Raw genomic sequence first — 57,671 nt, 5'->3', positions numbered from 1 at the left:
CCCGTGAGGTTGAGAAGGAAGTCGGAATATACTATACGTATGGTCTTTTTTAGGGATACGTATGCTTTTTTGGCCTTCTCATCATATCAGGTGAGAAGGCCTTTTGTTATTCTTCCATAGCGACTGTAGAAGAAAATAAGGAGGAGTAATGATGAACGTCACTACTGATGTACAATCAACAACAGAGGAGACGAAAGAGAAAAGATATAAAACATTGTTTGGTTCTGCGCTAGGATATGCAGCAGAAGGTTTAGATATGTTGCTCTTATCTTTCGTACTCGTCTACATTTTAAAAGAATTTCATTTAAGCCCTGTTGAAGGTGGAAACTTAACATTAGCTACCACAATAGGAATGCTAATTGGGTCTTATTTATTTGGATTTATTGCTGATTTATTTGGGCGTATCCGTACGATGGCCTTCACAATCTTACTATTCTCACTAGCAACAGCACTTATTTATTTCGCAACAGATTATTGGCAATTATTAATTCTTCGCTTTTTAGTTGGAATGGGAGTTGGTGGTGAATTCGGGATTGGGATGGCCATCGTAACTGAAACATGGTCTAAAGAAATGCGCGCTAAGGCAACATCCGTTGTTGCACTTGGATGGCAATTTGGCGTACTAGTCGCTTCACTCCTTCCAGCATTTATCGTCCCGCATTTCGGATGGAGAGCTGTTTTCCTATTTGGGCTCATTCCCGCTCTACTAGCTGTCTATGCACGCAAAAGTTTAAGTGAACCGAAAATATGGGAACAAAAACAAAGATACAAAAAAGAGTTGTTACAAAAAGAAGCTGAAGGTAATTTAACAACTACTGAGGCAGAACAACTAAAGCAAATGAAAAAGTTCCCACTTCGAAAGTTATTTGCCAATAAAAAAGTAACGATAACAACCATTGGTCTTATTATTATGTCATTCATCCAGAACTTTGGATATTATGGGATTTTCACATGGATGCCAACTATTTTGGCAAATAAATATAACTACACGTTAGCAAAAGCGAGCGGTTGGATGTTCATCTCTACGATCGGCATGCTAATTGGAATTGCAACATTTGGTATTCTAGCCGATAAAATTGGCCGCCGTAAAACTTTTACAATCTATTATGCTGGTGGTACTATATACTGTCTCATTTACTTCTTCTTATTCACAGAATCAACATTATTGTTATGGGGAAGTGCATTGCTTGGATTCTTTGCAAATGGCATGATGGGCGGATTTGGCGCAGTTTTAGCTGAAAACTATCCTGCCGAAGCTCGCTCGACAGCAGAAAACTTTATTTTCGGTACAGGACGCGGTTTAGCTGGATTTGGACCTGTTATTATCGGATTACTTGCTGCAGGTGGAAATTTAATGGGAGCACTATCTCTCATCTTCATTATCTATCCAATCGGTTTAGTTACAATGCTATTATGTGTCCCAGAGACGAAAGATAAAGTATTAGAATAGATTGAAACTGTATCCTTCAAGAAAAGTAGTTGGATAAATAGCAAAGAGGAAGCATCTCAAATGAGATGCTTCCTCTTTTTATATAAATACAATTATTTATTTTGATTTACTAGCTTTTTGAAACAAGAAGGAAGTTTTCTCTTCTTCTTTTACAATACCTTGTTTTAAGGCTAATTCCCCTGCAACTTTAGGCGCTAGCCATAGCATTGGGAATAACAGAATGGATACTGGGACAGCTGTTACTACGATGAATGATTGTAAGGCGTTAATACTTCCCTCACCCATGTATAAAAGAATTGCTGCAACTGCGCCCATAATAAGTGACCAAAACACTCGCAAGCTAATTCTAGGATCTCCATCTCCAGTCACTGCCATTGAAATCGAGTAAGCCATTGAATCTCCTGTTGTCACTACAAATAAAATTGTTAATAAAAGAAATGCAGGTCCAATAATATGAGAGAGTGGCAGTTGCTCTGTAATTGCAATCATAGCCGCTGGCATACCAGATTCACTTAATGCAGTCGAGATAGAACCAGGATTCATTAACTCATAAAATACACCTGATCCTCCCAAAATCGTAAACCAAAACGTTGTAATAATAGGTGCAATGATTCCAATTGCAACGATGATTTCTCGGATTGTTCTTCCTCTTGAAATACGGCTGACTAAAATTGCCATCATCGGTCCGTATCCAATAAACCATCCCCAGAAAAAGATTGTCCATGACCCTAACCAACCTGTATCACCACGATATGTGCTCATTGGAATAAATTCATTTATATAAAATCCAAACGAAGAAACAAATGAATCAATAATAAATCCACCTGGTCCAAACAGTAATACGAATGCCATTAATAAAACTGCTAACCTAACATTTAAATTACTTATAATTTGGATCCCTTTATCAATTCCCGTTACCGCAGATATAGTAGAAACAGCTACTACACAAACAATAATGGCTAATTGAGTAGTAAACACATCAGGAATGTTAAACAATGCTTGTAATCCATAACTTGCTTGTAGTCCTAAAAATCCGATTGGACCAATCGTCCCTGCAGCTACCGCAATAATGGCAAATACATCAATCATCGTTCCAAGCCAACTCTTTCGCAATCTCTCCCCAAAAATAGGATATAAAAGTGTTCGAGGCTTTAACGGCATACCTTTATGATAGTGTCCGTACATCATAACTACCGCACTAATTGTACCTAAAATCGTCCAAGCGAGGAAACCCCAATGCATATAACTTTGTGCTAAAGCAGGCATTACTGCTTCTTTCGTTCCAGCAGTTATACCTTCATGTATTGGTGGCACCGTCATCAAATGGTACATCGGCTCTGCAGCTGCCCAAAAAACGCCACCTCCGGCAAGTAATGTAGACATAATAATAGCGAGCCATTTTGTCGTACTAATCTCAGGTTTTTCTAGCCCCCCAAGTTTAACTCTCCCATATTTTGAAAATGCCATACACATTGCCACAATAAATGTACCAATTAATAAAACCTGCCAAAAGGCACCAAAATATTTAATCGAAGCTGCAAAACTTCTATTAATGACTCCCTCTACGTAACTTTTATTTAAAATAACTGCAATTACAAATAATAAAAGTGAGCCACCACTAATAAGAAATACGGGCCAATCTGTTTTTCGACTCTTCATTCTCAATTACACTTCCTCCTTCCTCAGCAATCTAAAAAAACAACTTTATTATGTTTTATTGTTTACACCCAAAACATAATGATTATATAAGCATAATAATTCATCGATTTTCTACACACTTATGTTGTCCCTAAAAATATGCTAAATCCCTTATTTAAAAGAAAATTTCCATTCCTATTACATAAAAAAGCAAAACAAAAGACCTTATATTTCTATAAGGTCTTCGAAACAGAAATTTGATTATAACATAAGGAACATCTTGGTTCAAAAAGCTCCTTCCAAAAATAACCGAGCGTAAAGGCTTCCATTTGCTACGTAACAGTAATTAAAAAAAATTATATTTTGCATAAAAAGACTATACTAAATATCATTTATGAAAGAAATTTGGCTTCAAAATTTCATTCGGATACGGTTTATGATAAATATGAGTGGTAGCTGGAGATAACGGTGGAATGAGCCACACCCAATTGCCTGTTACAACCCGTCCACATGCTGCTTCTTGCTTCTCAAATTGTTGAAATTGTTGTGCAGCTGTATGGTGATCCACAATACTAACTCCTTGTTTTTTGAAGGAATGTAATACAGCAATATTCAACTCAATTAGCGCCTTGTCTTTCCATAACGTACCGTTTCTCGATGTATCTAATTCCATCATCTCCGCAACAGCCGGAAGTAAATTATAGCGATCATAATCCGCTAAGTTACGAGCCCCAATCTCCGTTCCCATATACCATCCATTGAACGGAGCTGCCGTATAAGAAATACCGCCAATTTCTAAGCGCATATCTGAAATCATTGGAACCCCATACCATTTTGCTCCTAAAGATGAGATTGGGTACTCTGGATGTTCAATCGGTACCTCTTTCACTTCTTTTTTAGGAATTTCTTTATATACAGGTTCTTTTCCATCAACAGAAAACACAAGTGGCAATACATCGAAACTCGTACCTTCTCCTTGCCAGCCAAGTTCCTGACAAAAATCCGTAAACGCAGTGGAATGAGAGTCACCAATCACTCCCATTTCTGTTTTATATCCTGCATATCGAATCAATTGGTGATTATAAATTCGTATATTATTTTCCTCACCTTGATATTGCTTAAAAATTGTAATTGTCGGTTTCACTTTTCCATCGTTCGTTGCATATTTAATATGATGAATTAATGCATTATATACACCTTCTTCATCATTTACTTCACGTGCATCTAATATGTGCATCTTACTCCAAAATAGTCTTCCGATACATCGATTACTATTGCGCCATGCCATTCGCGATCCATGAACAAGTTCTTCGAATGTATGCTCATACGTCCCCGTCTTCTCTATCTCAACTTGAATTTCTTTCACACGCTCTTCTATGAATTGCTCTTTATTAAGCTCTTTATAGCAAATCGTAATAAACTGACTCGCTTCCTCTATTAATTGTTTCGTTTTACTCATAAACAATCTCCTTCTATTTCAACAAAACGTTCTACTTTACAGTATAAGCAAAAAGAATACGAGTCACAAATGAAAGTCGAAGTGTTACTTTTATTGTAATATTTTTCAGAAAATTAAAGACATTACTATTGACTTACATAAAAAATAGGTGTATTTTTTACTCAGGTAAAGTTTTTTTACCTAGACCAACTTTTAAAGAGAAAGGAGGTAATGTTATGTCTTCATTTCAATTGCCAAAGCTTTCATATGACTATGATGAACTAGAGCCATATATCGATAGCAATACGCTTTCCATTCATCATGGAAAGCACCATGCGACATACGTAAATAACTTGAATGCCGCTTTAGAAAACTATACGGAATTACATAATAAATCTTTAGAAGAGTTACTATGTAATTTAGACGTTTTACCAAGGGAAATTGTTACAGCTGTAAGAAATAACGGCGGTGGTCACTATTGTCATAGTCTTTTTTGGGAAGTAATGAGCCCACGAGGTGGCGGTGAACCTAATGGAGACGTTGCAAAAGTAATTGATTATTATTTCAATACCTTTGACAACTTAAAAGATCAACTTTCCAAAGCAGCTATTAGTCGTTTTGGAAGTGGCTATGGATGGCTTATCCTGGATGGTGAAGAACTTTCCGTTATGAGTACACCAAATCAAGATACACCTTTGCAAGAAGGTAAGATTCCATTACTCGTCATCGATGTATGGGAACACGCCTATTATTTAAAGTATCAAAATCGGCGTCCAGAATTTGTTACCAATTGGTGGCATACAGTGAACTGGGACCGGGTAAATGAAAAGTATTTACAAGCAATCCAATCACAAAAACATTAGTCGTGCGTATAAGGTAAGTTTGGTAATGTAAAATTAGTATTGTCGAAATCCTCCAGAATCCCCCGGATTGCCACCGGGGGATTTATGATTATTTCATTGCATGTATGTAATAACGTAATACTTGTTCTATGTCTATTTTCAACTCTCGGAACGGGAATCCTAATTCACTAGCTTTTCCATTATGTAATGTACAATTAATCACTTCATTATAAGGCCCTACATTATCTCCTTCTTCTTGAACAAGTGCTTTTATTCCCGTATTTTCTTCTATGAAATGAATAACTTCGCTAGTAGAAACTACCCCGTTGCTACAAGCATTAATTGGCCCTTCTATGTCTTTCATCCCACACCAAGCTAAAAATTCTCCTGCCTCTTTCTCATGTATAAATGACAACTCTCCATCTAAATGCTTCACCGCGACAGGCTCTTCCTTCACAATATGTTCAACGTAAAATTGTAACCTTTTCGTATAATCGTTTTCTCCAATAACAACTGGAAAACGTACTGCAACAACTGGAAATGTTGCTTGTTGAAATACAGCAGCTTCAGCTAATCGCTTGCCTTCACCATAATTAAAATCCTTCCTATCCCCATACGTAATAGCATACTCATACGGATTAAAGTTCTCTTCTAACAATTCTAATGACGGCTCGTAAACAGCCATTGAAGATGTCATAACGTATTTCTTCGTTTTTCCTCGTAACACCTTACATATTACCTTCGCTGCATTCGAGCAATAGCATAAATTATCGTATACGATATCATAACTTTTATCTTCTAGATGCTCTGCAAGTTGTTTTTCATCTTCTCTATCTACAATCAGTCTTTTTACTCTACTTCCAAAGGAATCTTCCGTAATTCCTCTCGTCGCAATCGTCACATCGTGTCCATCTTGTAAAAGTGCTTCTACTAAATGTTTACCAAAAAATCTTGTTCCCCCTAGTACCAATACTTTTTTCAACTTCATCATCCCCATTTTGATAAAATGTAAAATAATACCTCTCTATTATAACTGCTCATATATAAAAAGCATGGAATTCGTTTAACGATTCCATGCTTTTCTACAGAAAATATATTAACGTACTCGATATTTATAAATACAATAACAGAAGTATAAAATAGAAATTACGGATACATAAACCCATAGATCATATACAAATCCCTCTCCCCATACTCCCATAAAATAAAAGAGTGAAGGTAACGTCAATGTTACCCATGATTGTACGAAGGCGATTCTTCCAAGATATTGATTGATATTCTTTTTTTGTGTATTTAATACAAAGAATAAATACCAAAGTAATGCCCACATAAACCACGTTAACGCATTCACAACATCATGGAATTGAACAAATGAAACAACCATATAGAATAAAGCAATAATTGCTACCCAAATACAAAACCAGCCTAGACCGCTACTATCCATTCCTTTTATAAAAGTAACACCTACATATAAATATGTTAATCCAAATAAGAAAGTAGCTGCATATGAATACACTGTCCAATTGCTTTGGTCAGAAATCATGATCAAATAGAACGGAATAATAATTTGTAGTGCACCTACAAATAAATTAAAAACACCCGCGCTTTTCACCTCTGCTTTTCCTAATATAACAAGACTATTCAAAAATAAAGCTGCACCCGAAAGTAATAATCCTACGTAACCCATATATCCTCATGTGAAAACCTTACATTTTCACACTGTCCCCTCCTTATCTTGTAAAAATTATATTATTCCTTATTCTCTTTCTTACTTACAACTACATACAAAGTTTTTTAGAAATAAGTCAGACTTCCTACCTTAAAAAACAATAAAAAAAACCTTTTCATACATGTCATACAGTAATGATATCAATCGAAATGTATCACATAATAAAAACGCTTTCAATAATAGGTAATCCAATCAAAAAGCTAATAAGATTATTTGATTATAAACGCACTTTAACAATGATACAAGTATTAGAATACTCTTCCATATTACATTTTTTATTTCTATGAAAAGTTGATATAATAATGCATTTTCCCTATCTCCTTCTATCAATGATCTGCATAGAATATTGTACAATCATATTAAATTAGAAAGGTCTGATATTTATGCCTCTTCATTATCCAAATCAATCTGTTATTCATTCAACAGGTGTATTAACAAGAGAGCCTGCAACAGTTTCAGCAGTAATAAATATTGTAAATTTAGATGCATATTACGCACACTATGTAAATATAGAAGTGTGGGATTGGTCTAACTATTCTAATCCTGTAAAATTACCTGTATTCATCGGTGAAGATACAGTGGTAGAATTCCCATACCCTTTACAAGGTAACAACCTAGCAGTATTTTATGCTAATTTAGATGAAGCTATTAATTTGTATGAAATTCGTATTTCTTATCCTCCCCACTCCAATATTATTGCAAATTGTTTCGGAAGAAGCTTACCGCCTTATACAAGCCAAGAAGGTAATACAGTGTATCATAAACAACTTGTTCGCATTCATTAAGAGTTCTTTCCTCTATAGAACCAGTTGCTATTCAAACGCTATGGTCAGTAATATGTTCTCTTTCCTAAATTGAACATATTACTGATCTCAAGCAATAAAATAAGAGAATGCTTTACTAACTAACCTAAATCATTTGATAACCATTTTTATTATTTACCTGCCATCTCCAAGAATCTAAACACATCTCTTCTAACCCATATTCCGCTTCCCATCCTAATTCTCGTTTCGCTTTAGATACATCAGCAAAACATATTGCTACATCACCAGGACGACGCCCTATTACTTTATAAGGTATTTTTTTACCTGAAACCTTCTCGAAAGCCTTTACCATCTCCAATACACTATATCCTTTACCTGTGCCAAGATTGTATGCCTCGATTCCTTTCGTCTCAAGTACTTTCTCAAGTGCCTTTACATGTCCTTTTGCAAGATCAACAACGTGAATATAATCACGGACACCTGTCCCATCTTTTGTTGGATAATCGTTTCCGAATATATTTAGCTCTTTTAATTTACCGACTGCTACCTGTGTTACATATGGCATTAGATTATTCGGAACCCCATTTGGATCTTCTCCAATACGACCACTTTTATGCGCCCCAAATGGATTGAAATAACGAAGTAACGCAATACTCCATTCATCATCAGCTTTTGCTACATCACGCATAATTTGCTCAATCATTAATTTTGTTTGTCCATATGGATTTGTCACACTTAGCGGAAATTCTTCTGTAATTGGTGATGTTTTTGGAATTCCATATACAGTTGCAGATGAACTAAAAATAAATTTTTTAACATTATGTTTCTGCATCACATCACATAGTATGATTGTACTTATTATATTATTATAATAATATGTAAGAGGAATTGTAGTTGATTCCCCCACCGCTTTAAACCCAGCAAAATGTATAACCGCTTCAATGTTATTTCTCAAAAAAATCTCATTCATTTTTTCACGATTTAAAACACTTTCTTTATAAAATTCGAATTGTTTTCCTGTTATCTCTTTTACTCGGTTTAAAGACTCGATTGAACTATTTGAAAGATTATCTACGACTATAATTTTATAATTACTATTTAATAATTCTATACACGTATGACTACCAATATATCCTGCTCCACCCGTTATAAGTATCGCCATATATAGAGTCCCCCACTAATTATTAATTATAAAATTTTATAACCTCAATACATATCTATCCTACCATAAAAAGACTGATAATTCTAAAAATATTTTTAGTTATTATTTATATGAAAAAGAGCCGCATAACTTTTACGTTATGCAGCTCTTTAACATACATATGTGTCTATATCTTTATTTATTAATCAAGAAAAATAAAAACCACTCGAAAATTCCATCTTATTAAATTACGTAGCAATATACACTTAAAAAGTGGGCAAGGCTTCCCAATAACACGAACACGTGAAAGATTTCATGATGCCCCATATGTTTAAACTCTAACCATTTTGGCTTTGTTCCATAAATAAATCCACCAATCGTATAAAAAATGCCCCCAAGCACTAGAAGCACAATACCTCCTGCACTTAAGTTAGCAGCTAACGGTGCAAAGAACAGAACAATTAACCAACCCATTGTAATATAAATTGTTGTTGATAACCATCTCGGGCAACTAAACCAAAACATTTTAAAAACGATACCACAAATGGCCGTTGCATAAACTAAACAAAATAATAATAAACCGTTTGCGGAATGTAATGTAATTAAACAAAATGGTGCATATGTACCTGCAATCAATATGAAAATCATAGAGTGATCAAGCTTTCGGAAGAAATAAATAACGCGTTCACTGGCTACAACACTATGATATACAGCTGATGCTGTATACAGAACCATCATTCCGATACCAAACAAAATAACAGCTGTAATTGACGCAAAAGATGGCATTTTAACAGAAACTTTTACAAGCATAGCTAATAATGCAACAAATGATAATACAGCTCCTCCCAAATGGGTAAAAGCATTAACCGGTTCTCTTATATACGCATTCATATAAACACCCCTCATATAATTACATGTAGTTTTCATAACTACATGTAATTATATACACATTAATCTTATAGGTCAACATTTACAATTCATTTGTTTCGTAATACCATATTTAGAGATAAACTAAACATTATGCTCCACTAAGTTATAAAAGCGAGGGGTTCTACGTGGAAAATATAAATAAATTGCTTGAAGCATTACATTTAGAAAAAAATATTACGCTTGAGGATATTCCAAATGTCGACTTGTATGTAGACCAGGTTGTCCAACTATTTGAAAATACTTATGCGGATACAACAAGAACCGATGATGAAAAAGTATTAACAAAAACAATGATTAACAATTATGCAAAAGGTAAACTGTTTATTCCAATCAAAAATAAAAAATATTCAAAAGAGCATATGATTTTAATTAGCTTAATTTATCAATTAAAAGGGGCCCTTTCCATTAATGACATAAAAAGCTCCTTAGAAAATATAAATGAATCCTTATTAACCGATGATTCACTCGAATTAAATACGCTATATAAAGATTATCTTTCTCTTACCGAAAACAACGTCGAAAGCTTTACACAGGACGTAAATAACCGCGTTTCAGAAGTAAGTGAGATTTCTTCTTTAGAAGACCCTAACCTAGAGAAGTTTTTATTATTAACATCATTTGTGTCGATGAGTAATATGTATAGGCGCTTAGCTGAGAAGTTGATTGATGATTTAAAAGAATCTTAAACAAAAAACTATCCACCTGTTATAGTGGATAGTTTTTTGTTTACTTAATTGCCTCATGAACTTTTAATTGTTTACCTTTTATCGTTGTATTTCTCATAACCTTTAAAACAAGTGGTCCTTTTCCGTTTAATATTTCAACATAAGAAACATTATCTTGTATTGTAATAATACCTATATCATCAGCAGAAACACCTTGAATTTTAGCAATTGTACCAACGAAATCTACCGCCCTAATTTTCTTTTTCTTTCCGCCATTAAAGTACAATTTCATAATTCCTTTGTTTAGGTCTGCACTTTTATCTTTCTTTATAATTGGTTTAGCATATATTTTTTCTTCAAATACTGCTTTCTTTTTTATAACTTCTTCTTTTGAAGGTGCCAGTTCCTTTGGAATTTCAAACCCGATATATTCCTCAATCTCTTCTAAAAACCTATTTTCATAAGGCGTTATAAATGTAATAGCTTTTCCATTATTACCAGCTCTTCCTGTTCTTCCAGTACGGTGTACATAGCTTTCTTTTTCTAATGGAATATCGTAATTAATAACATGTGTAATATTATCAATATCAATTCCTCTCGCAGCTACATCAGTTGCTACTAAATAACGGAACTTTCCTTTTCTAAAATCATCCATAACTTCAAAACGATCTTCCTGTACCAGGCCACCATGTATTTTGTCACAAGGATAATTAACTCGTTTTAGCTGTCTATATACATGGTCTACGTTTTCTTGTGTACGACAAAAAATAATGCAACTGTCTGGATTTTCAATCATGGTTACATCCTTAAGAAGTGAAAGTTTCTCTTCTTCCCTTACTTCAAAAAGAGTGTGTTCAATTTTATCTGTTGTAATCCCAGCTGCTTTAATTTCAATATGAGTTGGTGCATTCATATATGTACGGGATAACTTTTCAACATCTTCCGGTAAGGTTGCTGAAAATAGCATTGTCATTCTTTTTGTAGGTAATTCATCAATAATTGCCTCTACTTGATCGATAAAGCCCATATTTAGCATTTCATCTGCTTCATCAATCACTAAATATTTCAATCGATCTAAAGAAAGGGTCCCTTTTTCAATATGATCCAACACACGTCCTGGAGTTCCCACTACAATATGCGTCTTTTGCTTTAACTCTAATTTTTGACGTGCAAACGGAGATTTACCATAAATTGCAGCAGCTTTAATTCTTTTGAATCGCCCTATATTTGTAATATCTTCCTTCACTTGAACAGCAAGTTCCCTCGTTGGTGTTAAAACTAATGCTTGTGGCTTATTCTCTTCCCACTCTACCATTTCACAAAGTGGTATTCCGAATGAAGCCGTTTTTCCACTTCCCGTTTGCGACTTTACAACAAGATCCTTCTTTTGCAATGCAACTGGAATAACCTCTCCTTGCACTTCTGTTGGATGCTCATATCCTAAACCAGTAAGTGCTCGTCTTACTTCTTTACTTAATGCATAATTACTAAAGCTTTTTTTACTCATATATTAACCTCATTTGATTTTATATTTAACCTATTATGTTCTTCATACCTCACTTTAGACTATAGTAAGATACTATATTAATCCACTGTTTTCAATTCGTTTAAACATAAATTTATCTAAGTATAATTTTAAAATAGGAAAGGGCAGCCTTAATAATAAGTCTGCCCTTTCTATACTATATTCATTTTTTACGGAACCAATTTTTTCACAACTGGTATTCTTTGCAATACTAACGTGATTATCAGACTAAGAGCAATTGTAATCGTTACATTAATAGGTATTGCTACTATTGCATGTACACGCTCATTTACCTTAGGGAAAACCATGTACAACAAGTTATTTAATAAGAAGAAGTGAAGAATATAGATTCCAAGGCTTGCTTGATTTATAAAACGGAATAACAATGGTAATTCTCGTTCTGACTTTTGGAATGCATATTTGAAAAATATAAACAATCCAATCGCCATCAGTACAACACCTGGTGCAAAATATCCATACCAAAACTGCTCTAACTGTCCATTTGCTTTCACTGTATAGTAATAAGTAATCAAGAATGTACTAATAAATCCTACAAATCCGCCAAAGTAAGAAATACTTCTCCATTTTTTTGAAATATCGAAATTAGATAAATAATAACCAAGTAGGAAATACCCTACATAATTTGTAACGTAAAATAATTCAATATTAAAGTTGATAGGATAATAATATTTAACTAAATTGACTATAACAGATGCATATAACCATAAAATTAAAAAGTATTCTATCTCTCTTTTTTTAGCGTTCTTCACAAAGATTTTCAGTAGCGGTGTAATTAAATATATCCCTACAATCATGTATAAGAACCATAAATGTCCCCCTATAGTATCCGTTAAAAAGTGCTTTATCCCTTGCTTTAAAGATGCCGGGAAATATCCTGCATATGCCCCATATGCATAGAATATAGCACTCCAAGCTACAAAAGGTATAATCACTTTACTTGCACGCTTCTGTAAAAATTCCCCAACTGAAATATCTTTTGTCCCCTTTAACAATAAAGCTCCACTAATCATTACAAAAATCGGAACACTCGCACGCGAAATCGATTCAAATAGATTACCAGCCATCCAGCGTGAAACATGATTTGCATCTAAAACAGAAACATAACCAGCAGAAACGTGAATTGTAACAACCGCGATTGTCGCTAATACCCGCAACCAGTCCATATACATTAATCGCTTCATTAAAATCTCTCCCAAATTTGTATATTTAATTTTTTCTTTGCCACACATAATTTTATATCAGAAAATGCCATATTAAAACATTTTTTGACAATACAAACCTATAATTGACTTAAATAGACTCAATTTTAAATATAAACATGAAAACCTTTGACTTATGAGTGAAAATAATGTAAATTATCCTTTGGACGAACATTTTTAAATAAAATGAATAAAATATTCGTATTTTAGGGGTGTAAATGATGGAAAACGTATTCGACTATGAAGATATTCAATTAATTCCTGCAAAATGTATTGTGAACAGCCGCTCTGAATGTGATACAACTGTCACTTTAGGTAAACATAAATTTAAATTACCTGTCGTACCTGCTAATATGCAAACGATTATTGATGAAAGAATCGCAACTTATTTAGCTGAAAACAATTACTTCTATATCATGCATCGTTTCCAGCCAGAGAAACGTATCTCATTTATTAGAGATATGCAATCACGTGGATTAATCGCTTCTATTAGCGTTGGTGTAAAAGAGGACGAGTATGAATTCGTACAGCAATTAGCTGCTGAACAACTTACACCTGAATACATCACGATTGATATCGCACACGGACATTCTAATGCTGTAATCAACATGATTCAACATATTAAAAAGCATTTACCAGAAAGCTTCGTTATCGCTGGAAACGTTGGAACTCCAGAAGCGGTAAGAGAATTAGAAAATGCCGGTGCTGACGCAACAAAAGTTGGTATTGGACCTGGTAAAGTTTGTATTACTAAAATTAAAACAGGCTTTGGAACTGGCGGTTGGCAACTAGCTGCACTTCGCTGGTGTGCAAAAGCTGCAAGTAAGCCAATTATCGCTGACGGTGGTATTCGTACACACGGCGACGTAGCTAAATCTATTCGATTTGGGGCGACTATGGTTATGGTTGGTTCTCTATTCGCTGGTCATGAAGAGTCTCCAGGGGAAACAATCGAAAAAGACGGCAAACTTTATAAAGAGTATTTCGGTTCAGCTTCTGAATTCCAAAAAGGCGAGAAGAAAAACGTTGAAGGTAAGAAAATGTTCGTTGAGCATAAAGGTTCTTTAGAAGACACTTTAGTCGAAATGGAACAAGATCTTCAATCTTCTATCTCTTACGCTGGTGGAACAAAATTAGACTCAATTCGTACTGTAGATTATGTAGTCGTGAAAAACTCTATTTTCAACGGCGATAAAGTATATTAATTTTTAAATTTAACTCGAAGGACAAGCATTTTTATGCTTGTCCTTCTTTTATATATATAGAAATGCGAAATATTTTTATTTCACTGAATTTTCTAGTATCATGTTTTTAGATACTTATAATAAGGGGGATACAATAAATGAAAAATATAATTGAGAAACGCCATATTCGCGCGGAAGTCCCTACTGAACTAACATGGGACCTCTCTGATTTATACGAATCTGATAAAGAGTGGGAAACTGCATTACGTGTATTAACAGATGATATAAAAAAACTTGATGCGTTTAAAGGACAATTACACACTAGCTCCACTACCTTATTACATGGTCTACTTTTAGAAGAAGAGCTTTTAATGAAGTTAACAAAACTATACTCCTACGCAAATTTAAAAGAATCTACTGACCGTACAAATCCAGTTGTTCAAGCGAACTCTTCCAAAATTGCTGCTTTATGGACGAAAGTACATACTGCATTATCCTTTATCCATAATGAAATCCTCTCATTCGACGAAGGCACAATTGAGAAATATTTAGCTGAAGAAACAAAACTTGAACCTTTCCGTAAATCATTACTAGACATCCTACAAAAAAGGCCGCACACGCTCTCTCCTGAAACAGAAGAAGCTCTTGCCGCACTTGGCGAAGTACATAGTTCTCCATACAAAATTTACGGTATGACTAAATTAGCCGATATGGATTTTACCTCCATACAAGACGAACAAGGAAACGAACTCCCTGTATCATTTGCATTATTTGAAAGTAAATATGAGTTTTCTCCAAGCGTAGACATACGTAGAAAAGCGTACTCATCATTTGTTTCCACCTTGAAACGATATAAAAATACAGTGGCAACAACATATGCGACTGAAGTAAAAAAACAAGTAACACTCTCTCGTTTACGCAAATTTGAATCTGTTACTCATATGCTTTTGGAACCTCAGAAAGTTCCACTTGAAATGTATGACAATCAACTTGATATTATATACAAGGAATTAGCACCTCATATGCGCCGTTTTGCAGATTTAAAAAAGAAAGTACTAGGACTCGATCAAATGCTGTTCTGCGACTTACATGCACCTTTAGATCCCGAATTTAATCCAAGCATCACATACGAAGAAGCTGGAAAACTCATTCAAGACTCTTTACAAGTATTGGGCGATGAATATGGTTCCATTATCGAAAAAGGATTTAAAGAGAGATGGGTCGATCTTGCAGATAATGTAGGGAAATCAACAGGGGCATTTTGTTCAAGTCCCTATGGTTCTCATCCATACATTTTAATTACATGGCAAAATACGATGCGTGGATGCTTCACATTAGCCCATGAATTTGGGCATGCTGGTCATTTTTATTTAGCAAATAAAAACCAGCGTATTATGAATGTACGTCCATCTATGTACTTTGTCGAAGCACCATCTACGATGAACGAATTACTATTAGCCCAGCATTTATTAGCGACGACTGAAGATAAGAGAATGCGCAGATGGGTGATTCTGCAACTACTCGGCACATATTATCATAACTTTGTTACTCACTTACTTGAGGGAGAATATCAAAGAAGAGTATACACGCTAGCAGAAGAAGGAGGAGCACTTACAGCTACAACCTTAACTGAAATAAAAACAAATGTACTTTCGACATTCTGGGGAAATTCTGTAGAAATTGACGAAGGTGCTGGCTTAACTTGGATGCGTCAACCTCATTATTATATGGGCTTATATTCTTACACGTATTCTGCAGGCCTCACTGCATCTACTGCGGTAGCTCAAATGATTAAAGAGGAAGGACAACCTGCCGTTGATCGCTGGTTAGATGTACTTCGCGCTGGTGGTACGATGAAACCACTTGAATTAATGAAACATGCCGGAGTCGATATGTCAAAACCAGACGCAATCCGTAAAGCCGTTTCTTACGTCGGCTCCTTAATTGATGAATTAGAACGCTCTTATCAAGAATAAAAAATAAGCCCTCGCTTGATGAGGGCTTATTTCATATTTATTTTCCAAATCTTTTACGGTATCCACATTTCCTGCATAGCTCTTCGACTGCAATCCTTTTCGAAAATCCATCGACAATGTTTGTTGCTCTTTCACCTTCTATAATGTTAGAAAATGAGTCAGTATTAATATTCCCAAGGTTAATAATCCCCTCACCATCTAAACAACAAGGAATAACCGTTCCGTTCGCTAAAATACCAGCTTGATTTCGAAGTCCATGACAGAATCCTTTTCCGTCATCCTCTTCTTCATGTAATGCCGGCCACTGGAATTCATAGTCTTGATTAATAAAGACACGTTCCGCAATTTTTATACCTTTTCCTGGTGTAAGCTTCTCTTCGATTTGATAAGATAGGCCAAACTCATTTTCAATAATGGATAATAAATCTCTATTTTTCTGAATTTCAGCATTCGTTTTATTATCCTGAGTTAAATTCCATAATCGTAGTGAAACAATTAAATCCGATTGACTTGTCGCTTCTCTAATAAAGGAAAGTATACTTCTTACATAACCTTCTTTATCTTGCGAACCTGGGTGTCCATCAAAACTGTGTAATGAAAAATTCATTTGTCTTAACGCAGGTTTATTTAACAGTCTATGCCTTCTCTTATTAATTAACGTTCCATTCGTTGTAATATTAACTTTAAACCCTTTTTCATGGCTTAAATCTAACAATTGATCTATTTTTGGATGGAGCAATGGCTCACCCTTCACGTGCAAATAAATGTAGTCTGTGTGAGGTTTAATTTGGTCTAATCTTTTCGCAAAATCCTCCACAGAAATGAACTGCTTCTGCCTTTCCGTCGGCGGACAAAAGCTGCACGCAAGATTACATACACTCGTAATCTCCAAGTAAAACTTTTTAAACTTCTTCACCTTTAATTCCTCACTTCTATGACTACTTATACTTTTTTCCTCTTCATATTACATCACACTTTTTTAGAAATAGAAACATACTTATTTCAGGAAATAAAAGTTTACTACATAAAATACTTCTTTAACCTCTTTTTAATTTCCGGAAGTTGCATATAACTATCATGTTTTCTATCTTTAATCTCTTGAATACCTCTCTCAAGGATTTCTTTTGCTTTCTCTTCTTGCCCTGACATCATATAAAAATCACATACTTTTTCATAAAAAATAATCGGACCTCTTGTAGCATACTCTGCCGCAGTATTCCAATCATCAATTTGCGAATAATAGGGAATCCCAATATTCATTACATCCCCTACAAACTCACTAAATTCCGCCTTATCATATTCCGAATTCGTAAGCTTCCAATGCTGCACCTTTCTTTCCCATCCTGGAATATTCCACTCTGCATCTCCGGCTATTGCATCATTGACTGGTTTATCCCCCCATTGGTCTTTATACCATTTTGAATACTTTTTTGACGTAACACCCCACATAGTCCAAAACTCACAATAATTTTCAGAGTTCCATGTACTGAGCGAAAAGCTAAAGGTTAGTTCAAAATCACCTTGTTTACGAGAAAATTTAAGTACACTCTTTGCATAACGGAAGCCCAATCTTTGTAGTTTATCGACCAAAAAATTTTCTATATATAAACTTAGTAGTTGTTTTGGCTTCATACAGTTCTCCTAATTACATATTATGAAATATAGAAAACGGCCACATCTGTAGCCGTTTGAATGTACTATTACTATTTGTGATACGGTTCACCGCGACAATCCTAAATGAGATTAAATGAAATCATTTTAATATTTACAACTTTTAAAGAAGTTAGTATAATAATAACGAGGCGAATAGTGCAAATGGTTAGCACAGTTATTAAGTATACCACCTTTCAAAACTTAATACTCTGCTAGAGAGGATAGGTGTAAATCTCTAGTCCGGGTTCGATTCCCGATCGCCAAAGGATATAAAAATTTATATCTTTTGGCGGTCAGGAATCTTTTTTATTTAGGGGGGATTCGTTTAATGTATAAAGAACACTGTAAAAACTTACAAAAAATTACTACTTCGATTCAAGAAGTAGAAGATACGATAAAATATTCTATTAAAACACAAAATACTCAAGCTATTATCTTACATACAAACATTCATACCTTTTTAATTGGTGCTTGGATTGAAGTAAGTCTATATAAACTCATTCATGAACAAAAATTTGATGATAATGATCGTAATTTTATATTGAGGACCAAAACTAAATCATCTGAGGATTCTAAGGATACATCTTTAGAAAATAAATGGATAAATGTTTTAAATCTTGCTTTTGCTAGAGCCTTTTCTATAGAAATAGATGATTCTAATTTTAAATCCACCTATATTAAGAAGCTGCTAAAGAGAACACAGCAGCATCGCTATCAAGATATCTTAAACTTTGTTAATGAAGATATTAATCAAGTAGTAAGAATGAGAAATAAGATAGCTCATGGTCAGTGGCACTTCACTTTTGATAATAAGGTAACACGTTTAGAACCAGATGTTCAGCAATTAATTCACAGTAATAATTATTTTAAATCAAGAGAAAGATTAGAGACTGTAAAAGTGATAATTGAGATGATTCAAAAAATTGCTATGTCTCCAACATCATTTGATAGGGATTTTGACAATTTATATTCAAAAATAACTACGATCCCTCCTAGATATACAAAAGGGAAATATAAGGAAAACGAAAAAATTCTTATAGAAAAGCATAAAAGAGCAGAATACTGGAGAAAAATAAATTATCAAAAAGGACTCATTACAAGTTAGACAATACACTAATAAAACCTAGAAGCAAGAATTGTTATTAATACAACATTTCTTGCTTTTTATATCTAAATGAGGTTTTATATCCCACTAATTCATTTTAAGAGTATGGCTACAGTATCTTCTCCAGCATATTTTAGATAGGTATTCCATCCTATAAATGTAATTTCGCGCTCAACTTTATTTCCTAAAATATTATCTGTTTTAGATGCATATCCCCTCTAACTTTTGATTTCCCCCCTTAATACTTGGAATATTTTTATTTAATCTTATTATGCCAAATACAAACACATTTTGGCATGATAACCTAAACATAGTTTATGATATTTAAGTAATAAAACCTCAATTACTTATGATACGGTTCCCCACGATTAATACGAAACGCTCTATACACTTGCTCAAGCAATACTAATCGCATTAATTGGTGTGGTAATGTCATCTTTGAAAAAGAAAGAGATTCATTTGAACGCTTCATTACTTCTGAACTTAGTCCAAGTGATCCACCAATTACAAAGGCAACCTTACTCTTTCCATATGTAGCAAGACGATCTAAGCTTACTGCAAATTCTTCTGATGATTTTTGCTTTCCTTCTATCGCTAACGCAATGACATGCGTATCGTCAGAAATTTTATCCAGTATACGTATACCTTCTTTTTCTTTTACAATTAACATTTCTGCTTCACTTAAATTTTCTGGTGCCTTTTCATCTGGCAATTCAATTACTTCTACTTTTGCGTATGCAGATAATCGTTTTAAGTATTCTGCTATACCTTGTTTTAAATATTTTTCTTTTAATTTCCCAATTGAAATAATCGAGATATTCACACGTATTCCCCACCTTACAAACATGTTATCCACATAACTTATCCACATATCCACAAATGTTACCCACATATTGTGTGAGAATCTGTGTTCGATACAACATATGTCGCCTCGTTTTGACAAAATTCACATGTTTTTTTCTCTTTTTTTGAGTTATCCACATTGTTGATAACCGGTGCAACTTCACACTCATCCACAATAATATCTAAAGCTAATTCCACATGTTCTAAACAACAAGGTAAATTCATATTCTTCACCTCACTTTTCTACAATAGAAAACAGGAGGTAGGCCCTCCTGTTTTTAATACTTTTGAACGCCTAGTTTAACCGTTGTTGTTGCTCGTTTTGTACCACGATAAAACGTAAGAGTCATTTTATCATTAATTTTTTTATCATATAAGGCCGTACGGAATCCGATAATATCGCGAACCGGTTTTCCATCTACTGCTACAATCACATCGTGTTCTCGTAAACCAGCATCTACACCTGGCGAAGGACTTTTCACATCTAAAATGCAAACTCCCTCTGTTACATTGCCTGGTAAATGCAATGTTTTTGACCAATGGTAATTTGGAATCTCATTTAACGATCTAAGTTCAATTCCAACATACGGTCTCCTTACTTTTCCGTACTTCTCTAATTCATTCATAATTGGAACAGCTCTAGTAACTGGAATAGCTAGTCCAATTCCTTCTACTTCTTTTGCTGCAATTTTCATTGAGTTAATGCCAATTAATTGGCCTGCCGCATTTACAAGCGCACCACCACTATTACCTGGATTAATTGCTGCGTCTGTTTGCAATACTTCTACTTGCCAATCGTAATGTCCATCTTGATCCAAATCTACAGGAACAATACGTTCCTTAGCCGAAATAATGCCTTGTGTGACGGTTCCAGAAAATTGCAGCCCTAGTGGGTTTCCAATCGCAATGACCGGTTCTCCTCTACGAACAGTATTAGAATCGCCAATCTCAATTACTTTTTTCACATGCTTTGCATCTATTTCTAGTACAGCTAAATCTGTGACTACATCCGTTCCTAATACTTTTCCCGGAACCTTCTTACCATCACTTAAACTTACTTCAATGCGATTTGCTCCAGCAACAACATGATTATTCGTTACAATATAAGCTTGGCCATCTGCTTTTTTATAAATTACACCCGATCCTGTACCAGCTTCTGAATCTGCCTCTGAAAAATTATCTCGTTGAATATTAATAACGCCAACAACAGCTTCAGACGCACGATCAACAGCATCAACTAAACTAATCTGTTTAATTCCTTGAGCTTCGGCCATATTACTTCCACTTGCTTCAGCTTGCGGAAGCGCACCTGCATCATTTGCAAATAAAGGAGCTCCAAATGCAAATAACGAAGCTCCTACAATTGTTCCTGCTATGCTAGAAATCACAATACCTTTATGCTTCTTTTTTCTTGCACGTTTCATACGATAATTTTCTTCATCAATAAAGGACATATTTGTTCACCTATCTTCCTGAAAACAACTATATTCACCTTTATTGTTTACTAAAATGAAGAATTATACGTATTGAATTTTTGTAGGCATTTTCGGATCTGTATCATGAATTTCGAAAGCTTCTCCTACTCCAAATCCCTTTTCCTCTAATACTTGTGATACTGACATACGTGCTAGTTCTTTCATGTTATTATCTAAACTTAAATGGGCTAAATAAATATGTTTTGTCTCATCTGTAATTACATCCGCCATCGCTAATGCAGCATCCTCATTACAAACGTGCCCCACATCACTTAAAATACGTCGCTTAATACTCCATGGATAACGTCCCATACGAAGCATTTCCACGTCATGATTGCTTTCAAACACAAAAGCATTAGCACCCTTAATAACACCTTTCATACGGTCACTCACGTATCCCGTATCTGTAATAAGGGCTAACTTTCTATTATTGTTATGAAAAGCATAGAACATTGGCTCTGCCGCATCATGAGAAACCCCAAATGACTCGACCTCAATATCACCGAATGTTTTCACATCCCCAACTGAGAAAATAAACTTTTGCTCAGTTGGGATATTTCCAATTAAATGTTCCATTGCATTCCATGTTTTCTCATTTGCATAAACAGGTAAATCATATTTACGTGCCAATACACCTAACCCTTTAATATGGTCACTATGTTCATGTGTTACAAGAATACCTGATACATCATTTATATTTAATTCTGCCTGTTTAAATAAAGCCTCTGTTGCTTTACCACTTAAACCTGCATCGACGAGTAATTTTTTTTCATCTGTTCCTACATATAGCATATTCCCTGTACTTCCACTTGCAAGTACGCTAAAATGCAAACCCATTCTTTCTCACTCCAGTATGTTCATCAACCACTTGATTTTCCCTTTCCCCTAATTCCATAACTTGTCCTTCAATTGCATTTACAAAGAAGTCCTGCTTCTGCTCCGTTTTTAAATTCCATGTTGGAGCAAGTACTTGGTTATTAGAAGTAGATGCGGTAAGGTTGGCATAACCAATTTGTGCTTCTTTTACATGTGTATTCCCATGAACTTTATTTTTTAAATACAGATTCTCTAAAGCCGTTTGAGCAGTAATAATTTCTTGCTGTTTCGTTTTTTCACTTTCGCCCATTTCTTTTAAATCAGTTAGCATCGTCTGTGTGTACGACACAAGTTCATTTTTTTCATTTAATTCCACAACAATCATTGCCTGACCGTTATAGAAAATAGGCTTATCTTTATACTTTTGGAAGAAGTAAATTTTAGAGTCTTTCATCGCCCCATACTCATACTTTTGTCCATCCAATACATAGTTCTTCAAAAAATCACTATACTTATCTTTGGATAATGATTTTGTATTCAAAAAGGGCTCTTTTAGCTTACTTTCTATCTTGTACATATTTTGTATATGCGCTGTTTGATTTTTTAAAGACTGTACATCTTCTTCTTTAAATGCCTTGTTTTCTGCCCTAATAAATGACTCTTTTTTCGGTTCTTTAGGGAAATTACCCATAGTAATTTTGTTTGCTTTTAATTCTTGATCTATCTTTGTTTCTGCAATAAGCTCCAATTGATTACTATCTTGCTTTTGAATGAATTGAAAAATGAGAAAGAGGTCCAAAACAAAAAAGGTCACAATAAATATGGTTTTAATCCGATCCCAATCCATTTAGTCCTCCCTCACTCCACTCATATATTTTTTGTTTGCCAGCTTCATCTTCAACAAACTTTACATACCAAATCGGCTGTAGTCGAGCCACTTGCCCATCTAGTGATAATTTGTATCCAATACCAACATCTTTAATGAATCTTTTATCTACCGCGGCATTATTTTCTAAAGATGCTATCACAACGTGACCTGATGGAAGAGTAACCTTCTGTTCTATGCCTTTCGTATTTAAAGACAACAATGGTCTTTCATATTCCATTACGTCTTCTGATCCCCATACTTGTCTCAATTCAGCTAATCCATCTGTATTGAATACGGAATATCCATCTTCGTGTAAACGGAATACCGTCTGTCCTTTATTCATATAGTCCAAACGATATGAATCCAGACTCCCACTGTGACCATTTACAAAATCAAAACTTTTTTGTAAAAGCATTAAATTATCTGTCGTTTTCTCACTTGAAACAGAAGAATTTTTATACTTTAACATATGCTGATCGTTTTCAATCTCCATGGACCTAATACCATCTGTAAATGTTTCTTTTGATTTCTCGGTAATAGGGCTTAAATAACGTGGGTCACTAAAAAGAGCATTCTTAAATGTATCAACCGCTAAATTAGATGAAATATATGTTATATTACTTAATTCTGTCGTTCCATCTGGTAAAAATAGCTTTTTCATATCATTAATTTGATAGTCAAAATAAGGTTTTGCCGATACTATAAATTGATTTTGTGCATTTACAATATCTTTTAAATATACACCACTTAATTTTGCTTCATATATTCTAGAGTTATCACCATCAGAAACAAAATTAATTTTAATTTCTTGATCTCTACTTCTAGAAGGGTCAAGAATAATTCGATTAAAATGTTTAGGTTTATTTATACTTTTTTCTTTCATATTAAACATAGATTTAACTGCATCAAATGGGATATTGGTAGGAAAAACAAGTTCAATTTTTCCTTCACCATGCACATAAGAAAGGAAATCAGCTTTAGCAATCGATATCTCTTTGAAATCATATAATTCCCCTGCTTCCAAAGGTTTATAAATTGATTCTATATCTCCCTCTCTTTTGCTCCCATAATGATTTTTATCTTTATGCACGATGATAGAAGTAGGACGGACAACATCAGCGATTTTAGTTTGAGTAGTTCCTTCATTTCCCTGCACAAATTTTGCGTTTTGCATAGACGTGGAATCTGGCACATACGTCCATAAGTTAAAAGTAAGAAATAAGCTAATTACAACTAAATTAATTAAAACTATCGTTTTAACATTTTCCATACTCATTCCCAATCGTCCTCTTCATCCGCTGCCATCGGCAATGTGAAGTAAATAGTTGTCCCTTTTCCTTCCTCACTCTTCGCCCAAATCGAGCCACCATGTGCCTCAATCATTTCTTTCGCAATTGCTAATCCAAGTCCTGTACCACCCATTTGTCTTGAACGTGCTTTATCTACCCGATAAAAACGTTCAAAGATTTTATCGACGTTTTCTTTTGGAATACCCATTCCTTGGTCACTTACACTAATCTCTAATAATTCCCCGCGATCACGTAAGCGATATGTTACTGTTCCACCTTCTGGTGAATACTTTAATGCATTCGAAATAATGTTATACAAAACTTGCGTAATTTTATCCGTATCCATATCAATAAATCGGGATTTCTTAGAGAAAGATCGTTTGAAACTTACGTTTTGCTCCTTAGACATTTCAAAACGATCAATAACGTTATTAAAGAAGTCAGTAAAGTCGACCCATTCTTTCATTAAACGGTGTTCTGTACTATCGAGTTTAGAAAGTTGCAATAATGCATTTACAAGTCTAATCATTCTTTCTGTTTCTTCTTGCGTAACTGTTAAAAATTGTGGTGCAATATTCGGATCTTGCCACGCGCCGTCCGTAAGCGCCTCTAAGTAACTGCGCATCGTTGTTAATGGCGTTCTTAATTCATGGGAAACGTTTGCCACAAACTCACGGCGTTCCCTTTCTATACGCTCCTGCTCAGTTACGTCATATAATACGGCTATTAAACCATTTGCTTTCCCTGTCTCTTTTTGAATAACAGAGAAACTAGCACGTAGAATATATGGCTCATTTCTCGTACTAAAATCTAATAAAACAGAATCAGGCTCTTCGTATAAATGATCGAGCGTAAATTCTTCTTGTATCCCTAATACCTCTAAAACAGATTGATCGAGCGCTGTTTCACGCGAAACATTTAGCATCTTTTCCGCAGGATCATTTAATAAAATAATGTCCCCTTTTCGATCAGTAGCAATTACTCCATCTGTCATATGTGATAAAACGGATGATAATTTACGTCTTTCACTTTCCGTTGAAGAACGAGCTTGTTGTAATTTTTTTGATAAATTATTGAAAGATAATGCTAATTGTCCAATTTCATCATGGCTATGCACTTTTACTTTTCTTGAATAGTTTCCTTTTGCCATTTCAATCGCTTGTCTTCGCATATCTGAAATTGGTCTCGTAATCGTTTGTGCTAACAAAATTCCAAGTACAGCTGTTACGAGTAATGCAATAACGGTTCCAGTCGCAAAAATTTGATTAATATCCTTCATCTGTTTATAAACATCTTCCATAGATGCAACAATATAAATAACACCAAGTGGATCCTTGCCGTTATCATCTATAATAGGAGTAATCATAACTTGTACACGATGGCCTGTACGACCATCCTTCTCAATTTTCACTTCTGGCTTTTTTTGTACCAATACCCGTTGAACAGCAATATCAGTTGATGTTCTGTTTACCTTGTTTTGCTTTGACTCATCTGAAATAGCAAGTAACTTTCTATTCGAATCAAATACACTTACCTCTTGGATATCTTTCTTTCGATCAGAGGCAAATTTTCGAATTGAAGTTTTAATCGTTTCATCTGTTGATTCTGTTTCTGCTTTTGTATGACTTTTTTTAAACTCTTGTTTCAAGTTATACGCTAATAAGTTCGTTTGCTGCGTTAAAGAATCTCTAAAGCCTTGTACAAGACTCTTTTCTAACTCCCTTACGAAATATACTCCAATAACTTGCATTGCTATTAATATTAATAGCATATATATGAGTACAAATTTTAAATGAATAGATTGAAAAAAACCGACTTTCTTCATATACTATTCCTGCTCTGGGTCACGCAAGTAATACCCTACTCCACGTCTAGTTACAATTAAAGTGGGGTGACTTGGATTATCTTCAATTTTTTCACGTAAACGACGCACTGTTACATCCACTGTACGTACATCTCCAAAATAGTCATAACCCCAAACCGTTTGTAATAAATGTTCACGAGTCATAACTTGTCCTAAATGTTTTGCTAAATAATGTAGTAGCTCAAATTCACGATGTGTAAGTTCAATATTTTCCTCACGTTTCGTTACACTATACGCATTTGGATTGATAACAATTGGTCCAATAACCATTTCCGTGTTTTCTTCTTTCTCTGCAGCACCACCTTGTTGGTGGCGACGTAAATTCGCCTTCACACGAGCAAGTAATTCCCTCGTACTAAATGGCTTCGTTACATAATCATCTGCCCCAAGCTCAAGCCCTAATACTTTATCAATTTCAGAGTCCTTTGCTGTAAGCATAATAATCGGCATTTCTGAGCTTTTACGTATTTCACGACAAACCTCTAAGCCATCCTTACCTGGTAGCATAATATCTAATAAAACCATATCTGGCTGCTCTTCATTCGCTTTTTCAATCGCTTCATCACCATCATGCGCCATTACAATTTCAAAACCTTCTTTTTCTAGGTTGAACTTCAAAATATCCGCAATCGGCTTTTCATCATCAACTACTAAAATTTTCTTTCCCATCATCGTCTATTTCCTCCTTATAAAGTGAAACTTTAATCATTGGGTGTTTTCTTCATCATCCACTGATTATTAGCCCTCACCAATCGGGCTTTTACGGGCAGTTGATCCCCCACCTAACTTCTTTGCTTTCGTTGAATTTTAAGGTGAGGACTTACTGCCCGTTAAATAGCGGGGTAAAAATATGGCCAATATCCCTAAACACATTGATGTCTACATAGTATGTCCCTATATGACCGCATCTTTTGCTTAAGTACTTTCTCCTCTATTCTCACAGACTCATGTATGATCCACTTTTACACGGAATCCTATACGATCTATAGAAAAACCTCTAGCTTCAACTGCTAGAGGCTCCTCATTCTATTTTAAAATAACTACTCAATTTTGTAAAATTACACAAATAAAAAGGATATTAAGTGGGCCCACTTAATATCCTGAGAGTGGCTCGGGACGGAATCGAACCGCCGACACGAGGATTTTCAGTCCTCTGCTCTACCGACTGAGCTACCGAGCCAAAACTATATATAAAACCACTAATGGTGGTATAAACAAAAGTGGCGGTCCCGACCGGGGTCGAACCGGCGATCTCCTGCGTGACAGGCAGGCATGTTAACCACTACACCACGGGACCAAAAATAAACATAAAAAAACATGACCCGTACGGGATTCGAACCCGTGTTACCGCCGTGAAAGGGCGGTGTCTTAACCACTTGACCAACGGGCCACGAAAAATAAAATGGTGAGCCATGAAGGATTCGAACCTTCGACCCTCTGATTAAAAGTCAGATGCTCTACCAACTGAGCTAATGGCTCATACTCACCAACGTCATATTTTCGTGACGACAAGATGTATCATAACATGTTCTCTTTGCTTTTTGCAATACCTTTTTTCATTTTTTTATAAAAGAAAAGAAAAAAACTCATGCAGACATGAGTTTTTTCTCAAAAATATCAATTAAGCTTCGTATACGTTACGAACGATATTTGTTTGGTTACGATCTGGTCCAACTGAGAACATAGATAATTGAATTCCTGTTAACTCAGAAACACGTTCTACGTATTTTCGTGCATTTTCAGGAAGCTCGTCTAATGATTTTACACCAGTAATATCTTCTGTCCAACCTAAAAGCTCTTCGTATACAGGCTCACATTTCGCTAAAATGTTTAAGTTTGCTGGAACTTCATCGATAACTTCGCCATTGTATTTGTAAGCAACACAAATTTTAAGAGTCGGAATACCTGTTAGAACGTCGATAGAATTTAATGATAAATCTGTTAAACCACTAACACGACGTGCATGTCTTACAACAACGCTATCGAACCAACCTACGCGGCGTGGACGACCAGTTGTCGTTCCATACTCACGACCAACTTCACGAATTTGATGACCAATTTCATCATTAAGCTCAGTAGGGAATGGACCATCACCTACGCGGCTTGTATATGCTTTACATACACCTACAACGCGAGTAACTTTTGCAGGACCAACTCCAGTTCCAACTGTTACACCACCAGCAATCGGGTTAGAAGATGTAACGAACGGGTACGTACCGTGGTCGATATCAAGCATAACACCTTGTGCACCTTCAAATAATACACGGTGATTGTTATCTAGTGCATCATTTAATACAACAGACGTATCACATACATATTGCGCGATTTGTTGTCCGTACTCGAAGTACTCTTCGAAGATTTCTTCTACACTGAAACCTTCTGTATCGTACATTTTTTCAAATAAACGATTTTTTTCTACTAAATTGCGCTCAAGCTTTTCTTTAAATGCTTCACGGTCTAAAAGATCAGCCATACGAATACCAATACGAGCAGCTTTATCCATATATGCAGGACCGATACCTTTTTTCGTTGTACCGATTTTGTTATCACCTTTACTTGCTTCTTCTAACTCATCTTGTTTTAAGTGATAAGGTAAAATAACGTGTGCACGGTTACTTACACGTAAATTATCAGTACTTACACCACGATCGTGTAAGTATTTTAACTCTTCAAGTAATGCTTTTGGATCTACTACTAAGCCATTTCCGATTACACAAATTTTCTCTTTATAGAAAATACCAGATGGAATTAAGTGTAATTTATATTTAACTCCACCGAAAACAATTGTATGTCCCGCGTTATTTCCACCTTGATATCTTGCAACTACTTCCGCATGCTCAGAAAGAAAATCAGTGATTTTACCTTTTCCTTCGTCGCCCCATTGTGTTCCTACAACTACTACTGAAGACATTATTAAAGCACCTCCGCGATTTTCAAACGATCTATTCAAACAATATAATTGTACCAAAACCGAAAAAGAAGTCAACCAAAAAGCGAACATTTTTTTATAAAAAAACATTTTCGTTCGTAAGAATTATATTTTCACATTATGAAAGCCTTATCTTTCCTATAAAAAAAAAGAAACACATCTTATTATAAGAAATGCGTTTCTTTTTTATACTATCTTTATGCAGGCGGCGCATGTCCATCCTCGAAGCGACGTTCTAAGTTAACGAACTTATTGAACTCTTTAACAAATGCAAGCTCTACTGAGCCTACAGGACCGTTACGCTGCTTTGCAATAATAATTTCAATCGTATTTTTATTTTCCGTTTCTCGATCATAGTAATCTTCACGATATAAGAAGGCTACAATATCAGCATCCTGCTCGATACTTCCCGATTCACGAATATCAGACATCATCGGACGTTTATCTTGACGAGATTCTACACCACGAGATAACTGTGACAAGGCAATAACAGGCACTTGCAATTCACGCGCAATCCCTTTTAATGTACGAGAGATCTCAGATACTTCCTGCTGACGGTTTTCTCCTGATTTCCCGCTTCCTTGAATAAGCTGTAAATAGTCAATCAAAACCATCCCAAGACCTTGTTCTTGTTTTAATCTACGACATTTCGCTCGAATCTCATTTACTTTAATCCCTGGTGTATCATCAATATAGATACCAGCATTAGAAAGACTACCCATCGCCATCGTTAATTTCGCCCAATCATCAGAAGTTAATGAACCGGTACGAAGTCTTTGTGCATCGATATTTCCTTCTGCACAAAGCATACGCATAACAAGCTGATCAGAACCCATCTCAAGACTAAAAATCGCTACATTTTCATCCGTTTTCGTCGCTACGTTTTGTGCGATATTTAATGAAAATGCAGTTTTCCCTACTGATGGACGTGCCGCTACGATGATTAAATCATTTCGCTGGAAACCTGCGGTCATCTTATCTAATTCAGTAAATCCAGTTGGTATCCCAGTAACTTCACCTTTTTGATTATGCAAAAGTTCAATTTTATCGTAAGCATCTACAAGAACATCTTTAATGTTTTGGAATGCTTTTGCATTCGTTTGGTGAGATACTTCTAATATTTTTTTCTCAGCCTCATTTAAAAGGCCATCCACATCATCTTCTCTCTCATACCCATCAGACACGATATGAGTCGCCGTTCGAATCAAACGACGTAAGAGCGCCTTTTCAGCGATGATTCGTGCATAATATTCTACGTTAGCAGCAGTTGGAACGACTTCTGCTAGTTCTGCTAAGTAAGAAACCCCACCAACTTCTTCTAATAACCCTTGATCAGCCATTGCTGATGTCATTATTACTAAGTCAATCGGTTCTCCCTTATCAGATAACCCAAGCATGACTTCAAAAATCTTTTGATGTTTCGTTCGATAAAATGAGTCAGGTACCAATAATTCCGATGCTGCCGTTAATGCATCTTGATCAATTAATATGGCCCCTAAAACAGCCTGCTCAGCCTCTATATTATGCGGAGGGGTACGATCAGCCATTACATCACTCATACGCAATCCTCCTTGCTTAACTTATTTTTATTGTTCACTAACATGAACTTTTACTGTTGCTGTTACTTGCGGATGCAATTTCACAGTAACGTTTGTATAGCCTAATGCACGAATTGCATCATCCATTTCAAATTTACGCTTATCAAGTTTAATCTTGTGTGATTTTTGCATTGCATCTACGATTTGTTTACTTGTGATTGAACCAAATAGACGGCCACCTTCTCCAGATTTAGCCTTTACTTCTACAGTTAGTTTCTCTAACGTTTCTTTTAACTCTTTTGCACTTTCAAGCTCTGCCTCTGCATCTTTTTCTTCTTTGCGTTTTTGAGCTTCTAAAGTTTTCATACTGCTATTTGTCGCCTCAGCAGCTAATCCTTGTTTTAGTAAGAAGTTATTTGCATAGCCATCTGGTACGTTTTTTACTTCTCCTTTTTTCCCTTTACCTTTTACGTCTTTTAGAAAAATTACTTTCATGATTGTGTGCCTCCCTGTAAATAGTCATCAATAACAAATCGAAGCTTCTCCTCAGCTTCATCTACTGTAACATTTTTCATTTGTGTGGCTGCATTCGTTAAATGCCCACCACCGCCTAAATTCTCCATAATTAGCTGCACATTCACTTCACCTAAAGACCTGCCGCTAATTCCAATGAAATTCTCGCCACGTTTTGCAATAACAAATGATGCAATAATTCCTGTCATTGTTAATAATGTGTCCGCCGATTGCGCAATAAGCACTTGATCGTAGTAATCATCACTATCCACTTTTGCAATCGCAATTCCATTTGTATAAATGTACGCATTTTTAATAGCTTTTGCAACCCGTAAGTACTGATCCATATCTTCTTTTAAAAGCTCTTGTACAAGTACAGTATCTGCACCATGTGAGCGTAAATAAGAAGCGGCATCAAACGTACGAGCACCTGTCCGGAATGTAAAGCTTTTCGTATCAACAATAATACCCGCTAACAATGCTGTCGCTTCTAACATTGTCATTTTTAAATTTTTCGGTTGGTATTCAAGTAATTCTGTAACAAGTTCTGCCGTGGAAGAAGCATATGGCTCCATGTAAACAAGCAATGGATCTTCAATAAAATCTTCTCCTCGGCGATGATGGTCAATAACAACTACATTTTCAATTTTGTGTAACAGCTTTTCTTCCATCACCATTGAAGGTTTATGCGTATCAACAACAACAAGTAACGAATCATCATTTGCAAATTCCATCGCTTGTTCTGGTGTAATAAAGTGAGACCATAACTCTTCGTTTTGTTTCACTTTATCCATTAAACGCTTAATTCCCTTATCAGAATCATTTTCATCTAGCACAATATATCCTTTACGCTCATTTAATTGCGCTACCTTTAAAATACCAATCGCAGCACCAATTGCGTCCATATCAGGGGCCCTATGCCCCATTATAATGACGTTACTGCTTTCTAATACTAAATCCTTTAATGCGTGCGAAATGACTCTGGCACGTACACGGGTACGTTTTTCCACTGGATTTGTCTTACCACCATAAAACTTAACTTTACCTGTTGCTTGCTTAATGGCTACTTGATCTCCACCGCGGCCAAGAGCAAGGTCTAAGCCGGACTGAGCCATTGCCCCAAGCTCTGATAAAGGTAAATCACCTGATCCAACACCTACACTTAAGGTGAGTGGTATATTCCTTTTAGATGTTTCTTCACGCACCTGATCTAAAATGCTAAATTTCCCTTTCTCCATCTGTGCTAAAATACTTTCATTTAGCACAACGAAGAATCTTTCTGAAGATGCACGTTTTAAATATGCCCCATACTTAACGGCCCATTCATTCAGGCGTGATGTTACAAGGCTTGTTATATTCGTACGTAATTGGTCATCTAATCCCTGTGTAACTTCATCATAATTATCTAAATAAATGACAGCCAAAACAGTACGTTGATCCTCGTACATCTTTTCAATCTCAGTTTGTTCCGTTACATCAAAGAAATAGATTAACTTTTCTTCTTTCCTTACAAAAACGCGAAACTTTCGATTATTTAAAGAGACTATATCATCGGAAGTTTCTCCTTTAATAAAAAGAAGTAACGTTTCTGATACATCATAAAGGTGCCATCCAGCTAATGCATGCTGTCCTAGGCATGAAGATAAATAAGGATTTGCCCAATCAATCCCATAATCCTTATTGTATAACAAAATACCAATCGGCATTTGGTTAAATGCCTCATTACTTACTTTCTTTACCCTTGTAATCATCTCTGTCGTATGTTTTTCAAAGTTCTTTTGAAAGGTAAGTTCAAATCGTACAACAACAAAAAGTACAATACAAAAGATAAAAAAGGCGGCTATCCCCATCATTAAATGAAAATAACAGAGGATTGAAATGAGCACAAACACGAAAAATGCCAATACGTAAACAGGATATAAAAACCACTGTTTCTTATAAAATTCAGGCATGTATACAACTCCTATAAAGTAAAACTAACTCACCTTACAGTTAGTTAAACAGATTAAAATAGTATAAGGAATGTTACTTTATCCTCCTATTTTAGAACGCAATGAAATCCCTAAATCAATTATACCTAAGATTGTCACAAGAGGAAACAGCATCGGAATAAACATGCAGACAATAAAACTAATAATAGGAATCCCTTTCGTAAAACCTTTTCTATGCGCTAGAAAAGCGATAAATGTCAGACCTTGCAGTACTAGTAGTAAAGTAAATATGACATATAGGTTAGAAAATACCATATGTAAATATGATGTCGGTTCTACTTTTATAAAAGTTGATAGCAAAATAAATATAACGTAATACCAAACAATGCTCTTTGGTAACTGTATATCTTTAAATTTAGGCCAAGGTATAACATCATGCTTTAGTTTTTTCAAAACACTACCTGATATCATAACTGTAATCCAAGAAAAACATACCGAGACCATTACAAGTATACTCGGAAATATCATTTGTAATATATCATTCATTTGCGCAAGTAACTCTTTTTGTTCCTTACTAACTGGCATACCAGCAGCACTTGCTATCTTTTCACTTTGCGCCATACTTTCATTAAACATATTTTGCATTTGCTTCATTAAATCTATGTTAAAAAACTTTATACTTGCAACATAAATGAGCATAATACCAATTAAGTACGCAAGCGTCCCCGCCATCAAAATTTCTACCGGCTTTTTTCGTTTTTTATACATATATCCTAAAACGATACCTATCAATCCAAACATAGTTGTCTTTACTAGGTTCATCGGTTGACTGACAATAACAGTAATAAAAAGTGCCGCCGTAAAAATTACAAAGGCGTTAGATAATCTATATCTTATCGTCAGCAATATAAATGGCAATGGCAACGCAAACGTTACAACTGTACCTAAAATCGGAACATACATAGATATAAGCAATAACATTGCATATATCGCTAACAGTGCTGCACCCTCAGTAATAAATTTCGTATTTTTCATCATCTAACCTCTCTTTCAAAAAAAGAAAAGCATAGCAAAATGCACAGTAGAGTCCGACTCTACTGTGCATTTCATACGCTATTATTCACCAACATATGGTAAAAGTGCCATTTGACGAGCACGTTTAATTGCAACTGTAAGTTTGCGTTGGTATTTTGCGCTTGTTCCTGTTACACGACGAGGTAAAATTTTACCACGCTCAGAAACGAAACGTTTTAATAAATCAACATCTTTATAGTCAATGCGAGTGATGCCGTTAGATGTGAAGAAACACACCTTACGACGTTTCGCACGTCCACCTTTGCGTCCTGCCATGTCTATTCCCTCCATTCTTTGTTAAAACTAACTAATTTACTGTATTAGAACGGTAAATCGTCGTCGGAAATGTCGATCGGTTGACCTACATTTGAAAATGGATCGTCATTCTTCGTAAATCCAGAGTTTCCTTGGTTGCCTTGGTTACCTGAATTACTAGATTGACCAAATGGATTAGAGCTTTGGTTACCGAAACCAGCTCCTGATGGTTGCTGATTAAATGAACCACGTTGCTCCCCACCGCCATTACGCGGCTCTAAAAATTGTACGCTTTCCGCAAGAACTTCTGTTACATATACACGTTTGCCATCTTGTCCATCGTAATTACGAGTTTGAAGACGTCCATCTACGCCTGCTAAGCTACCTTTTTTCAAATAATTTGCTACGTTTTCTGCTTGTTTACGCCATATTACACAATTAATAAAGTCAGCTTCACGCTCACCTTGTTGATTCGCAAATGCGCGATTCACAGCTAACGTAAAAGTAGCTACTGCAACACCATTGGGCGTGTAACGTAAGTCAGGGTCCTTAGTTAAACGACCAACGAGGATAACACGATTCATCAATCGAACCACTCTCCCTTATATATCAATTATTTTTCTTCTTCTTTAACAACGATATGACGAAGGATGTCTTCGTTGATCTTAGCTAAACGGTCGAATTCGTTAATCGCTTCTGCGTTAGAGTTCACGTTTAAGATCATGTAGAAACCTTCACGTAAGTCGTTGATTTCGTAAGCTAAACGACGCTTACCCCACTCTTTCGTGTTAATGATTTCTGCACCATTGTTTGTTAAAACACCTGCAAAACGTTCAACTAAAGCTTTTTGAGCTTCTTCTTCAACGCCAGGACGAATGATGTACATAATTTCGTACTTTCTCATTACACTTTCACCTCCTTTTGGTCTAAACGGCCCATAATGGGCAAGGAGCAATTAATTTATAGTAATTACTCACGAGTTTAGATTATATCATAGTAAGTTAGATGAATCAACTCACCCATGCATAAAAAACTTGGCAAACACATAATATATTTGCCAAGCTCATATCTTTATTTTTCCTAGGAAATATTAAATTAAACGTTGAAGCGGAAGTGCATAACGTCTCCGTCTTTTACGATATACTCTTTTCCTTCTAAACGAACTTTACCAGCTTCTTTTGCAGCTGTCATAGAACCGTTTGTCATTAAATCTTCGTAAGAAACTGTTTCCGCACGAATAAATCCACGCTCAAAGTCTGTATGAATTACGCCAGCACATTGTGGTGCTTTCATACCTTGTTTAAACGTCCATGCACGTACTTCTTGCACACCTGCTGTGAAGTACGTAGCAAGTCCTAATAAATCATACGCAGCACGAATTAATTGATCTAAACCAGATTCTTCAATACCTAGTTCTTCAAGGAATACTTTTTTCTCTTCCTCGTCTAGCTCAGCGATTTCTTCTTCGATTTTTGCACATACAACGATTACTTGAGAATTTTCATTTGCAGCAAATTCTTTTACCATTTGTACGTATTTGTTTTCAGAAGGATCGATAATATCATCTTCACTTACGTTTGCTACATATAGCATTTCTTTCGTTGTAAGTAAATGAAGGCCTTTAACAATCTTCATTTGCTCTTCAGTGAATTCAACAGTACGAGCTGGTTTGCCCTCTTCAAAAGCTTCTTTTAAGCGAACTAAAATTTCATGCTCATATACTGCTTCTTTATCTTTTTGTCTTGCTAATTTCGCAACACGTTCGATACGTTTATCAACAGATTCTAGATCCGCTAAGATTAGCTCTAAGTTGATTGTTTCAATGTCATCGATCGGATCTACTTTCCCTGAAACGTGTGTAATATTTTCGTCTTCAAAACAACGAACAACTTGGCAAATTGCATCTACTTGGCGAATGTGAGATAAGAATTTATTTCCTAAACCTTCACCTTTACTAGCACCTTTTACGATACCCGCGATATCAGTAAACTCAAATACAGTCGGAACAGTTTTTTTCGGTTCTACTAATTCCGTTAATTTATTTAAACGCTCATCTGGTACTTCTACAATTCCTACGTTTGGATCAATTGTACAGAATGGATAGTTTGCAGATTCTGCTCCTGCTTGTGTAATTGCATTAAATAAAGTGGACTTCCCTACGTTAGGTAATCCAACAATCCCAGCCGTTAATCCCATATTTTTCACTCCTATGTCTTAATCTTTCATCATTATAGATAGTAACGAAAAAAATGACAAGTTTCCTCCAAACGAAAAAAGTAACAGCTACCCACTGCAACTGTTACTTACTCTCTATTCTTCATGCTTCACAAGTATTTTTTTCACCTTACGATCAAATTCTCTTCGAGGAATCATTACTGAATGGTCACATCCCTCGCACTTAATGCGGATATCCATTCCCATACGAATAATCTTCCAGCGATTCTCACCACATGGGTGGGCTTTCTTCATTTCCACAACATCGTACAAGTTATACTGCTTTTGCTCCATTCTCCAAACCCCTCTCCATACTAAATTGCTTTTCCACTCACCAATTCTTCACGATTATATAAAACCATACGTGGATATGGAATTTCAATTCCATGTAAATCTAGACGATTTTTAATTTCTTTACGAAGGGCTCTTGCAACAACCGCATGTTGCATCGGCTCTACTTCCGCAATAACACGTAATATAACTTCTGATGCAGCCAATGTTTGCACACCTAATAACTGAGGCCTTGCTACCATTTGCGTATACTGTGCAGGTAATTCTTCTAATAAATCTTCAATGACTTGCTCCGCTTTCGCTATGTCAGCCTCATACGAAATGGATACATCAACAAATGCTACACTATTACTAACTGAATAGTTCGTAACTTGAATGATACTTCCGTTTGGTAAAGTATGAATTTCGCCTGTCCAACTCTTTACTTTTGTTGTACGAAGTCCAATTTCTAGAACGACACCTTCAAACTGACCAATCTTCACATAGTCACCTACCGAAAATTGATCTTCTAGCAAGATAAATAACCCCGTAATGACATCTTTCACTAAACTTTGAGCACCAAATCCGACCGCTAAACCAATTACCCCAGCACCCGCCAATAGACCAGATGCATTAATATTAAACACACCTAAAATTGCAATTAACATAATGAACATAACAACGTATGCCACAATATTTTCAAGTAACTTCGCTACTGTAACGGTACGACGTTCTGAAATTTGAATTGGCGAACGGCTTCCCATACGAAACGCATTTCGCACAATTGCACGCGCAACTCGTACAACAACCGCACCAATTATTAAAATAATACATATTTTCAATGTCGCTGTTCCAATATCAGCCCAACGATCAGCATTTAATAAATACTGTTTCGTGGCATTAAACCACTTTGTTAATAAATCCATGTACCTCTACCTCTCCAGCCAAAATTTCTTTTTAGTTATCCTTCTTATTGTATCAGAAGTCTCCTAATTGCTGAAAAAATTTTATGACTTTAATTATATTTGTTAACTTCCATACAGGTATAAAATGGAACGAATATATATATACTAGTACTATTATTTCCGTTTTCACTCAAGTTTTACAAGAAGTACGCACTTATAGTTTTCCATTTTACTCACCATATAACATATTTTGAAAATTTATTAAAAGGATGGATGCTTCATGAATATTGGAAGTTTTCGCTTACCCTTTTTCGAAAAAGAAACTCAAAATGTTATGCACCAAGACGTAGAAGCCTCCGAGACCATTAGTAACTTCTTACTTTCCCATATCCCTATTAAAACAAATATACCGATTATTCTCGTTTGTATTGGAACAGATCGTTCTACAGGCGATGCACTTGGTCCGTTAGTCGGTACGAAACTAGAACAAGTAGGAATTAAAAACCTCCAAGTGTTTGGCACACTAGATGAGCCGGTACATGCGCTAAATTTAGAAGAAAAAATTCAGAATATACAGAAAAATAATCCTACTTCGTTTATAATTGCGGTTGATGCCTGTTTAGGAAAGTCTCAAAGTATCGGTTCCATCACTACCGGAATGGGGCCTAGTAAACCTGGAGCTGCGATGAACAAAAAGTTACCTGCAGTTGGTGATTTACATATTCATGGCATCGTAAATCTAAATGGTTTTATGGAGTTTTTCGTCCTGCAAAATACAAGATTAAGTTTAGTCATGAAAATGGCTGATGTAATTGCACAAAGTATAAAAGAAACAGACCAAAAATTATCTGTATTAAAAAAAGCAAACCATCTATAAATAATAAGATGGTTTGCTTTTTAGTTTTTCTTTGCTAATAATTCTAAAATACGATTTAAATCTTCTTTATTAAAAAATTCAATTTCGATTTTACCTTTTTCTTTTTTCGTTTCTTTAATCTTCACATCTGTGCCAAACTTTTCTCTTAAGAACGTTTCGCGCTCTACAAAAAATATATTTCTCTCTTTTTTCACTTGTTTTGTTTCACGTGAAACGCGTTGATTAATCTCCTGAACAATTTTCTCTAATTGACGAACATTTAATCCTTCTTTTTCGATTCGTTTTAATAAAGATTTTAATTGTTCTTCATCTTTTATCGTAAGCAAAGTTCTCCCATGAGCCATTGAAAGTTGCCCATTTGCAATCATATCTTGCACAAAAGAAGGGAGGCTTAATAACCGTGTATAGTTTGCAATGTAAGGTCTGCTCTTGCCAAGACGTTTTGCTAATTGTTCTTGCGTTATATTTAGCTCATTCATTAACATTTGATATGCCATTGCTTCTTCCATTGGATTTAAATCTTCTCGTTGTAAGTTTTCAAGCAATGCAAACTCCATCATTTGCTGCTCATTTAATTGTCTTACAACAGCAGGTACCTTTTCGAGCCCCGCCTCTTTGGCAGCACGATATCTTCTTTCACCTGCAACGATTTCATATCCTTTAATACTCTTCCTAGCAATTAATGGTTGCAGTATGCCATGCTCTTTAATAGAAGCCGACAATTCTTGAATCGCCTCTTTATTAAAGTGTTTACGTGGTTGATATGGATTCGGTCTTAATTCAGTTATCGCAATCTCCTGAATTGTTTCTTCTTCTTTCACATCTAAATCAGGAAAAAACACATTGATTCCTCTTCCTAATCCTTTAGCCACCTGCAATCACTTCCTCTGCTAAATCTATATATACTTCTGCCCCTCTTGATTTAGCGTCATACTGCATAATTGGTTTCCCATGACTTGGTGCCTCACTTAAACGAACATTACGAGGAATAATCGAGCGGTATACTTTATCCCTAAAGTATTTTTTCACTTCATCTATAACCTGAATCCCTAAATTCGTACGGGCATCCAACATTGTTAGCAATACACCTTGAATTGCTAGATTTTTATTTAAGTGCTTTTGCACAAGTCGAACTGTATTTAATAGCTGACTTAATCCTTCTAGTGCGTAATACTCGCATTGAACAGGAATAATAACAGAATCTGCTGCGGTTAATGCATTAATCGTTAATAACCCTAAGGACGGGGGACAGTCGATAATAATATAGTCATATTCATCACGAACTGGCTGTAATGCCCTTTGTAAACGTACTTCCCGGGAAATAGTCGGTACCAATTCAATTTCAGCACCTGCCAATTGAATTGTAGCGGGTAGAACATCTAAATTTTCAGTTGCGGTCTTACGTATAACCCCTTGAACATCTGCATCTTCCACAAGAACATTGTAAATACATTGATCTAATTCGGATTTTTCAATTCCCACACCAGTCGTTGCATTTCCTTGAGCGTCAATATCTACAAGAAGGACCTTTTTACCTACTTGTGCCAATCCAGCCCCTAAATTAACAGATGTGGTTGTTTTCCCAACGCCACCTTTTTGATTGGCAATAGCAATGATTTTTCCCATGATGTCACCTACTTTCAACCTTTCTATCTTATTCTAGTAACAATTACGTTTATTGTAACATGAAATAAAAGTTTTTCTTTTACGTCCTTATTAAACTTCAAAATTTATTTGTAAACTCCTTCTTCATCTAACAAGAAAATATAGTAAAAGAGACCTATCCAATAGGATAAGGTCTCTTACACGCCATTATTATTTTTTCTTCGGAATCTGAATTGTAATTTGATAGTACTCATCAAATTCTTCTTCCTCAGAATTAACATTTAAACCACTGTCAGCAACCATTTGTAATGACTGCCTAATTGTATTCATGGCAATTCTCGTATCTCGACTTACTGCTTTTTGCTTTGCCTTACGCTTCGGTTTTGCTTCCTCTAGTAATTTCGCAATTCGTTCCTCTGTTTGCTTTACATTCAGCTGTTTCTCCACAATTTCCTGTAAAACCTTCAGTTGTAATTCCTCATTTTTTAAAGGAATGAGCGCGCGAGCATGTCTTTCTGTAATGCTTTTTTCTAATAACGCACTTTTTATTTCTTCAGGCAACTTTAACAATCGCAACTTATTTGCGATTGTGGATTGTCCTTTTCCAAGTCGTTGTGCCAATGCTTCTTGTGTTAAATTATGTAACTCAATTAGCTTTTGATATGCCACAGCTTCCTCGATTGCCGTTAGTTCCTCACGTTGCAAGTTTTCAATTAAAGCTACAGAAGCTGTCTCTGTATCATTTAAGTTTTTTATAATTGCAGGAACCTTTTCCCACCCTAACTTTGTTGCCGCACGGAAACGTCTTTCCCCAGCAATAATCTCGTACTTATCATCCTCATATTGCCTCACAACAATTGGCTGAATAAGTCCATGTGTACGAATCGTTAATGCTAGCTCCTCAATACGCGCATCATCAAAAACTGTTCGTGGTTGATAACGGTTAGGGGTAATATTTACTATCGGAATTTCTTGTATTTCTTCATATACCTTTTTATCTATTTCTTCATGGCTTTCGTCTTGTAATTCGAATTCGCTCTCTTTATCTCCAAAGCCAAATAAACGAGAAAACGTATTTTTCATACATATTCCACCACCTTTTAGGCCTATTGACTATTCTCCATAAAATGTTTCCTATGAAACATTTACGTTTTCATTTATATAATTTAATCTTACGTCTAATAAGATTTATTTTTCAATAGGTAATTTATTGGGTGTTCCCGGTTTGCGTGGATATTTCTTTGGTGTCTTGCGCTTTTTCTCGATTAATAAAATATTACGTTCACTTTCTTCAAACGGTAATTGGAACGTAGACATTTCTTTTAGATCCCCGCCTAGCACCTCTAAAGCATACTTGCCATTTTCAATTTCTTCGTTTGCTGCAGCACCTTTCATTGCAATGAATGTTCCTCCAACTTTTACAAGTGGTAAACATAGCTCGCTTAATACCGAAAGACGTGCAACTGCACGTGCCATTACAATATCGTACGATTCACGTACACCTTCTTTTTTCCCAAATGTTTCAGCACGATCATGACAAAACGCAACGTCACTTAATTCCAACTTTTGCGCTAAATGATTTAAGAAATTAATGCGCTTTTGCAATGAGTCTACAATTGTCACTTTTAAGTGCGGGAAACAGATTTTTAAAGGAATACTTGGGAATCCAGCTCCTGCGCCAACATCACAAATTGAGAATGGTTTTGAAAAATCATAATAAAAAGCAGCTGTAACGGAATCAAAAAAGTGTTTTAAATATACTTCTTCTTTCTCCGTAATCGCCGTTAAATTCATTTTTTCATTCCACTCTACTAATGTTTCGAAGTAGATTTCGAACTGCTCTAACTGTCTAGAAGAGAGGGTGATCCCCTTCTCTTCTAGCATAGATTGAAATTGTTCTATGTTCATCTAGCAATATCTCCTTACTATTTATTGGTTCGATACTCGCGCAATTTTTCCTTGTTCAATATACACAAGTAAAATGGAAACATCCGCTGGGTTTACGCCAGAAATACGTGAAGCCTGCCCCATTGAAAGTGGACGAACATCTTTCAATTTCTGTCTAGCTTCTGAGGCAATGCTAGAAATCGCATCATAATCGATATCCACAGGGATTTTTTTGTTTTCCATTTTCTTCATACGCTCTACTTGCTGTAAAGATTTTTCAATATATCCTTCGTACTTAATCTGAATTTCAACTTGTTCTGTCACTTCATCACTTAATTCTACTTCACTTGGTACTAAAAGATGAATGTGCTCATAAGTCATCTCTGGACGACGTAATAAGTCACTTGCACGTATTCCATCTTTCAATTCACTTCCGCCAATGCTACGAATTAATTCTTGAACTTCAGGACGTGGCTTAATAATGATGCTGCTTAAACGTTCCTTTTCCTGTTCAATTTGTAATTTTTTATTTGTAAATCGCTCATAGCGCTCTTCTTTAATTAATCCAATTTCACGACCAACTTCAGTTAAACGAAGATCAGCATTATCATGGCGTAATAATAGGCGATATTCTGCACGAGACGTTAATAAACGATATGGTTCATTTGTACCTTTCGTTACAAGATCATCAATTAAGACACCAATATAAGCATCCTCGCGACCTAAAATAACTTCTTTTTTTCCTAAAGAACGACATGCTGCGTTAATTCCAGCCATAAGCCCTTGTCCTGCTGCCTCTTCATAACCAGAAGTTCCGTTAATCTGTCCTGCTGTATATAAATTTTTAATTTTTTTCGTTTCAAGTGTTGGCCATAGTTGTGTTGGCACCATCGCATCATATTCAATCGCATAACCTGTACGCATCATTTCAACGTTTTCTAGACCAGGGATTGTTCTAAGCATATCACGCTGCACATCTTCTGGTAAGCTTGTAGATAAACCTTGTACATATACTTCTTGTGTATTACGTCCCTCTGGCTCTAAGAAAATTTGATGACGTGGTTTATCATTAAACCTTACTACCTTGTCTTCAATTGAAGGACAATATCTAGGTCCTGTTCCCTTAATCATACCAGAATACATAGCTGAGCGATGTAGGTTTTCATCTATTAAACGATGTGTTTCCGTACTTGTATACGTTAACCAACATGGAATTTGATCCATGATAAATTTTGTCGTTTCAAAAGAGAAAGCTCTTGGTTTATCATCACCTGGCTGAATTTCTGTTTTACTGTAATCAATTGTATTACTATTTACACGCGGAGGTGTACCTGTTTTAAATCTAACAAGATCAAATCCAAGCTCCTCTAAATGTTCAGATAAAGTAATAGATGGTTGTTGATTATTCGGACCGCTCGAATATTTTAAATCCCCCATAATAATCTCACCACGTAAAAATGTTCCAGTCGTAATTACTACTGTCTTTGCTGTATATTCAGCACCAGATTGCGTAATTACCCCTTTACATTCGCCATCTTCAACGATTAAACGCTCTACCATTCCTTGGAACAACGTTAGATTTGGTGTTTCTTCAATTGTTTTCTTTAATTCATGCTGGTAAGAGAACTTATCTGCTTGTGCTCGAAGTGCACGTACAGCTGGTCCTTTACCCGTATTTAACATACGCATTTGAATATGTGTTTTATCAATGTTGCGTCCCATTTCTCCGCCTAATGCATCAATTTCACGAACAACAATCCCTTTTGCTGGTCCACCAACAGAAGGGTTACATGGCATAAACGCTACCATATCTAAATTAATTGTTAACATTAATGTGTTGGAGCCCATTCGTGCTGCCGCAAGACCAGCTTCACATCCTGCATGACCTGCACCGATTACTATGACATCGTATGAACCGGCATTGTATCCCATTGTTTATTCCTCCTAATAATCTCTATCTTTCTAAAACGTCACTATATTATTTTCCTAAACAAAATTGAGAGAACAGCTGGTCAATTAGGCTTTCATGGACGGTATCACCAGTAATTTCACCAAGTATTTCCCACGTTCTTGTTAAATCAATTTGTACCATATCAATTGGAACACCATTTTCTATCGCCTCAATCGCATCTCCAATTGTTTTTCCTGCTTGTGTTAATAATCCAATATGTCTTGCATTCGAAACATATGTCACATCTGCAGAATCGATTGCTCCTTCAAAGAATAAATCAGCTATTGCCTTTTCAAGCTCATCTATTCCTTGTTCCTCAATTAACGATGTTGTAATAACACGATTTCCAGCTGCCAATTCTGTAACACGTTCCATATCGATTGTTTGCGGTAAATCAGTCTTATTTACAATAACAATGAAATCTTTTCCTTGTACGGCACGGAATAGATCTTCATCCTCATTCGTTAAAGCCTCGCTATAATTCACGACAACTAACACTAAATCAGCTTGGCTCATCATTTCTTTTGAACGCTCTACACCAATTCTTTCAACAACATCTTCTGTTTCACGAATTCCGGCTGTATCTATAAGTTTAAGTGGTACACCACGCACATTAACGTACTCTTCAATAACATCACGAGTTGTTCCTGCAATATCAGTTACAATTGCCTTTTTCTCCTGAACGAGACTATTTAATAGCGATGACTTCCCAACGTTAGGTCTACCGATGATCGCAGTAGCAATACCTTCACGTAAAATTTTTCCTTGCTTCGATGTTTCTAATATTTTTGCAATTTCGGCACGAACATGTGTAGCTTTCTCAATTAAAATATTATGTGTCATTTCTTCCACATCATCATATTCCGGGTAATCTATGTTTACCTCAACATGAGCTAACGTTTCTAATATGTCCTGACGCAGACGGCCGATCAATTTGGATAATCGTCCTTCCATTTGATTAATCGCTACGTTCATTGCACGATCTGTTTTTGCACGGATTAAGTCCATAACGGCTTCTGCTTGTGATAAATCAATACGGCCATTTAAAAAAGCACGTTTCGTAAATTCACCAGGCTCCGCTAATCGTACTCCTTGCGCTAAAATAAGCTGCAACACTTTATTTACTGAAACAAGTCCACCGTGACAGTTAATTTCTACTATATTTTCACGTGTAAAAGTCCTTGGTGCACGCAGAATAGACACCATCACTTCTTCAATAACCTGATTTGTATCTAAATCAACAATATGACCATAATGAATTGTGTGAGAAGGAACCTCTGTTAAATCCTTCCCTTTAAAAATACGATTAACTTTTTCAACCGCATCATCCCCACTTACTCGAACAATGGCAATTGCACCCTCTCCAAGCGCTGTGGAAATCGCGGCAATTGTATCAAATTCCATGTCCTTTCACCTCACTTGCTTATTTATCTCTATTTCAACATGATTATTTTCTTCACTAAATTATTAGAATACCATAACGAACCTATCTACAAAAGAATAATAACTCATTTTATTATGTCCTCATGTAAAAAACACTAAACTTATTCACAGTGGATAAGTTTAGTGTTTTTTAGTTATCCACACTTATTTTTCGCTCAAAAAAACCGGCACTCAATTGAGTAACCGGTCACTTGGAAGATATTACAACATGTCGATGTGGTTCTTTTCCTTCAGAAGTTGTAATGATATTTTGATGATTAGATAATGCTTGATGGATAATCTTTCGTTCAAAAGATGGCATAGGCTCCAACACAACCCTTTTTTTCGTACTTACTACTTGTTTTGCCAATCGATAAGAAAGGGCTTCTAATGTACCTTTTCTTTTACTACGATAATTTTCAGCATCTAGTGTGATGCCAATATACTGCTTCGTATTACGATTCGCCACAAGTTTTGTTAAATACTGTAAAGAATTCAAGGTGTTTCCTCTTTTTCCAATCAAAACACCTATATTTTCGCCAGAAATTGTAAATTCAACTTCGCGTCCTTTTACAATTTTACTAATCTCAGCTTCCACACCCATATCGCGAATCACATTTTTTAAATATTCTTCACATTCTTGAATCGGATCTTTCTTCAATACAACTTCTACTACTGCAGGTCGATTCCCAAATAAACCTAGGAACCCTCTTTTACCTTCATCGATAATATTTATATCTACTCGGTCTTTTGAAACATTTAATTGTCTTAAAGCATCTTGTACTGCCAGCTCGACTGTTTGTCCTTTAGCAGTAATTACACTCACTTGCTTGATCCTCCTGCCTTACTAGCCTTAATTTCTGGCCCCTTGATCAAGTACATTTGAGCGATACCAAAGATATTACCAACAACCCAGTAAAGTGATAATGCAGCTGGGAAGTTAATTGCAAAGACTAAAATCATAATTGGCATAAGCCAAATCATCATTGCCATTTGCGGATTTTGACCAGCTGTTCCTGCCATTGCAAGCTTTTGCTGAATAAATGTCGTAATTGCCGCAACAACCGGTAAGATATAGAACGGGTCTGCCTGTCCTAAGTCGAACCATAAGAATGTATGCTTACTAATTTCTGCTGTTCTCATGATCGCATGGTAAAACGCGAATAAAATAGGCATCTGAACAAAGATTGGTAAACATCCTGCTAATGGGTTTACACCATTTTTTTGATATAACTGCATCATTTCTTGCTGTAGTTTTTGCTGTGTTGCTTGATCTTTAGAACTATATTTCTCTTTTAACTTCACCATTTCTGGTTGTAACGCCTGCATTGCTTTCGTACTCTTCGTTTGTTTAATCATTAATGGTAATAATGCAAAACGAATGATAAGCGTTGTAACAACGATTGCTAAACCGTAATTACTACCAAATAAGTTGGCAAAATACGTAATTAACTGAGAAAGCGGATATACGAAATATTCATTCCAAATTCCAGTACTTTTCGGCGTAATCGGCTGATTCACTTCACTACAGCCAGTAGCAATTGCCATTAATGCAATAACCATGGCTAGTAAACCTATTTTCTTTTTCAAAGCCTGCTCCTCCTTGTTTCGGTATGTATATAGTGTAATTCATTTCCTTACGCTACTTTTTTATTGTTTTCATACCAGAGCGTTTAAAGACATGAATTAAGCTTTTCTTTAATTCTTCATATGTCATCTCTGCACAAGGCTTCCTTGCTATTATAACAAAATCTTTTCCAGAATCTATCTCATCTTTTAATTCTGTGATTGACTGGCGAATCATACGTTTAATTCGGTTACGCACTACTGCATTCCCTATTTTTTTGCTGACAGAAAGACCAATACGAAAATTTGGCTGCTCTGCCTTATCTAGTTGATAGACAACAAGCTGACGATTCGCATTCGATTTTCCTTTTTGAAAAACCGTCTGGAATTCATCATTCTTTTTTATACGATGTGTTTTCTTCATATCAATTGACACTCCTGTAGTTCATCAGTGGAAATTCACTATTATTAGAAAAAAAGACCACTGAACGATCAGTGGTCTACGCAGATAATACTTTTCTTCCTTTACGACGACGAGCTGCTAGCACTTTACGTCCGTTCGCTGTGCTCATACGGCTGCGGAAACCATGTACTTTGCTGCGCTTACGTTTATTTGGTTGGTAAGTTCTTTTCATTATATGACACCTCCCTGAGGAATATCTGTTAAAGACAGTCCTATAAATTATAGTTAATCAACTAGGAAAATGTCAATGGTTCTCGAAATTTTCATCAAATATTCATTTTGAACCTATTCACATACTTTTTCACAGACCCTATATTTCCTTGTGGATAAATGTTTTTTCTTGTTTTTTATATCCACAAACCTTTTTCAAACTTTTACACAGTATATCGTGTTGTGGACAAGTTTATTCCACAAGGTATTGATTTTGTGGATAACTTTCTGAAATTCATTGCTATAGCTACTTTTTTTTGATATTATAGTTGTGTTTTCACTTTGAATAAGTTTTCCACATCTTTATCTTATCCACAATTTGTGTATAACATGTGGACAGTTTTAATCACATGTGGGTAAATAATTATCCACATTTGCTTTTTTTGTCGAAAACCCTATCTCATATACAAACGACGTTTTTAGGTTTTAAAATACGTTTCGTATAAATATACATTTTATATTTATTTAGGTTGTACATTTGTTGCGCAACCTTATTCTTTTACCATCTTAGTAAAGGAGGGACACCTTTGGAAAACATCTCTGATTTATGGAACAGTGCCTTAAAAGAACTAGAAAAAAAGGTCAGTAAGCCAAGTTATGAAACATGGTTAAAGTCAACAACCGCGCATAATTTAAAGAAAGACGTATTAACAATTACGGCTCCAAATGAATTCGCTCGTGATTGGTTAGAATCTCATTATTCAGAGCTAATTTCGGAAACACTTTACGATTTAACGGGGGCAAAATTAGCTATTCGCTTTATTATTCCCCAAAGTCAAGCTGAAGAGGAGATTGATCTTCCTTCTTCTAAACCAAATTCAGCACAAGATGATTCTAATCATTTACCACAGAGCATGCTAAATCCAAAATATACGTTTGATACATTTGTTATTGGTTCTGGTAACCGTTTTGCTCACGCTGCTTCATTGGCCGTAGCTGAAGCGCCAGCTAAAGCATATAATCCCCTCTTTATTTACGGGGGAGTTGGACTCGGAAAGACCCATTTAATGCATGCAATTGGTCATTATGTAATTGAACATAACCCAAACGCGAAGGTTGTATATTTATCATCAGAAAAATTTACAAATGAATTTATTAATTCTATTCGTGATAATAAAGCGGTCGATTTTCGTAATAAATACCGTAATGTAGATGTTTTATTGATAGATGATATTCAATTTCTAGCAGGAAAAGAACAAACTCAAGAAGAGTTTTTCCATACATTCAATGCATTACACGAAGAAAGTAAACAAATTGTAATTTCAAGTGATCGGCCACCAAAAGAAATTCCAACTTTAGAAGACCGTCTTCGTTCTCGCTTTGAATGGGGACTCATTACGGATATTACGCCACCAGATTTAGAAACACGAATTGCAATTTTACGTAAAAAAGCAAAGGCTGAAGGACTCGATATACCAAATGAGGTTATGCTTTATATTGCAAATCAAATTGATTCAAATATTCGTGAACTAGAAGGTGCACTTATCCGAGTTGTAGCCTATTCATCTTTAATTAACAAAGATATTAATGCTGATTTAGCTGCTGAAGCACTTAAAGATATTATTCCAAATTCTAAACCAAAAATCATCTCCATTTATGATATTCAAAAGGCTGTTGGGGATGTTTATCAAATAAAATTGGAAGATTTCAAGGCGAAAAAGCGAACAAAATCAGTTGCTTTCCCTCGCCAAATTGCAATGTATTTATCACGCGAACTTACAGACTCCTCCTTACCTAAAATAGGTGAAGAATTTGGTGGACGTGATCATACAACAGTTATCCATGCACATGAAAAAATTTCTAAGCTGCTTAAAACGGATACGCAATTACAAAAGCAAGTTGAAGAAATTAACGATATTTTAAAGTAGTAGCTGAATAGTGTGAATAACTTACCTTATTTTACGCACAGTCTATCCACATGTAGATAGACTGTTTTTACATCCTTTAACGGGGTTATCCACATATCCACAGTCCCTATTACTATTACTACTATTTTTTATCTTTATTAATTAAATAAAATCTTATACTTACCGGAGGTTTTTCTTTATGCGTTTTACAATACAAAAAGACTATCTTGTAAGAAGTGTACAAGATGTAATGAAGGCTGTTTCTTCTCGTACAACAATTCCGATCCTTACAGGAATTAAAATTGTCGCTACGGAAGAAGGCGTTACGTTAACAGGAAGCGATGCTGATATTTCAATTGAATCCTTTATACCAGTTGAAGACGATGGAAAAGAAATCGTAGAAGTAGCGCAATCAGGAAGTATTATTTTACAAGCAAAATATTTTAGTGAGATTGTAAAAAAATTACCTAAAGAGACTGTCGAAATTTCTGTGGAAAATCATTTTATGACAAAAATAACTTCTGGAAAATCAGAGTTTAATTTAAATGGTTTAGATTCAGCTGAATATCCATTGTTACCACAAATTGAAGAACATCATGTTTTTAAGATTCCAACAGATTTACTGAAACATATGATCAGACAAACGGTATTTGCAGTTTCCACTTCTGAAACAAGACCGATCTTGACAGGTGTAAACTGGAAAGTATATAACAGCGAACTAACTTGTATTGCTACAGATAGTCACAGGTTAGCTCTTCGAAAAGCAAAAATCGAAGGAATCGCAGATGAATTTCAAGCGAATGTTGTTATTCCAGGTAAAAGCTTAAATGAATTAAGCAAAATTCTAGATGAGTCTGAAGAAATGGTAGATATCGTTATTACGGAGTATCAAGTATTATTCCGTACAAAGCATTTATTATTCTTCTCAAGATTGTTAGAAGGGAATTATCCTGATACAACTCGCTTAATTCCAGCCGAAAGTAAAACAGACATTTTTGTAAATACAAAAGAATTTTTACAAGCAATTGATCGTGCATCTCTATTAGCAAGGGATGGTCGTAATAATGTTGTAAAATTATCAACTTTAGAACAGGAAATGCTAGAGATTTCTTCGAATTCACCAGAAATCGGGAAGGTAGTAGAAGAAGTTCAATGTGAAAAAGTAGATGGGGAAGAGTTAAAAATATCTTTTAGTGCAAAATATATGATGGATGCACTGAAAGCTTTAGATAGTACTGAAATTAAAATTAGCTTTACTGGCGCAATGAGACCATTCTTAATTCGCACAGTAAATGATGAGTCCATTATTCAATTAATTTTACCGGTTCGTACTTACTAAGTAAGAAGTAAGGGTTGCTAGTTTTCAGATACTAGTAGCCCTTATTTGATTTTTGGGTATTACTTTCCTAATGTTAGTTTATTTAGTACAATGAAAGAATGAACACTTTCAGAAAGTGAGCGATTTTATGAAACGTATTAAAATTTCAACAGAGTATATTACACTAGGACAATTTTTAAAGTTAGCCGATGTAATTGATACAGGTGGCGCTGTAAAATGGTTTTTACAAGAATATGAAGTGTACGTGAATCAAGAACTTGAAAATAGAAGAGGTCGCAAATTATATGCGAACGATATTATTGAAATTCCAGGAAGCGGAAGTTTCCAAGTTCAGGCATAAAGGGGGAGCCCTTTGTTTATTTCAGAAATACAGTTAAAAAACTATCGCAATTATGAAAAGTTAGAGCTTTCCTTTGAAGATAAAGTGAATGTGATTATCGGTGAAAACGCGCAAGGGAAAACGAATTTGATGGAAGCTATTTACGTTTTAGCGATGGCGAAATCTCATAGAACCTCTAATGATCGCGAGCTTATCCGTTGGGATGAAGATTTCGGTCAAATTAAAGGGAAATTACAAAAGAGAAATAGTTCTTTGTCTTTAGAATTAAATATTTCGAAAAAAGGTAAAAAGGCAAAATTAAATCAACTTGAACAACAAAAATTGAGTCAATATATTGGCATGATGAACGTTGTCATGTTTGCCCCAGAAGATTTAAATCTTGTAAAAGGAAGCCCTCAAGTAAGAAGACGCTTTTTAGATATGGAATTAGGTCAAATAGCTCCAGTCTATTTGTATGAGTTGAGTCAATATCAAAAGGTGCTCACGCAACGAAATCACTTGCTGAAAAAGATGCAAGGGAGTAGCAAGAATGAGGAAACGATGTTGGATGTATTTACACTTCAACTTATTGAGCATGGTGCAAAAATATTGCAAAAACGGTTTGAATTTTTGCATTTACTACAAGAATGGGCAGCTCCAATTCATCGCGGTATAAGCCGTGGATTAGAAGAATTAGAAATTGTCTATAAACCAAGTGTAGATGTATCAGAATCAATGGATTTGTCGAAAATAAAAGAAGTATACTATGAAAATTTTCAATCTGTGAAACAACGTGAGATTTTCCGTGGTACGACTTTAATTGGTCCTCATCGTGATGATTTACAATTCTTCGTTAATAGTAAAAATGTTCAGGTCTTTGGTTCGCAAGGACAACAACGAACGACCGCACTGTCCCTAAAATTAGCTGAAATTGAATTGATTTACTCAGAAGTTAAGGAATATCCAATTCTTTTATTGGATGATGTATTATCAGAATTAGATGATTATCGTCAATCGCATCTGTTAAATACAATTCAAGGAAAAGTGCAAACATTTGTGACAACGACGAGTGTCGACGGAATTGAACACGAAACATTAAAAGAAGCGAAAACAATTCATGTAACGAACGGCACGGTAGATTGTGAAATAGATAGGGCGTAATCCCTATTTAAATGGAAAAGTAGGTGATCTTTGTGTCAATGGAACAAAAGCAAATGGAAGAAAACTCATATGATGAAAGTCAGATACAGGTACTTGAAGGATTAGAAGCGGTTCGAAAGCGACCTGGTATGTACATTGGATCTACAAGTGGAAAAGGACTTCACCATCTTGTGTGGGAAATCGTCGATAACAGTATTGATGAAGCACTTGCAGGATATTGTGATGAAATTAACGTTAGTATCGAAGAAGATAACAGTATTCGTGTAACGGATAATGGACGCGGTATTCCAGTTGGTATACAAGAAAAAATGGGACGTCCTGCTGTAGAAGTTATAATGACTGTTCTCCATGCTGGTGGTAAGTTTGGCGGTGGCGGTTATAAAGTTTCTGGTGGTTTGCATGGTGTTGGGGCATCTGTAGTAAATGCTCTATCAACAGAACTAGAGGTATTTGTACATCGTGAAGGGAAAATCCATTATCAAAAATACGAACGAGGTATTCCGGTTGCGGATTTAAAAGTCATTGGTGACACAGATCAAACAGGAACGATAACTCGATTTAAACCAGATCCAGAAATTTTTCAGGAAACAATAGTATACGAATTTGATACGCTAGCAACTCGTATGCGTGAATTAGCATTTTTAAATCGTAATATTAAATTAACAATTGAAGATAAACGTGAACAGAAACAGAAGAAAGAATTCCATTATGAAGGTGGAATTAAATCATATGTTGAACATTTAAATCGTTCGAAACAGCCAATTCATGAAGAGCCTGTATATGTAGAAGGGTCAAAAGATGGTATTCAGGTTGAAGTTGCGCTTCAATATAACGAAGGATATACAAATCACATTTACTCATTTACAAATAATATTCATACGTATGAAGGTGGTACACATGAGGTAGGATTTAAAACAGCCTTAACTCGTGTGATCAACGATTATGGTCGTAAAAATAATATTTTAAAAGATGCTGATAGTAATTTAACTGGTGAAGATGTTCGTGAAGGTTTAACAGCAATTGTGTCAATTAAACATCCAAATCCGCAATTCGAAGGACAAACAAAGACGAAGCTTGGAAATAGTGAAGCAAGAACAATTACAGAGTCAGTATTCTCAGAGGCATTTGAAAAGTTCTTACTGGAAAATCCCAATGTTGCACGTAAAATTATAGATAAAGGGACGATGGCAGCGCGTGCGCGTGTAGCAGCTAAAAAGGCTCGTGAGTTAACTCGCCGAAAGAGTGCTTTAGAAGTTTCAAGTTTACCAGGGAAACTGGCAGATTGTTCTTCTAAAGATCCAGCAATTAGTGAAATTTATATCGTAGAGGGTGACTCTGCGGGTGGGTCTGCGAAACAAGGGCGCGATCGTCATTTCCAAGCAATTTTACCGTTAAAGGGTAAAATTATTAACGTTGAAAAGGCACGCTTAGATAAGATTTTATCAAATGATGAAGTTCGTACAATTATTACAGCGATCGGTACAAATATCGGCGGAGACTTCGATATTGAAAAAGCACGCTATCATAAAGTTATTATTATGACCGATGCCGATGTTGATGGTGCGCATATTCGTACCCTATTATTAACGTTCTTTTATCGTTATATGCGTCAAATAATTGAGTGTGGTTATATCTATATTGCGCAGCCGCCGTTGTTTAAAGTACAACAAGGTAAAAAAATTCAATATGCTTACAACGATAAGGAACTTGAAAAAATATTAGCAGAATTACCAGCTCAACCTAAGCCAGGGATTCAGCGTTATAAAGGTCTAGGGGAAATGAATCCAACCCAGTTATGGGAGACGACAATGGACCCAGAAGTACGTTCATTACTTCAAGTTTCTCTTCAAGATGCAATTGAAGCGGATGAAACATTTGAAATTTTAATGGGAGATAAAGTAGAGCCGCGTCGTAACTTTATCCAAGAAAATGCAAAATACGTGAAAAACCTTGATATTTAAATGGATAATGACAGGAATCTAAGTATTCCTGTCTTCTACATATAAATCAATGTATGTGTAACGGAAATGTAAGAGGAGGTGCTCGTTGATGTCAGACAATCAACAACAAGCACGAATTCGAGAAATTAATATTAGTCATGAAATGCGTACCTCGTTTTTAGATTACGCAATGAGTGTTATCGTATCTCGTGCATTACCAGATGTTCGTGATGGATTAAAACCTGTGCATCGTAGGGTTTTATATGCGATGAATGATTTAGGAATTACAGCTGATAAAGCGTATAAGAAATCAGCGCGTATTGTCGGTGAAGTAATCGGTAAGTATCACCCTCACGGTGACTCAGCTGTTTACGAGACGATGGTACGTATGGCGCAAGATTTTAGTCAGCGTTATATGCTTGTTGATGGACATGGTAACTTTGGTTCTGTTGATGGCGATTCAGCAGCAGCAATGCGTTATACAGAAGCAAGAATGTCTAAGATTTCTATGGAATTAATACGTGATATTTCAAAAAATACGATTGATTATCAAGATAACTATGATGGTTCTGAAAGAGAGCCAATTGTATTGCCAGCGCGTTTTCCTAATTTATTAGTGAATGGTACGACGGGAATTGCGGTTGGTATGGCAACAAATATTCCACCGCATCAACTTGGTGAAGTAATTGATGGTGTATTGGCACTAAGTCATAATCCTGACATTACGATTGCGGAATTAATGGAGTTTATTCCAGGACCTGATTTTCCAACAGCAGGTTTAATCCTGGGACGAAGTGGAATTCGAAGAGCGTATGAAACAGGTAGAGGCTCTATTATGCTTCGAGCTAAAGTTGAAATTGAAGAGAAGTCAAATGGTAAACAATCTATTCTTGTAACTGAACTACCTTATCAAGTTAATAAGGCACGATTAATTGAAAAAATCGCAGAATTAGTTCGTGATAAGAAAATTGAAGGTATTACAGATTTACGTGATGAGTCAGATCGAAACGGTATGCGTATTGTTATGGAAGTACGCCGTGATGCTAATGCCAATGTACTATTAAATAATCTATATAAACATACAGCACTTCAAACAAGTTTCGGTATTAATATGTTGTCTCTTGTAAATGGAGAGCCACAAGTATTGAATTTAAAACAAAATTTATATCATTACTTGGAGCATCAGAAGGTAGTAATTCGTCGACGTACTGCTTATGAATTAGAAAAAGCAGAGGCGCGTGCTCATATTTTAGAAGGATTACGAATCGCTCTAGATCATCTTGATGAAGTTATTACGTTAATTCGTAGTTCGAAAACAGCAGATATTGCAAAGCAAGGCTTAATGGAACGTTTCGGTTTAAGTGAGAAACAAGCGCAAGCAATTTTAGATATGCGTCTGCAACGTTTAACAGGATTAGAACGTGAAAAAATCGAGCAAGAATATCAAGACTTAATGAAGTTAATCGCTGAATTAAAAGCAATTTTAGCAGATGAAGAGAAAGTTCTTGAGATTATCCGTGAAGAATTAACAGAAGTAAAAGAGCGCTTCAATGATAAGAGACGAACAGAAATTACAATTGGCGGCATGGAATTTATTGAAGATGAAGATTTGATTCCAGAGCAAAACATCGCTATTACGTTAACTCATAATGGTTATATTAAGAGGTTGCCAGCTTCTACGTACAAAACACAGAACCGTGGTGGACGTGGTGTACAAGGAATGGGAACAAATGATGATGATTTCGTAGAACATCTATTAACTACTTCTACGCATGATCACATTTTATTCTTTACTAATAAAGGGAAAGTATACCGTACGAAAGGATATGAAATTCCAGAGTATAGTCGTACAGCAAAAGGTATACCGATTATTAACTTATTAGGTGTAGATAAGGGTGAATGGATTAACGCCATTATTCCAATTCGTGAATTTGGTGACGATGAATTCTTATTCTTCACAACAAAACAAGGTATTTCTAAGAGAACGCCACTTTCATCATTTGCTAATATACGTACGAATGGTTTAATTGCAATATCTCTTCGTGAAGAGGATGAAGTAATATCTGTACGTTTAACATCTGGTGATAAGGATATTATTGTAGGAACAAGCAACGGTATGCTAATTCGCTTTAACGAGCAAGATGTGCGTTCTATGGGACGTAATGCGGCTGGTGTAAAAGCAATTACATTAGGTGAAGAAGATCAAGTTGTAGGCATGGAAATCGTTGAAGAGGATGTAAATGTTCTAATTGTAACTAAAAATGGTTATGGAAAACGTACACCAATCGATGAATACCGTCTACAAAGCCGTGGTGGTAAAGGTCTGAAGACTTGTAATATTACAGATAAAAACGGTAAGTTAGTAGCTGTTAAATCTGTAACAGGTGAAGAAGACATCATGTTAATTACGGCAGCGGGTGTTATTATTCGTATGCCGGTTGATCAAATCTCTCAAATGGGACGTAATACACAAGGTGTTCGTCTAATTCGTTTAGAGGATGAGCAAGAGGTAGCGACGGTAGCAAAAGCGCAAAAAGATGAAGAAGAGGAATCGAATGAAGAGGTTTCTTCTGAAGAATAAGAGGCGGGATTTTCCCCCCTCTTATTTTTTTATAATAATACTTGCATAGCAATAGAAAACTCTATATAATAGGCAGAGTCAGCAAATGAGGGATACAAATTATCTTGAAAAACTTGTTGACGAAAATAATATACTATGATATATTATAAAAGTCGCTGAAACGCGATGTTGAACTTTGAAAACTAAACGAAACAAACAACGTGAAACGTCAATTTTTATTTTTAGATGCTAGACAAACTAACTTTATTGGAGAGTTTGATCCTGGCTCAGGATGAACGCTGGCGGCGTGCCTAATACATGCAAGTCGAGCGAATGGATTGAGAGCTTGCTCTCAAGAAGTTAGCGGCGGACGGGTGAGTAACACGTGGGTAACCTGCCCATAAGACTGGGATAACTCCGGGAAACCGGGGCTAATACCGGATAACATTTTGAACTGCATGGTTCGAAATTGAAAGGCGG

General features: G+C 35.6%; 53 protein-coding genes, 4 tRNA genes and 1 rRNA gene. 15 read left to right on the top strand and 43 right to left on the bottom strand.

Translation table 11 applies throughout. From position 1 onward, the window contains the following. Nucleotides 1-151: 151 nt before the first annotated feature. A complete protein-coding gene (locus PDL00_RS20920; RefSeq protein ID WP_270730974.1) occupies nt 152-1,450 on the top strand; it encodes an MFS transporter in 1,299 nt (432 codons plus the stop codon). 96 nt (nt 1,451-1,546) lie between these two features. On the opposite strand, the gene PDL00_RS20915 is transcribed toward PDL00_RS20920, so the two are convergent. Together PDL00_RS20915 and PDL00_RS20910 are read right to left on the bottom strand one after the other, a co-directional pair. Beyond that, nucleotides 1,547-3,115 carry a BCCT family transporter gene (locus PDL00_RS20915; protein ID WP_262741919.1) on the bottom strand — a complete coding sequence of 523 codons (1,569 nt, stop codon included), beginning with the start codon at nt 3,113-3,115 and terminating at the stop codon, nt 1,547-1,549. A gap of 361 nt (nt 3,116-3,476) precedes the next feature. Continuing rightward, entirely contained in the window at nt 3,477-4,547 is a 1,071-nt protein-coding gene (locus PDL00_RS20910; RefSeq protein WP_270730972.1) for a nitric oxide synthase oxygenase, read from the bottom strand. A gap of 215 nt (nt 4,548-4,762) precedes the next feature. Here PDL00_RS20910 and sodA point away from each other — a divergent pair, with 215 nt between their 5' ends. Further along, a complete protein-coding gene (sodA, locus tag PDL00_RS20905) occupies nt 4,763-5,389 on the top strand; it encodes a superoxide dismutase [Mn] (protein WP_270730970.1) in 627 nt (208 codons plus the stop codon). A gap of 88 nt (nt 5,390-5,477) precedes the next feature. Here the strand turns inward: sodA and PDL00_RS20900 are convergent, their stop codons facing one another. Both PDL00_RS20900 and PDL00_RS20895 read right to left on the bottom strand, forming a co-directional pair. After that, complete coding sequence (locus PDL00_RS20900; protein WP_270730967.1) at nt 5,478-6,359, bottom strand: NAD-dependent epimerase/dehydratase family protein; 882 nt, start codon at nt 6,357-6,359, stop codon at nt 5,478-5,480. Between the two features lie 105 nt (nt 6,360-6,464). Further along, complete coding sequence (locus PDL00_RS20895; protein WP_242253613.1) at nt 6,465-7,055, bottom strand: AmiS/UreI family transporter; 591 nt, start codon at nt 7,053-7,055, stop codon at nt 6,465-6,467. 425 nt (nt 7,056-7,480) lie between these two features. Between PDL00_RS20895 and PDL00_RS20890 the strand changes: the two genes are divergently transcribed. Next, nucleotides 7,481-7,882, top strand: coding sequence for a hypothetical protein (locus PDL00_RS20890; protein WP_242253611.1), 402 nt, complete (start codon nt 7,481-7,483; stop codon nt 7,880-7,882). Between the two features lie 124 nt (nt 7,883-8,006). Here PDL00_RS20890 and galE read toward each other — a convergent pair whose 3' ends face one another. Continuing rightward, a complete protein-coding gene (gene galE / locus PDL00_RS20885) occupies nt 8,007-9,023 on the bottom strand; it encodes a UDP-glucose 4-epimerase GalE (protein ID WP_242253610.1) in 1,017 nt (338 codons plus the stop codon). Nucleotides 9,024-9,245: 222 nt separating this feature from the next. Next, nucleotides 9,246-9,893, bottom strand: a complete 648-nt coding sequence (gene trhA / locus PDL00_RS20880) for a PAQR family membrane homeostasis protein TrhA (RefSeq protein ID WP_270730964.1) — start codon at nt 9,891-9,893, stop codon at nt 9,246-9,248. A gap of 164 nt (nt 9,894-10,057) precedes the next feature. Between trhA and PDL00_RS20875 the strand changes: the two genes are divergently transcribed. Further along, complete coding sequence (locus PDL00_RS20875; protein ID WP_270730962.1) at nt 10,058-10,618, top strand: DUF1836 domain-containing protein; 561 nt, start codon at nt 10,058-10,060, stop codon at nt 10,616-10,618. 40 nt (nt 10,619-10,658) lie between these two features. Here the strand turns inward: PDL00_RS20875 and dbpA are convergent, their stop codons facing one another. Then, nucleotides 10,659-12,104 carry an ATP-dependent RNA helicase DbpA gene (gene dbpA / locus PDL00_RS20870; RefSeq protein WP_270730961.1) on the bottom strand — a complete coding sequence of 482 codons (1,446 nt, stop codon included), beginning with the start codon at nt 12,102-12,104 and terminating at the stop codon, nt 10,659-10,661. Nucleotides 12,105-12,292: 188 nt separating this feature from the next. Continuing rightward, nucleotides 12,293-13,324, bottom strand: a complete 1,032-nt coding sequence (locus PDL00_RS20865) for an acyltransferase (protein ID WP_270730960.1) — start codon at nt 13,322-13,324, stop codon at nt 12,293-12,295. A 239-nt stretch (nt 13,325-13,563) separates the two neighbouring features. Here PDL00_RS20865 and guaC point away from each other — a divergent pair, with 239 nt between their 5' ends. Further along, complete coding sequence (gene guaC, locus PDL00_RS20860) at nt 13,564-14,547, top strand: GMP reductase (protein ID WP_242253580.1); 984 nt, start codon at nt 13,564-13,566, stop codon at nt 14,545-14,547. A gap of 137 nt (nt 14,548-14,684) precedes the next feature. Then, nucleotides 14,685-16,502, top strand: coding sequence for an oligoendopeptidase F (gene pepF, locus PDL00_RS20855; RefSeq protein ID WP_242253578.1), 1,818 nt, complete (start codon nt 14,685-14,687; stop codon nt 16,500-16,502). A gap of 37 nt (nt 16,503-16,539) precedes the next feature. Here the strand turns inward: pepF and PDL00_RS20850 are convergent, their stop codons facing one another. Then, nucleotides 16,540-17,418 carry a radical SAM/SPASM domain-containing protein gene (locus PDL00_RS20850; protein WP_242253573.1) on the bottom strand — a complete coding sequence of 293 codons (879 nt, stop codon included), beginning with the start codon at nt 17,416-17,418 and terminating at the stop codon, nt 16,540-16,542. Between the two features lie 104 nt (nt 17,419-17,522). Further along, nucleotides 17,523-18,134 (bottom strand): hypothetical protein, encoded by a 612-nt coding sequence (locus PDL00_RS20845; RefSeq protein ID WP_270730957.1) that lies wholly within the window; start codon nt 18,132-18,134, stop codon nt 17,523-17,525. A gap of 349 nt (nt 18,135-18,483) precedes the next feature. On the opposite strand from PDL00_RS20845, the gene PDL00_RS20840 reads away from it, so the two are divergent. After that, nucleotides 18,484-19,260, top strand: a complete 777-nt coding sequence (locus tag PDL00_RS20840) for a hypothetical protein (protein WP_270730955.1) — start codon at nt 18,484-18,486, stop codon at nt 19,258-19,260. Between the two features lie 343 nt (nt 19,261-19,603). Here PDL00_RS20840 and rlmH read toward each other — a convergent pair whose 3' ends face one another. The 23 genes from rlmH to PDL00_RS20725 form a co-directional block, all read right to left on the bottom strand. Beyond that, complete coding sequence (gene rlmH / locus PDL00_RS20835) at nt 19,604-20,083, bottom strand: 23S rRNA (pseudouridine(1915)-N(3))-methyltransferase RlmH (protein WP_001027003.1); 480 nt, start codon at nt 20,081-20,083, stop codon at nt 19,604-19,606. A gap of 59 nt (nt 20,084-20,142) precedes the next feature. Continuing rightward, on the bottom strand, nt 20,143-20,328 hold the full coding sequence (locus PDL00_RS20830) for a CxxH/CxxC protein (protein WP_002183021.1): 186 nt from the start codon (nt 20,326-20,328) through the stop codon (nt 20,143-20,145). A 53-nt stretch (nt 20,329-20,381) separates the two neighbouring features. Continuing rightward, nucleotides 20,382-21,557 (bottom strand): S1C family serine protease, encoded by a 1,176-nt coding sequence (locus PDL00_RS20825; RefSeq protein ID WP_270730951.1) that lies wholly within the window; start codon nt 21,555-21,557, stop codon nt 20,382-20,384. 63 nt (nt 21,558-21,620) lie between these two features. Then, on the bottom strand, nt 21,621-22,415 hold the full coding sequence (locus tag PDL00_RS20820; protein ID WP_000522836.1) for an MBL fold metallo-hydrolase: 795 nt from the start codon (nt 22,413-22,415) through the stop codon (nt 21,621-21,623). Next, nucleotides 22,399-23,241, bottom strand: coding sequence for a two-component system regulatory protein YycI (locus PDL00_RS20815; protein WP_270730948.1), 843 nt, complete (start codon nt 23,239-23,241; stop codon nt 22,399-22,401). The genes PDL00_RS20820 and PDL00_RS20815 overlap by 17 nt, the downstream gene beginning before the upstream one ends. Further along, nucleotides 23,222-24,538, bottom strand: coding sequence for a YycH family regulatory protein (locus PDL00_RS20810; protein ID WP_242253551.1), 1,317 nt, complete (start codon nt 24,536-24,538; stop codon nt 23,222-23,224). The genes PDL00_RS20815 and PDL00_RS20810 overlap by 20 nt, the downstream gene beginning before the upstream one ends. Continuing rightward, a complete protein-coding gene (gene walK / locus PDL00_RS20805; RefSeq protein ID WP_242253535.1) occupies nt 24,535-26,376 on the bottom strand; it encodes a cell wall metabolism sensor histidine kinase WalK in 1,842 nt (613 codons plus the stop codon). Before walK ends, PDL00_RS20810 begins: the two co-directional genes overlap by 4 nt. 3 nt (nt 26,377-26,379) lie before the next feature. Further along, nucleotides 26,380-27,087 (bottom strand): cell wall metabolism DNA-binding response regulator WalR, encoded by a 708-nt coding sequence (gene walR / locus PDL00_RS20800; protein WP_000971865.1) that lies wholly within the window; start codon nt 27,085-27,087, stop codon nt 26,380-26,382. 435 nt (nt 27,088-27,522) lie between these two features. After that, nucleotides 27,523-27,595: transfer RNA gene (locus PDL00_RS20795), tRNA-Phe, on the bottom strand. A gap of 41 nt (nt 27,596-27,636) precedes the next feature. Beyond that, nucleotides 27,637-27,712: transfer RNA gene (locus PDL00_RS20790), tRNA-Asp, on the bottom strand. Between the two features lie 21 nt (nt 27,713-27,733). Next, nucleotides 27,734-27,805 (bottom strand) — tRNA-Glu (locus tag PDL00_RS20785). A gap of 13 nt (nt 27,806-27,818) precedes the next feature. Continuing rightward, nucleotides 27,819-27,894, bottom strand: a tRNA-Lys gene (locus PDL00_RS20780). 142 nt (nt 27,895-28,036) lie between these two features. Continuing rightward, entirely contained in the window at nt 28,037-29,326 is a 1,290-nt protein-coding gene (locus PDL00_RS20775) for an adenylosuccinate synthase (RefSeq protein WP_270730945.1), read from the bottom strand. 215 nt (nt 29,327-29,541) lie between these two features. After that, entirely contained in the window at nt 29,542-30,903 is a 1,362-nt protein-coding gene (gene dnaB / locus PDL00_RS20770; RefSeq protein ID WP_061679601.1) for a replicative DNA helicase, read from the bottom strand. 27 nt (nt 30,904-30,930) lie between these two features. After that, nucleotides 30,931-31,377 (bottom strand): 50S ribosomal protein L9, encoded by a 447-nt coding sequence (gene rplI, locus PDL00_RS20765; RefSeq protein ID WP_061679600.1) that lies wholly within the window; start codon nt 31,375-31,377, stop codon nt 30,931-30,933. Continuing rightward, a complete protein-coding gene (locus tag PDL00_RS20760) occupies nt 31,374-33,347 on the bottom strand; it encodes a DHH family phosphoesterase (protein WP_061679599.1) in 1,974 nt (657 codons plus the stop codon). The genes rplI and PDL00_RS20760 overlap by 4 nt, the downstream gene beginning before the upstream one ends. Before the next feature lie 78 nt (nt 33,348-33,425). Further along, nucleotides 33,426-34,361, bottom strand: a complete 936-nt coding sequence (locus PDL00_RS20755; RefSeq protein WP_270730943.1) for a YybS family protein — start codon at nt 34,359-34,361, stop codon at nt 33,426-33,428. 81 nt (nt 34,362-34,442) lie between these two features. Further along, nucleotides 34,443-34,676, bottom strand: a complete 234-nt coding sequence (gene rpsR, locus PDL00_RS20750) for a 30S ribosomal protein S18 (protein ID WP_000918874.1) — start codon at nt 34,674-34,676, stop codon at nt 34,443-34,445. A 44-nt stretch (nt 34,677-34,720) separates the two neighbouring features. Continuing rightward, nucleotides 34,721-35,242: a single-stranded DNA-binding protein gene (ssb, locus tag PDL00_RS20745; RefSeq protein WP_000981963.1), complete on the bottom strand. Its 522-nt coding sequence runs from the start codon at nt 35,240-35,242 to the stop codon at nt 34,721-34,723. A 26-nt stretch (nt 35,243-35,268) separates the two neighbouring features. Further along, the gene (gene rpsF / locus PDL00_RS20740) at nt 35,269-35,559 is read right to left on the bottom strand and encodes a 30S ribosomal protein S6 (RefSeq protein WP_001233781.1); all 291 of its coding nucleotides are present in this window, start codon (nt 35,557-35,559) and stop codon (nt 35,269-35,271) included. A gap of 191 nt (nt 35,560-35,750) precedes the next feature. Then, nucleotides 35,751-36,851: a redox-regulated ATPase YchF gene (gene ychF / locus PDL00_RS20735; RefSeq protein ID WP_000524656.1), complete on the bottom strand. Its 1,101-nt coding sequence runs from the start codon at nt 36,849-36,851 to the stop codon at nt 35,751-35,753. Nucleotides 36,852-36,965: 114 nt separating this feature from the next. Then, nucleotides 36,966-37,163 (bottom strand): DUF951 domain-containing protein, encoded by a 198-nt coding sequence (locus PDL00_RS20730; protein WP_000436051.1) that lies wholly within the window; start codon nt 37,161-37,163, stop codon nt 36,966-36,968. A 20-nt stretch (nt 37,164-37,183) separates the two neighbouring features. Next, nucleotides 37,184-38,065, bottom strand: a complete 882-nt coding sequence (locus tag PDL00_RS20725) for a mechanosensitive ion channel family protein (protein ID WP_242253526.1) — start codon at nt 38,063-38,065, stop codon at nt 37,184-37,186. A 259-nt stretch (nt 38,066-38,324) separates the two neighbouring features. On the opposite strand from PDL00_RS20725, the gene yyaC reads away from it, so the two are divergent. After that, nucleotides 38,325-38,921, top strand: a complete 597-nt coding sequence (yyaC, locus tag PDL00_RS20720) for a spore protease YyaC (RefSeq protein ID WP_242253524.1) — start codon at nt 38,325-38,327, stop codon at nt 38,919-38,921. Between the two features lie 20 nt (nt 38,922-38,941). Here the strand turns inward: yyaC and spo0J are convergent, their stop codons facing one another. The 10 genes from spo0J to rpmH form a co-directional block, all read right to left on the bottom strand. Beyond that, nucleotides 38,942-39,793, bottom strand: a complete 852-nt coding sequence (gene spo0J / locus PDL00_RS20715) for a stage 0 sporulation protein Spo0J (RefSeq protein ID WP_242253510.1) — start codon at nt 39,791-39,793, stop codon at nt 38,942-38,944. Next, nucleotides 39,786-40,547, bottom strand: coding sequence for a sporulation initiation inhibitor protein Soj (soj, locus tag PDL00_RS20710; RefSeq protein WP_000516117.1), 762 nt, complete (start codon nt 40,545-40,547; stop codon nt 39,786-39,788). Before soj ends, spo0J begins: the two co-directional genes overlap by 8 nt. A gap of 189 nt (nt 40,548-40,736) precedes the next feature. Continuing rightward, nucleotides 40,737-41,609, bottom strand: coding sequence for a nucleoid occlusion protein (gene noc / locus PDL00_RS20705; protein ID WP_000799027.1), 873 nt, complete (start codon nt 41,607-41,609; stop codon nt 40,737-40,739). 105 nt (nt 41,610-41,714) lie between these two features. Then, nucleotides 41,715-42,434 (bottom strand): 16S rRNA (guanine(527)-N(7))-methyltransferase RsmG, encoded by a 720-nt coding sequence (gene rsmG, locus PDL00_RS20700; RefSeq protein ID WP_242253508.1) that lies wholly within the window; start codon nt 42,432-42,434, stop codon nt 41,715-41,717. A gap of 21 nt (nt 42,435-42,455) precedes the next feature. Continuing rightward, on the bottom strand, nt 42,456-44,345 hold the full coding sequence (gene mnmG / locus PDL00_RS20695) for a tRNA uridine-5-carboxymethylaminomethyl(34) synthesis enzyme MnmG (RefSeq protein WP_097817173.1): 1,890 nt from the start codon (nt 44,343-44,345) through the stop codon (nt 42,456-42,458). A 46-nt stretch (nt 44,346-44,391) separates the two neighbouring features. After that, nucleotides 44,392-45,768, bottom strand: a complete 1,377-nt coding sequence (gene mnmE, locus PDL00_RS20690; protein ID WP_000393765.1) for a tRNA uridine-5-carboxymethylaminomethyl(34) synthesis GTPase MnmE — start codon at nt 45,766-45,768, stop codon at nt 44,392-44,394. A gap of 226 nt (nt 45,769-45,994) precedes the next feature. After that, on the bottom strand, nt 45,995-46,612 hold the full coding sequence (gene jag, locus PDL00_RS20685) for an RNA-binding cell elongation regulator Jag/EloR (RefSeq protein WP_073519041.1): 618 nt from the start codon (nt 46,610-46,612) through the stop codon (nt 45,995-45,997). Further along, complete coding sequence (gene spoIIIJ, locus PDL00_RS20680; RefSeq protein ID WP_061679591.1) at nt 46,609-47,376, bottom strand: YidC family membrane integrase SpoIIIJ; 768 nt, start codon at nt 47,374-47,376, stop codon at nt 46,609-46,611. The genes jag and spoIIIJ overlap by 4 nt, the downstream gene beginning before the upstream one ends. 52 nt (nt 47,377-47,428) lie before the next feature. Further along, on the bottom strand, nt 47,429-47,776 hold the full coding sequence (rnpA, locus tag PDL00_RS20675) for a ribonuclease P protein component (RefSeq protein WP_270730939.1): 348 nt from the start codon (nt 47,774-47,776) through the stop codon (nt 47,429-47,431). A gap of 76 nt (nt 47,777-47,852) precedes the next feature. Beyond that, nucleotides 47,853-47,987: a 50S ribosomal protein L34 gene (gene rpmH, locus PDL00_RS20670; protein ID WP_000831901.1), complete on the bottom strand. Its 135-nt coding sequence runs from the start codon at nt 47,985-47,987 to the stop codon at nt 47,853-47,855. A 565-nt stretch (nt 47,988-48,552) separates the two neighbouring features. On the opposite strand from rpmH, the gene dnaA reads away from it, so the two are divergent. The 7 genes from dnaA to PDL00_RS20635 form a co-directional block, all read left to right on the top strand. Further along, nucleotides 48,553-49,893 (top strand): chromosomal replication initiator protein DnaA, encoded by a 1,341-nt coding sequence (gene dnaA / locus PDL00_RS20665; RefSeq protein WP_270730938.1) that lies wholly within the window; start codon nt 48,553-48,555, stop codon nt 49,891-49,893. A 178-nt stretch (nt 49,894-50,071) separates the two neighbouring features. Beyond that, nucleotides 50,072-51,211, top strand: coding sequence for a DNA polymerase III subunit beta (dnaN, locus tag PDL00_RS20660; protein ID WP_001212888.1), 1,140 nt, complete (start codon nt 50,072-50,074; stop codon nt 51,209-51,211). 127 nt (nt 51,212-51,338) lie between these two features. Continuing rightward, nucleotides 51,339-51,551 (top strand): S4 domain-containing protein YaaA, encoded by a 213-nt coding sequence (gene yaaA / locus PDL00_RS20655; protein ID WP_000821366.1) that lies wholly within the window; start codon nt 51,339-51,341, stop codon nt 51,549-51,551. A 12-nt stretch (nt 51,552-51,563) separates the two neighbouring features. After that, nucleotides 51,564-52,691 carry a DNA replication/repair protein RecF gene (gene recF, locus PDL00_RS20650; protein ID WP_242253497.1) on the top strand — a complete coding sequence of 376 codons (1,128 nt, stop codon included), beginning with the start codon at nt 51,564-51,566 and terminating at the stop codon, nt 52,689-52,691. A 38-nt stretch (nt 52,692-52,729) separates the two neighbouring features. Then, nucleotides 52,730-54,652 (top strand): DNA topoisomerase (ATP-hydrolyzing) subunit B, encoded by a 1,923-nt coding sequence (gene gyrB / locus PDL00_RS20645; protein ID WP_242253494.1) that lies wholly within the window; start codon nt 52,730-52,732, stop codon nt 54,650-54,652. A gap of 88 nt (nt 54,653-54,740) precedes the next feature. Continuing rightward, a complete protein-coding gene (gene gyrA, locus PDL00_RS20640; protein WP_242253492.1) occupies nt 54,741-57,212 on the top strand; it encodes a DNA gyrase subunit A in 2,472 nt (823 codons plus the stop codon). 243 nt (nt 57,213-57,455) lie between these two features. Next, nucleotides 57,456-57,671 (top strand): 16S ribosomal RNA (locus PDL00_RS20635); the annotation flags it as partial.

Origin of the sequence: Bacillus cereus group sp. TH152-1LC (assembly GCF_027710505.1) — a bacterium.
Classification (GTDB): Bacteria; Bacillota; Bacilli; order Bacillales; family Bacillaceae_G; genus Bacillus_A; species Bacillus_A mobilis.
Note: the sequence above shows the minus strand (reverse complement) of the source record. Positions and strands in the feature narration are given on the sequence as shown.

Coding starts and splice junctions, on each gene's coding strand:
- PDL00_RS20920 (WP_270730974.1), top strand. CDS start 152: ATGAACGTCACTACTGATGTACAATCAACAACAGAGGAGACGAAAGAG.
- PDL00_RS20910 (WP_270730972.1), bottom strand. CDS start 4,547: ATGAGTAAAACGAAACAATTAATAGAGGAAGCGAGTCAGTTTATTACG.
- sodA (WP_270730970.1), top strand. CDS start 4,763: ATGTCTTCATTTCAATTGCCAAAGCTTTCATATGACTATGATGAACTA.
- PDL00_RS20900 (WP_270730967.1), bottom strand. CDS start 6,359: ATGATGAAGTTGAAAAAAGTATTGGTACTAGGGGGAACAAGATTTTTT.
- PDL00_RS20895 (WP_242253613.1), bottom strand. CDS start 7,055: ATGGGTTACGTAGGATTATTACTTTCGGGTGCAGCTTTATTTTTGAAT.
- PDL00_RS20890 (WP_242253611.1), top strand. CDS start 7,481: ATGCCTCTTCATTATCCAAATCAATCTGTTATTCATTCAACAGGTGTA.
- galE (WP_242253610.1), bottom strand. CDS start 9,023: ATGGCGATACTTATAACGGGTGGAGCAGGATATATTGGTAGTCATACG.
- trhA (WP_270730964.1), bottom strand. CDS start 9,893: ATGAATGCGTATATAAGAGAACCGGTTAATGCTTTTACCCATTTGGGA.
- dbpA (WP_270730961.1), bottom strand. CDS start 12,104: ATGAGTAAAAAAAGCTTTAGTAATTATGCATTAAGTAAAGAAGTAAGA.
- PDL00_RS20865 (WP_270730960.1), bottom strand. CDS start 13,324: ATGAAGCGATTAATGTATATGGACTGGTTGCGGGTATTAGCGACAATC.
- guaC (WP_242253580.1), top strand. CDS start 13,564: ATGGAAAACGTATTCGACTATGAAGATATTCAATTAATTCCTGCAAAA.
- pepF (WP_242253578.1), top strand. CDS start 14,685: ATGAAAAATATAATTGAGAAACGCCATATTCGCGCGGAAGTCCCTACT.
- PDL00_RS20845 (WP_270730957.1), bottom strand. CDS start 18,134: ATGAAGCCAAAACAACTACTAAGTTTATATATAGAAAATTTTTTGGTC.
- PDL00_RS20840 (WP_270730955.1), top strand. CDS start 18,484: ATGTATAAAGAACACTGTAAAAACTTACAAAAAATTACTACTTCGATT.
- PDL00_RS20830 (WP_002183021.1), bottom strand. CDS start 20,328: ATGAATTTACCTTGTTGTTTAGAACATGTGGAATTAGCTTTAGATATT.
- PDL00_RS20825 (WP_270730951.1), bottom strand. CDS start 21,557: ATGTCCTTTATTGATGAAGAAAATTATCGTATGAAACGTGCAAGAAAA.
- PDL00_RS20820 (WP_000522836.1), bottom strand. CDS start 22,415: ATGGGTTTGCATTTTAGCGTACTTGCAAGTGGAAGTACAGGGAATATG.
- PDL00_RS20815 (WP_270730948.1), bottom strand. CDS start 23,241: ATGGATTGGGATCGGATTAAAACCATATTTATTGTGACCTTTTTTGTT.
- PDL00_RS20810 (WP_242253551.1), bottom strand. CDS start 24,538: ATGAGTATGGAAAATGTTAAAACGATAGTTTTAATTAATTTAGTTGTA.
- walK (WP_242253535.1), bottom strand. CDS start 26,376: ATGAAGAAAGTCGGTTTTTTTCAATCTATTCATTTAAAATTTGTACTC.
- walR (WP_000971865.1), bottom strand. CDS start 27,087: ATGATGGGAAAGAAAATTTTAGTAGTTGATGATGAAAAGCCGATTGCG.
- PDL00_RS20775 (WP_270730945.1), bottom strand. CDS start 29,326: ATGTCTTCAGTAGTAGTTGTAGGAACACAATGGGGCGACGAAGGAAAA.
- dnaB (WP_061679601.1), bottom strand. CDS start 30,903: ATGAGTGATGTAATGGCTGATCGTACCCCTCCGCATAATATAGAGGCT.
- rplI (WP_061679600.1), bottom strand. CDS start 31,377: ATGAAAGTAATTTTTCTAAAAGACGTAAAAGGTAAAGGGAAAAAAGGA.
- PDL00_RS20760 (WP_061679599.1), bottom strand. CDS start 33,347: ATGCCTGAATTTTATAAGAAACAGTGGTTTTTATATCCTGTTTACGTA.
- PDL00_RS20755 (WP_270730943.1), bottom strand. CDS start 34,361: ATGAAAAATACGAAATTTATTACTGAGGGTGCAGCACTGTTAGCGATA.
- rpsR (WP_000918874.1), bottom strand. CDS start 34,676: ATGGCAGGACGCAAAGGTGGACGTGCGAAACGTCGTAAGGTGTGTTTC.
- rpsF (WP_001233781.1), bottom strand. CDS start 35,559: ATGAGAAAGTACGAAATTATGTACATCATTCGTCCTGGCGTTGAAGAA.
- ychF (WP_000524656.1), bottom strand. CDS start 36,851: ATGGGATTAACGGCTGGGATTGTTGGATTACCTAACGTAGGGAAGTCC.
- PDL00_RS20730 (WP_000436051.1), bottom strand. CDS start 37,163: ATGGAGCAAAAGCAGTATAACTTGTACGATGTTGTGGAAATGAAGAAA.
- PDL00_RS20725 (WP_242253526.1), bottom strand. CDS start 38,065: ATGGATTTATTAACAAAGTGGTTTAATGCCACGAAACAGTATTTATTA.
- yyaC (WP_242253524.1), top strand. CDS start 38,325: ATGAATATTGGAAGTTTTCGCTTACCCTTTTTCGAAAAAGAAACTCAA.
- soj (WP_000516117.1), bottom strand. CDS start 40,547: ATGGGAAAAATCATTGCTATTGCCAATCAAAAAGGTGGCGTTGGGAAA.
- noc (WP_000799027.1), bottom strand. CDS start 41,609: ATGAAAAATACGTTTTCTCGTTTATTTGGCTTTGGAGATAAAGAGAGC.
- rsmG (WP_242253508.1), bottom strand. CDS start 42,434: ATGAACATAGAACAATTTCAATCTATGCTAGAAGAGAAGGGGATCACC.
- mnmG (WP_097817173.1), bottom strand. CDS start 44,345: ATGGGATACAATGCCGGTTCATACGATGTCATAGTAATCGGTGCAGGT.
- mnmE (WP_000393765.1), bottom strand. CDS start 45,768: ATGGAATTTGATACAATTGCCGCGATTTCCACAGCGCTTGGAGAGGGT.
- rnpA (WP_270730939.1), bottom strand. CDS start 47,776: ATGAAGAAAACACATCGTATAAAAAAGAATGATGAATTCCAGACGGTT.
- rpmH (WP_000831901.1), bottom strand. CDS start 47,987: ATGAAAAGAACTTACCAACCAAATAAACGTAAGCGCAGCAAAGTACAT.
- dnaN (WP_001212888.1), top strand. CDS start 50,072: ATGCGTTTTACAATACAAAAAGACTATCTTGTAAGAAGTGTACAAGAT.
- yaaA (WP_000821366.1), top strand. CDS start 51,339: ATGAAACGTATTAAAATTTCAACAGAGTATATTACACTAGGACAATTT.
- gyrB (WP_242253494.1), top strand. CDS start 52,730: ATGGAACAAAAGCAAATGGAAGAAAACTCATATGATGAAAGTCAGATA.
- gyrA (WP_242253492.1), top strand. CDS start 54,741: ATGTCAGACAATCAACAACAAGCACGAATTCGAGAAATTAATATTAGT.